Raw genomic sequence first — 49227 nt, 5'->3', positions numbered from 1 at the left:
TGCCAGGTAAAACTTTCATCCAATACCATCAGCTCAAGCTGCCGATCATCCGAGAGGAGTGAGTGGCGCGAGTGAGATGGAGAGAAGGCCACCCGAAGGGGTGGCTTTCTTGTGTCTGGAGATTCTGCTACCGCTCGAGGTCGCTCTAAAGTCAAGTCATCTTGGCTTGATGCGACGTTGGAGCACCAAGGTCCTTTGAGGCGAAGGGGGATTCCTCGTCGCCTGTTGAGGGTGTTCTGGCGAGCCTATCGCTTGTGGGATCGAAACGATTGCGTAGATCTGAGCGCAGCTTTCGCGTATCACAGCCTGCAATCTTTATTCCCGATCCTGCTCATTGTGGTGTCGATAGCCAGTCGCATCCTTGGTCGTGATGATGGATTGACGGAAAGAATTCTTGAATCGGCTTCAACGATTCTTCCTGATTCTGCGGAGCCCTTCGTGCGACTTTCCCTGGATAAGTTGTATCGCCAGGGTACGGGCGCCGGAATCGTCGGTCTGGTCTTTCTTCTGCTCACAGCAAGCAACGCTTACCTCACCCTTCAGCGAGGGGCAGATCGGCTTTGGGGACTGCGCACCAGCGCTCCGCAGCTGGTGAGCTGGCAGGTCTCCGTTGCACATTTTCTGCGTGTTCGCATCGAGGCCTTCGCACTGGTGTTCTTCGTGGCTGTGTTCATGGTGCTGGATCAGCTCACCACCAGCATTCGCATGCTCGATCCGTCCTCCTGGCGCGCTGCTATGGCGGAGTGGGTGCCCGGATCGTTGTTGCTGTTCTTTCCTGTTTCAGATGCGCTTGATCGGTTGATCTCCGCTGTGATCTCCTGCCTGCTGGCCTATGCCCTGTTGCGGTTGTTGCCTTCTCGAAGGGTGCCGATGGGTCCGCTGATCCCAGGCGCGCTGCTGATCGGCCTCAGCCTCACGCTCTTGAACGTGGCCCTGGGCCGAAGCCTCGTGTCGCTGGGTTCCCGTTTCCAGGCCTACGGCGTGATCGGTGGCGTGCTGGTGTTGACCCTGTGGGTTTGGCTGGTGGGGGTGATTCTTTATTACGGCCTGGCCCTCAGCGTTGTGATCAGTGGTCGAGCGACTGGGGGGCCATCCACACCCCACGGCGAGGGCCATCGGCTGAACCAGGGAGCAGGATGAACACATCTGTGGTGAACGAGTGGGCAAACCAAGCCTTTCCCTGCGTCCCCTGCCTGCGAGCCTGGCTCTGCTCTGCGCCGGTGTCGGCGCCGTTGTGTTGCTGGCCTTCCTGACGTTCACCTTGGTGCCGGTGCTGGTGGCCGTCGGGCTGACGGCTGCTCTGTTGGTGGGAGCGCTTCTGTGCGGCTGGGCCGGCATCGAGGCCTTGGCCGCTCTCGAGCGCTGGATGGAGACGGACCAGCGCTTCCGTCGCTGATGCAGCGTCCTTTCCCCGGGTTGTGGGTGTTGCTGCTGGGTCTGCTGGTGCTGGCTCCAGGTCCCGCCGGGCGACTCCTGCTCGATCTCCTCGGCGGTCTCACCCTCACCCTGCTGCTGTTGCCCTTGCTGCTGGCGGGCGTTGGTGTGATCGCCTGGAAGGTTCTCCAGAGCCGCCTGCGCACCTGCCCAGCCTGTGGTCTCTCCAGCCTTGGTACGGAGCAATGTCCTGCCTGTGGAACGTCCCTCGGCGGAGCCACCCAGAGCGGCTCTCCTGCGTCAGCGGAGGCGATCGACCCCACCGACGTCACGATTGATGTGGTGGCTCAAACGGTGCTGGATCCCCACTCAGACGGCTGAGCTCAAGCAGCCGCCGCTCCCGTAGAAACAGGAACAGGGGCGCCCCGCAGGCAAAAGCCACCGTCACGGTGCAAAGCAGCACCAACCAGAGGCCACGCATGCCCAGGCGGCGGCTTTCCACCACGATCCAGAGCAGCACGGCCGTCGAGCCGATCAGCAGATCCCGGGACAGGGATTGGGCGGCGGGGTTGGCATTGGCCAACCGCACGAACAACCCCAGGTCGAAGACTGCGCCGTACTGACGCATGAATTCCAGGTTGGCCATCCAGGGAAGGATGGCACCAGCCACCGCCAGAGCGAGGTAGATCCAGGCCACCCAGGGTCTTGGCGCGTTCAACGGCCTCGGCTCGATGGTGTTGGTCATAACAGGGCGTCCGCCGAATGGACTGGGGTGAGGGTTTCTGGGTCGAGCTGGAGGACCTCCTGCTCCACCGCCGCCAGCACCTGCTCGCAGCGTTCGCCGTAGGCCAGGGCCCGGCGGTAGAGGTCAACCATCTGCTCGACCTCCAGGTCGTCCGACTGCAGCTGGGCGATGGCCAGATCCATGGCGGTGCGGGCCTGGTGGTAGCTGAGGCCAGCGATGGCCCTGGCCCAGTCGTTGGTTGCCCCAGGGGGACTCCCCGGCACAACCGTGCTCACGCCGGCCTTGGACCGGGGCTTTTTCGTCGGGGCGGGTTCGCTGGCACTCATGGGGTCGATGCGGAGCTGGGCGCTGGAGGGGGGAGATGGGCCGTTGAATGCACCGCCGTGACCAGGGCCTCGGCGCGGCCATCAGCCACCTGGGCTTCGATCGCATTGCCTGGGGCCAGCTGTTCGACGGAGCGCACCAGCTTGCCGTTTGATTGGCGCAGCAGGCAAAACCCTTTGCTCAGCAACCGTTCCGGCGAGAGGGCCTCCAGTAGATGGCGGCGTTGTGCCAGTTCGCGGCGGCGGGCCTCCAGGGCCCGGGAGGGCTGCCAGAGCTGGAGCTGCTGGCGACGGTCGTGATCGAGACGGGCGATTCCCTCCAGTCTCAGGCGCAGCAGGCTGTGCAGCTGCCGCCGCTCTTGCTGGATCCGCTGCAGGGCCGCCGGGCGATCGGGCAGCAGGGCGACGATGGCGGCGGTGGGGGTGGCGGCTCGGTAGTCCGCCACCAGATCGGCAATGGTGGTGTCGTCTTCGTGGCCCAGGCCGGTCACCACCGGCAGCGGGCAATGGGCCAGCAGGCGGGCCAGGGATTCGCCATCGAACACCGCCAGGTCTTCACGGCTGCCGCCTCCCCGGGCCAGCACGATCGCCTCCAACCCAAGGATCTCAGCCTGCTCCAGCAGACCAGCAAGGGTCGCGCAGATCCTGGCCTCGACCGCTCCCTGGACGGGTATGGGCACCACCACCAGGCGGGTGGCGGGCCAGCGCTCGGCTGCCGTGCGCAGCATGTCGGCGAGGGCGGAACTGGGAACGCCGGTGAGCAGCGCGATCGCCCGGGGGGCCTCCGGCAGCGGGCGCTTGCGCTCGGGCTCGAACAGCCCCTCGGGGGCCAGCCGCTCCAGGGTGCGCTCGAACTGACGCAGCACGCTGCTGAGACTGGGTCGCACATCCAGAACATGCACGGCCAGGGAAGCCCGGGCGGCCCAGAAGTTGAGCTTGCCCACCACCACCACCCCGTCGCCCTCTTCGGGCCGGAAGGTCAATCGCGTGAGCTGGGAGGCCCAGACCACGGCGCTCACGGAGGCCTCCCCGTCCACCAGGGTCATCCACAGGTGGCCCTTCTTGAGCTGGGGCCGGGACACGGTGGCGTCGATCAGGAAACGGGGGGCGAAGCCCCGCTCCAGCAGGTTGCCGATCGCCTGGTTGAAGCTCGCCACGCTGTAGCGAGGCAGCCCATCCCTGCGGCTGGTCCCGGTGCTGATCAGAGCCGCGTCGCTGGCGAGGCCCTGGGAGGCCCCATCGGTCCAACTGGACTCCATCGACGTCGCGGGCTCAGTGCTCAAGGTGCCGGTAGCAGGACCACCAATAGAGGCTGATGGCGCAGGCGATCACCAAGACCGCACGGCCGATGGGGTGAGCGATGTTGACGGCCCCGATCGTGCCGATCACCATGGCGCTGCTCAGCTGGCGAGAAGCGTCGCGGCGGTTCTTGGCGTGGAAGCGTGCCAAGGCTGGATCGAATCCTCTGGGTCCCAGCCACTCTGATGGATGGTCGGGGGGTGGGCTGGTTGCCGGGCGAGGTTGTCCGATCAAAAGCGGGGCAGCCTGGAGTCAGAGCTGGTCTGCGTGGTTGCTGCAGTTGCACGAAGCCAGAGCGCCAGGGGGACAGGCTGCCCCCTGGGAGAAGGGATCCAATGAAAAAAGGTTCCTAGCCTGAAGCCATCTCCTGCGTCTGTCGGCTCTGGTCCCCGCTGTCCGTCGCCGGCTGCTCCAGCAGCAACTGGCGGTCACCCTGCCCGCCGCCCCTGAGCTGGTCTTGGTCACGGATCTCGATGGCACCCTGCTGGCGGGCTCGACGGCCTGGCGCCGAGGCTTCTACGGGTGGCTCGGCCGCGAACGCCATCGGGTGTTGCACCTGTTCTGCACCGGCCGGGACCTGGCCTCGGTGGCCCGGGTGCTGGAACAGGACAGGCCCCTGGGCCTGCTGGCCCCCCATCTGGTGATCAGCGATGTGGGTTGCACCGTGGCCTGTGGGGCGAGCCTGCGCCCGGTCCCCCTGGCGGTGGAGCCGATCGACCGGCGCTGGCGGGGCCTGCCTGAGCGCCTGGGCCCCTTGCTGCACGGTCAGCCCGGACTGGTCGCCCAGCCCCAGAGTCACAACCGTCGTCTGGCCTACTTCTACGATCCAGCGCGCCTGGACCACCGCCTGATCCCCCGCCTCGAGGCCGAAGGGGTCGATTGCCTGCTCTCGGATGGGCGCTACCTGGATGTGCTCCCTGCGGGCGTGAACAAGGGCACCACGTTGAAGGCGCTGCTGGGCTGGTTGGAGGTGGATAGCGATCGGGTGGTCACAGCCGGTGACACGCTAAACGATCTGGCCATGTTCGAAACGGGCCTCAAGGGAGTGATGGTGGCCAACGCCGAAGCGGCCCTGCGATCCCACCTGTCGCGGTTGCCGGCCACCTACCTGGCCCGGGGCGAGGGTTGCGCCGGCATTGCCGAAGGGCTCACCCACTTCGGCTTTGGCCACCTGCTCAGGGGGGTGAGTTGGCCGCCTTCCGCTTCGTGAAGGCGGTGGGGGTGGCGTTGAGCGGATCCTCGGGCCAGGGATGCTTGGGGTAGCGGCCCCGAAGTTCCTGCCGCACCTGGGCGTAACTGCCCTGCCAGAAGCCTGCCAGATCCTGGGTGATCTGCACGGGCCGGCCGGCGGGGGAGAGCAGTTGCACGGTCACCGGCAGCTGGCCCCCCAGCACCCTGGGACCTTCCTTGAGGCCGAACAGCTCCTGCAGCTTCACGGCCAGAACGGGTTCGCCGGAGCTGTAGTCGAGGCGGGCGAGGCGACCGGTGGGGATCGCCACCTGCTCCGGCAGCCGCCGGTCCAGTTCGGAGCGCAAGCTCCAGGGCATGCCGCTCCAGAGGACCTCCCCCAGGTCGATCGCCGCCAGCTCCGCCAGGGATCGCAGCCCCAGCATTTGCTCCCCCAGCCAGCCGTCGAGGTCGGCGGCCAGGGCGCCATCGCTGCGGTCGGGCCAGGGGGGGCCCAGGTGCCGATGGGCCAGCACCAGCCGGTGCTGCAGTTGCCGCCGTGCGGGCGTCCAGGGGAGGAGCTGCAGACTGCCATTCCTCAAAGCATCGAGCAGGCAGGCGCTGACCGCAGACTCCGGTGGATCACTCCAGGGCCGGCTGCCCAGCCGCAGGGCTCCGAGCCGTTGCTCGACCAGGCCACGCACCCGTCCCTCTGCCGGGTCCCAGCTGACGCTCCTCACCTCCTCGCCCGCTTCGGTGCTCAGCCGCTCCAGGACCGCCGCCGGCAGGGGCAGGGCGGCGAGAATCCGTGCTTCCGAGCCGGCCCCGGCGGGAACGTTCGCCATTCCGCCGCTGGCGCTGCCCGCCTCCAGGCCAGCGACCGCCAGGGCTGGGCAGCCCAGCAGGGGATCGCTGGGATGGAGCAGGGCCCCCTGGCCGCTGCGCATCAGGTAGCGGTTGGAGCCCGCCCCGCGGGCGATCGCCACCCGCTCCGGGTAGGCCCAGGCCACCAGCTCGGCGCTGACCTCGGCCTCCGGGCCGAGCTCGGCTTCGGGGCCGCCGGCGTTTGCCGTCTGGGCAGGGATGGCCTGATCCAGCTGGCGCCGCAGTTGCCGTTGCAGCTCCAGCAGTTGCCACCGCTGGGGATCACGTCCCCCCTGGCGCAGCCAGTCCAGGCGCCGGATCAGGTCGCAGCCCGCCTGCCGTGGATCAAGGGGATCCCGTTCGCTGAGCAGCACGGCCAGCTCACAGCCCAGCTCCGGGCAGCCCAGTCGGGCGGCGCGCAGCAGCAGGTGGCCCAGGCGCGGGTGCAGGCCGAGTCGGGCGAGAGCCCGGCCATGGGCGTTCAGGGCCGCTCCCCCATCCAGGGCCCCCAGTTGGCGCAGCAGGGTCTGGCCCCTCAAGAGACTGGCGAGCGGGGGTGGCTCCAACCACGGCAGCTCGCTTCCCAGCCCAGCCCCCCACTGGGCCAGCTGCAGCACCAGGGGCGCCGGGTCGCACTCCAGCAGCTCGGGGGGATCGAAGGCGGGTCGGCGCTGCTGCTCCGCCGGTGACCAGAGGCGGATGCAGCGGCCGGGGCCGAGTCGTCCAGCCCGGCCGGCGCGCTGCTCGGCGCTGGCGGCGCTGGAGGGCAGCGTCACCAGGCCATCCATGCCGGTGCGGGGGCTGAAGCGGCTGCGGCGACTGAGGCCGCTGTCGATCACCAGGGTCACCCCCTCGATCGTCAGGGAGCTTTCGGCGATGGCCGTGGCCAGCACCACCTTGCCGTTGGCCCTGGGCGCCGGTGAGATCGCCCGTTGCTGGGCGGCCAGGGGCAGGTGGCCATGCAGGGGGGCGATTGCCAGCTCGGTGGCCCAGGGGCAGGCCTCGAGGGCGTCCTGGCACTGACGAATCTCCCGTTGACCGGGGAGAAACACCAGAACGGTGTCACCGGCGCAGCGATCGCTGAGCCAGTGCTGCTCCAGGGCCCTGATCACCTGCCGGGCCAGGGTCTCCCGCTCCCGCGGCGGTTGGTGGCTGATGGCCACCGGGTAGCAGCGGCCCTCACTGGTGATCACCGCCGCCTCAGGCAGCTGGGCGGCCAGGGGCTGCAGATTCAAGGTGGCGGACATCACCCCCAGGCGCAGCTGCGGGGCCAGCACGGAGCGGGCCTCCCGCAACAGCGCCAGGGCCAGATCGGCCTCGGCCCGACGTTCGTGGAACTCATCGAAGAGCACACAGGCCACCCCTTCGAGGGCGGGGTCGCCCTGCAACCGCCGCAGGAACAGGCCATCGGTGAGCACCTCGATCCGGGTGGCGGCGGAGACCCGTTGCTCCAGCCGCACCCGGTAGCCCACCCGCTCTCCGACCGTCTCCCCGAGGTTGGCGGCCAGGCGCTCGGCGGCGGCCTTGGCGGCCAGGCGCCGGGGTTCGAGCATCAGGATCAGGCCCGCCCCGTCGCCTTCGTTCGGGAAGCGATCCAGGTGCTCCAGCAGGGCCAGGGCCACCCGGGTGGTCTTGCCGGCGCCCGGGGGAGCCTGGAGCAGCAGCGTTCCCCCGGCGGGCAGGGCGGCGACGATGCGGCCGAGCAGGGGATCGATCGGAAGGGTCTCAGCCCACCGGGGCAGGCTCATCGACCGCACCCCTGGTGGGGCTGGCGTTTCAGCCGAGGGCGCCGATCGTGAAGGCCACCAGCAGGGTGCTGAGCACCCCCAGAGCGGCCAGAAGTTGGACCAGGGGCCCGAAGGAGAGTTTCAGGGAAAACATGAAGAAATCCTGAAGATGATCGTCTCTCCTTTGTAGCTCCCCTGGCAAGGCTCAGCGGTGGCCATGGGCACCAATCGCCTTCAGCGCACGTGGCGGGCACCGTCGACCGGGTGGTAGGCCTCGCCAGTGGTTTCCTCGTAGACGATGGCCGGCAGGCCGGTTTCAAACATCGTCTGCAGGGCTTCTTTGAGGTAGGGGTTCCAGCCACCGGTGGTCACCTTTCCGTGGCGCACGGTCCAGTCCCAGGTGCCCTGGAGATCGCGGGGGATCCGGCCTTCCCGGTCGCGGCGGGCCACCAGATCCTGCGATTCCACCAGCCCGACCAGGATCGGATCCTTGCCATAGGCCGGGGTGATGCTCAGTTCAAGGCGCACCGGATCCTCCTTGATCAGGTGCAAGCGGAAGCGGGGTGGAAGCTTCAAGCCCCCCAGGACGGCCGCCACGATTCTTGTTCTCTGGTCCAACGATGAAGCCTCTACCGGTTATCTCGGGCACGCACCGGTTGTACCAGTTCACGGACCCGTCCCAGGGTATTCAGGCGGGGTCCCGGGGCAGGGCGGTCTGTTCGTTGTCGCCGCTGAAACGCACGGTCAGCAGATCGTCCTGGGTGATCTGACCGTCGGAGTCAAGCAATTCAGGGTGAATGGTGAGACGGCCGGTGCGGTCGGAGCCGCCCGATCCCGTTGGTGTGTTGACCGAGGAGACTGCGCCTGCATCACCCGGCCGGGGGATCGCCTTGTAGCCCTGGCCCATCACCTTGAAGGCCTGATAAAGCAGCACCAGGACACAGGCGGCGTAGGCCAGGGGAAGCAGTTGGGAGAGAACGGGGCTCATGGCGAAGCAAAGCTGAGGGACCAGGACGCCGTGGTCAGTCCATCATTGCCGAGATGGGGAATTTTGGGCGTAGGTCCAGGCCCAGAGGGTGCTGCAGGCCGCACCGAAGGCGAGAAAAGCCAGCAGTAGATGGTCAGTGTTCATCGGTTGACACAGAACTTCATTAAGCTTAAGCCTACAAAAGGCCTCTTGCGGCCTGGCCGCCGCCTCGGCCAGGGGCGATCCGCGCATTCGGTCACATCTCGGCCCTCTCGCAGCTGTTCAAGGACCGCCAACGCTTCTTAGCGTCTGAATGACACGTCCGTGCGGTTGCATGCCGAGGCTTTCCTGCCGGCCCCATCGGGCCGTTCCATTGCTCTCCGTTCTGCTGCTGAGTTCGGCCACCCCGCTGCTGATGCCCCCCTTGGGCGCCGAGGCCGCAGGTGGCGCTCTCTCTGGGATCTCCAAGCAGTCGTTTGTGGCCGAGGCGGTGCGCCGCACCGGGCCGGCAGTGGTCACGATCGACACCGAGCGCACGGTGGTCAGCCGCGGTGGATCGGGCCTGCCCCAGGGACTGCTGATGGACCCGATGTTCCGTCAGTTCTTTGGGATGCCCCAGGCCCAGCCCCCCTCCCAGCGCACGGAGCGCGGCCAGGGCAGCGGTGTGATCTTTCAGGCCGAGGGCTTGATCCTCACCAACGCCCACGTGGTCGAAAAGGGCAGCCGGGTGACCGTCGGGCTCAAGGACGGTCGCCGGGTGGAAGGCAAGGTGGTGGGCCTTGACCCTGTCACCGACATGGCGGTGGTGCGGTTAATGGGAGCAGGGCCCTGGCCGGTGGCTCCCCTAGGCAATTCCGATGCCCTGCAGGTGGGGGATTGGGCCATTGCCGTCGGCAACCCCTACGGCCTCGATAACACGGTGACTCTGGGGATCATCAGCAACCTCAACCGCAACGTCAGCAAGCTGGGGATCACTGATAAGCGGCTGGATCTGATCCAGACCGACGCCGCCATCAACCCTGGTAATTCCGGCGGCCCGCTGCTCAACGCCGATGGCGAGGTGGTGGGCATCAACACCCTGGTGCGCTCTGGCCCGGGGGCCGGCCTGGGATTCGCGATCCCGATCAACCGTGCCCGCACCATCGTGAGCCAGCTGTTGGCCACTGGCCGCGTGAGCCACGCCATGATCGGTGTGGGCCTTGATGCGGTGAGACCGGGTGAAGGTCAGGGGGCCAGCCGTGGTGCCGTGGTGATGTCGGTGAGCCCGGGAAGTCCTGCCGAGCAGGCGGGAGTGCGCCGGGGTGATGTGATCGTGGCTGTGGAGGGAAAGCCCCTGGCGGGTCCTCCCCAGCTGATCACAGCAGTGGAGCAGAACGGCGTGGGCCGTCCGATGCAACTGGACTTGATCCGAGCGGGGACCCCACTGCAACTGCGGGTGACCCCGACGGAGCTATCAGCTCAACTGGGCCGTTAAAGCACGTCCATGGCACCGGCAGGGGGAGCGGCTGGATTCGATGGGTCGGCCCCCATGAGCTCAATCCCCTTGAAGGCATCGATCGAGAAACTCGAGGGGGTGGCTAGCTGTTGACGCATGATCCATTGGGTGGCCGCCTTCTGGCTTTGCCAGGCTTGGAGCAACTGCTTGGCCAGTCCCTGCAGCATCTGCGGATCACCAGTGGAATCGATCACCCGATTCATGCGCTCCAGTTCGAACTGCTGGCCAATGCTGAGGGCGAGTTGATCGGACATGGCGAGGTCACGACGGGGCGTTGGACTGAACCAATGCTACGAAGTGTTTCGGGTCGGCGCGTATCCAATGCCACAGAGCTACCCGCTGGCTGTCAGCGCCTCCGCACCGGACGGGCGTGCCTTGGGAGGCGCTCTCCCTTGACCTGGTGGTTCAGCTCACTTGCCGCAGTTCCTCCACGCACATAGTCACGCATTCGCCGTCATCCAGGGAGCAGGTGGTGATGCACTCGAAATAGGTTTCGGCGGCTTCCCTGGTGCGGTGGTGGTGAGGCTGATAGTCGCCGGCGCCCTCCAGGTCCTGGGGCTTGGAGGAGGTGTAATCACCGATGGGGAAAGTCATCAATCCCGAAGCGGGGGGTACTGTCAGGTTATGCACACCTTTGAGGGTGCACCCACGAAATGAGTTTTCCTTCATAGAGCAGATTTGCCTAGCTGGAAGGAAGGTTCAGGCCGCCGTGCGTCCCGCCCCCGAGCGGGCCTTCTGTTTCTGCTGGTTGCTGGCTTTCTTGGCCTCCCGGGCACGGGCTGCCGCGAGCTCCTGCCGCTCGGCGGCCTCCTCTTCCTTCTTCTCCTGGTAGTAGGCGTAGTCGCCGCGGTAGAGCACCAGTTCGCCGTCGCGCAGCTCGACGATCTTGTTGGCCACTCGTGCGATGAAGTAGCGGTCGTGGGAGACCAGCAGGGCAGCCCCCTCGTAGGCCATCAGCGCGTCTTCAAGCATCTGCTTGGCGGGGATGTCCAGGTGGTTGGTGGGTTCATCCAGCACCAGCAGGTTGCAGGGGCTCAGCAGCATCAGGGCCAGTGCCAGGCGGGCCTTTTCGCCCCCGGAGAGCTTGCCTGCCGCTTTAAACACCGAGTCGTTGCTGAAGCCGAAGCTGCCCAGCAGTGAGCGCACCTGGGTCTGGGTCCAGTCGGGCACCGCCTCGAACAGGGTGTCGATCACGGTCTTGTCAAGATCCAGGGCTTCGGCCTGGTTCTGCTCGAAGTAGCTGGCGATCACGTTGTGCTCCCCCAGGCGGGCGCTGCCGTCATCTGGGGATTCGCCGCCCATCACCAGCCGCAGCAGGGTGGATTTGCCGGCGCCGTTGGGGCCCACGAAGGCGATCCGATCGCCGCGCTCCACCTCCAGATCCGCCTCCAGGAAAAGGATCTTGTCGTCATAGCTGTGGGTGAGCTTTTCGAACACCGCCACCTGACGGCCGCAGCGGGGCGCTGGTGGGAACTGGAAGCGGGGCCCACCGACGGCCTCGATCGGCGCTTCGATGCGCTCCACTTTCTCCAGCAATTTCTCGCGGCTCTTGGCCTGGGTGCTGCGGGTGGCGCTGGCCCGGAAGCGGTCGATGTAGGCCTGCTGGGTGCTGAGCTCTTTCTGCTGGCGCTCGAAGGCCGCCTGGCTGGCTTCGCGCTCCAGGGCCTTCTGCTCCAGGTGCTGGCTGTAGTTGCCCAGGTAGGTGCGGGAGACCCCGCGCTCGGTTTCAACGATCTGGTTGCAGACCCGATCGAGGAAGGCGCGGTCGTGGCTGATCACCACCAGAGGGATCGTCTGGCTGGTCAAGTAGCCCTCCAGCCACTGGATCGTTTCCACGTCCAGGTGGTTGGTGGGCTCGTCCAGCAGCAGCAGATCGGGTTGTTGCAGCAGGATCTTGCCCAGGGCGATGCGCATCTGCCAGCCGCCGGAGTAGTCGCCCACGGGCCGTTCGGCCCCCTCGGGGCTGAAGCCGATCGCGGGCAGAAGCTTGTCGATGCGGGCATCGAGCTCATAGCCGTGCAGCGCCTCGAAGCGGCTGTGCAGGCGCCCCAGTTCGTGGATCAGTTCATCAAGGTGGTCGGGATCGCTGGCCGCCTGCTCGCTGGCCATTTCCTTTTCCACCTGGTGCTGGCGGATCAGCACAGTGGCGGCCTCGCCGAAGGCCTGGAACAACTCCTCGCGCACCGTGCGTTCGAGGTCCACATCGAACTCCTGCTGCAGGTAGGCGATCCGGGGATCGCCTTGTTTGACCACCTGGCCGGTGGTGGGTTCCTCCAGGCCGGCAATGATGCGCATCTGGGTGGACTTGCCGGCGCCGTTGACGCCCACCAGCCCGATCCGATCACCGCCTTTGACCTCCCAGGTGACATCGCGCAACGCCTCGCCCGTGGGGTAAATCTTTGAAACGCGTTCAAGACGGAGCACGGTGACGGTGGGGAACCTGGTGTAAGGCCATCATCACCGTTCGCCGGAGTGGGCGCTGCCGCTGGGGCGGCACGAACCTGTCGCCCCAACGTTGCATCACGGATGTGTTCAGTGCTCCTGGCGGTCAGGACGACGCGATTCGGCAAACTCGATTCACCAGCTCCCTGCAACCGCCCGCCCATGGTCAAGCGTCTGGAGCAGGTGGCGGCAGTGGTGATCGCGGCGGGCCTGGCGATCGTGAGCTACTGGCTCTTCTTCAGCTGGGCCAAGCGCGATGACAGCAAGCCCAGGGGGATGCCGGTGCCTGCACCATCGCTGAGTCAGCCAAGCCCCCAGCGGCCAGCGCTGCCGGAGTCCGCCCCAGCGCCAACTTCTGCTCCCCAGCCCTGAACGGCTTCAGAGTCCGCCGCGGGCCTTCACCAGCCACTGCTTGCTGGCGTCGTCGTCAAGGGAGGCGATGAACTGGCGGATGGTGTCGTCAGTGAGCTCGAGGCCCCGCTCCTGGCCCAGTTGGCGGATCCGTTTCACGGTGCCGCTGGGGTCCTGGAGGGCCTGACGGAAAAGGGAGCGGGTGAGTTCGCTGTCCTGGCGGATCAGGTCGTAGAGCTCGGCGGCGGCGGAATCGGCCATGGCAGCGGCTGGGACTGAAGCGACCCTATGCAGGCTTGGCCGTTCGTGCCCGCAGCCTTTGGACGATCGTGATCAGAGCCTGGCCCAGCGGGCGGATCTCCTTGCCTGCTCGGGTGCGTTCTCCTCGCCTCAGGCCGCCTCCAGATCCTCCTGCTCGTCCTCCCCAGTGGCGGAGGCATCCTCCATGGTGCGGGCATCGAGGCAGAGCACCTTGCGCAGCTGGGCGTAGTTGGCGGCCAGGGAGGAGCGACCCTCCTGCTGGGCGGCGAATTCTGAGCGCTGCAGCACGTGGTGGAGATGGGTGAGCAAGTAGGTGCTGATCACCGCGGAAACGAGCACGTCGCTGCGCTCGGCTTGCCGTTGCGGGGCGCTGTTCGGGCTGGCCTTGGCGGCGCGGGCGGATTTGGCTGGACGGGAGCTGGGAGCGGTACGGGTGGCCACGGCTGGTTCAGAGAAGGGGGCGGATGACGAGGGGGCTATGGGAGAAGGGACTGGCGGGCGTGTCTGGCCTGGGGCGGGTTGATCAGGGCTCCGGGGCAGGGCCCGTCGGCCCAGGGCCTTGCTGAGGGGTATCGGGTTGGCAGGCGGACGGGCCATGGAAGGCGGCAGTGAACCCCCGACCGGTGCCGGATCAGGGTTGCCGGATGGGGAGAGTCCGGTTCTTACAAGCATAATCACGGATAGTATCCTTGTGCATCTCTGTACACTTGTTGGTATCGAGCTGGATCCCTGGGGATCCGTTCAGGCCTGATCTGTTTCCCGCTCCCCGTGGCCACCCGTCAGACCTCCACCAGCGGCAAGCCCAAGTCACCGAGGATTCAGGTGGTCCTGCCGGAGGAGCTCTGCGCCCAACTCAGCGCCGTGGCCGAAGCGGAGTCGCGCACGGTCAGCAACATGGCCAAGGTGCTGATCCAGCAGGGTCTCGAGCGGATCCATCGGGAAACCCCTGGTCGCCAGAGCGCCCCTGAGCGCGGCAGGAGCACCATCCGCCAGGCCACCGACCGCCTGAACACCGACGCCTTCCGCGAAGCCCTGGAAGAACGCAGCCTGGAGCGCCCCAGCCGCCTGCGCGGGGTGCCCAGGCGGCTGCGGCTGCAGCGGCCGGGCCCCTCCCCGGAGCGCTGATCGGCCTTACCGGCCGGCCTTCCCCTGGGGATCGGCCCGCACCCCCAGCACCGCCGCCTGGGAGGCGCCGGTGACCGAGGGCAGCGACCCAGGACATCCCTTCTGGTGCCACCAGGCGAGCAGGGCGAAGCCCAGGGCCTCCCGCTGGCTGTCACCGATTCCCAGCTCCGCCAACGGCCGCACCTGGGTGCCCGGGCAACGCCGGCGCAACTCCCCCATCAGGGTGCGATTGCGGGCGCCGCCGCCGGCCACCAGCAGCTCCAGCGGGGTGACGCCCCGTTGCAGATCGGCGGCCACCACGGCGGCGGTGAAGGCGGTGAGGCTGGCGAGGGCATCGGCAGGATCGCAGGAGCCGGCAGGATTGCTGGAGTCAGCAGGGTCACGGCCGCCTGCGCTGGCCAGTTCGGCCAGGCGGCGCTCCAGGTCGGGGGCGCCGAACAGTTCCCGCCCCGTGGATTTCGGTGGGGCCTGGAGGAAATAGGGCTCCTTCAGCCAGCACGCGATCAGGTCCTCGTTCACCCGCCCGCGGGCGGCCCAGCGGCCGTCCTCGTCGTAGGGCAACGTGCCGCTGCTGAATCGCTCCACCGCCAGATCCAGCAGGGTGTTGGCTGGTCCGCAGTCCCAGCCCCGCACTTTCTGGTGGCGGTCTGGGCCCCTGGCCGGGGGCAGCAGGGTGAGGTTGGCGATGCCCCCCAGGTTGAGCACGGCCCGCCAGCCGCCGATCGCCGGCAACAGGGCCGCGTCGGCGGCCGGCACCAGCGGCGCCCCTTCACCGCCCAGGGCCAGATCCTGGGCGCGGAAGTCGAACACCACCGGCCGTCCCAGCAGCTCCGCCAGCAGGGGACCCTGGAGCAGTTGCCAGCTGGCACCCCGCCGCCCGCCAGCCGGTGGCCGGTGCCAGAGGGTCTGGCCGTGACAGCCCACCAGCTCCGCCCGACCCTCGGGATCGCAGGCCCGGGCGCAGGCGGCCTGGGCTTCGCTGACCGCTTCGGCCAGTTCCAGCACGTCCGCGGCTGAGAGGGGAACCCCCTGGCCGGCCGCCACCAGCGCCCGGCGCAGCGCGGCCGGATAGGGCTGGAAGCTGTGTTGGAGCAGGCGCCAGCGGGGCCGAGCCGGCGACCCCTCGAAGCGGGCCAGCACCGCGTCCACCCCGTCGGCGCTGGTGCCGCTCATCAGGCCAAGCACTCGCATCGGTTCAGCTCGAGGGCAAGGATTCGAGCGCCTCGGTGGGCCCCATCACCACCAGCAACTCGCCTTCATTGAGGGTCAAGGAGGCGGGGGGATTGACCAGCAGCCTCTCGGCGCGCCCCGCCGCCAGCACGCTGACCCCGTAGCTCTTGCGCAGGTTGATCTCCCGCAGGGAGCGCCCAATGAAGGCCTTGGGCACCCGGATCTCCTCGATGCTGTTGGTGTCGTCGAGGCGCAGGCGCTCCAGCAGGTTCGGGCGGATCAGCTCACGGCCCAGCCGAGCTCCCTGCATGCGCGAGGGGAAGACCACCTTGTCGGCGCCGACCCGCAGCAGCATCTTTTCGTGCAGATCGCTGCTGGCCCGCGCGATCACCTGGTTGACGCGGCTGTCGGCGCTGTCCTTGGCAATCAAGGTGGCCGTGATGCTGACCTCGATCGGTTCGCTGATCGCCACCACCACGGTGCTCAATTCGAACAGGCCGGCGGCCCGGAGGGCTTCCTCGTCGGTGCAATCCACCACCCGGGCTTCGATCGCCGGATCGAGCTGACGAAGCTCGTCGATGGCCCGCTGGTTCATGTCGATCGCCAGCACCGGGGCCCCGGCCGCCGCCAGTTCCTTGCAGACGGCGCTGCCAAAACGACCAACGCCGATCACCGCGAAGCTGTTTTCCAAGGGGGCATCGCTGCCAGCCCATTGCCACCAACCGCTCATGGCTCGTTCTGGTTCACGGTTGGCTGCTCTTAGACATACAGATCTTCGCGGGGATAGCCGACCCGATTCTGGGGGCCGCCCTTGAACAGGGCCGAAAGCACCAGCAGGATGCCCAGCCGACCCACATACATCCCCACGATCAGCACCAACTGGCCCCAGCGGTTGAGCTGGGCCGTCACCCCCAGGTCGAGTCCCACGGTGGCGAAGGCCGACACACAGGTGAACAGTTTCTCTAGAAAGGTGAACTGCAGGGTGGTGGAGTCTCCGCCGGCCGTTCGACCGAGACCGAGCAGCAGGGTCATGCCGATCACGAACAGCACCGAGGCCAGGGTCACCCCTACCGCCCGCAGCACCGTTTTGTCCGGGATTTGGCGGTCATGGATGACCACCGCGGTGTTCCCTTGCAGGGTGGAGCGGGTGGCGGCCAGCAGGGCGGCGAAGGTGGTGGTCTTGATGCCGCCGCCGGTGCCGCCGGGGCTGGCCCCGATGAACATCAGGCTGATCATCAGCAATAGGCCGGCGTCGGAGAGGGTGTTGATCGAGAGCGGGATGGTGTTGAAGCCGGCCGTGCGGGTGGTCACCGACTGGAACAGCACCACCTGAACTTTCTCCCACCAGCCCAGGGGCGCCACCACCCCGTCGGTGGCGAAGTGCTCGGTGGCCAGCAGGCCCACGGCCCCCAGCAGGATCAGGCCCACGGTGCACTGGATCACCAGGGTGGAGTGCAGGCTGAGCTGCCGCAGCCTGCGCAGACGCCGGCGCTTGCTCCACAGGTCTTGGGTGACCCGCCAGCCGATGCCCCCCATCACGATGAGCAGGGCGATCACCAGGTTCACCACCGGGTGGCTGCGGTAGCGCACCAGGCTGTCGCTCCAGAGCCCGAAGCCGGCGTTGTTGTAGGCGCTGATGGCGTGAAACAGGGCCGCCCAGAGCCGCTCTCCGCGGTTGGGGATGTCGCTGAAACCGAAGACATAGAGCACGGCGGTGCCCAGGCCCATCAAGGCGGTGGCGGTGATCAGGATTCGGTGGAAGGTGTCGCCGATGCCCCCGACTCCGAACTCATCGAGGGCCCGGCCCCGGTCAAGGCGCCGCTGCAGGTCGACCCGCCGCTGCAGCAGGCCCTGGAGGAACGAGGTGATCGCCATCAGGCCGAGGCCGCCGGTGAGGATCAGCGCAGCCAGCACCAGCTGGCCGGCAAAGGTGAGCTCGCTGCCCACATCAATGATCGAGAGGCCGGTCACGGTGACGGCCGAGGTGGCGGTGAACAGGGCTTCCCAGAGGCCGACGCTGTCGCTGGAGCACAGCGGTGTAGCCAGCAGCAGGCTGCCGCCACCGATCACCACCGCGCCCGTGACCGCCGTGAACTGGGGCACCGTGAGCTGCCGGCGCCAGCGCACCAGAGCGGCAAGCCATGGTTCAGGCGGATCGGGGCGGAGGGGCACCGGGAGCAGGCGGACAAAAAAACTCCCCGCTGGCCTGGGCTGCGGGGAGCTGGAAGTCTGACCGGTGAGGGGACTTATTTGTTGGGCTGGGGGGTGAAGCGCAGGTAGGGCTTGACCTCGGTGACGCCCTTGGTGAACTTGACCTTGGCGTCCTCGGTGGAGATCGAGGGCACCACCACACAGTCTTCGCCGTCCTTCCAGTTTACCGGGGTGGCCACGGAGTGGTGATCGGTGAGCTGCAGGGAATCGATCACCCGCAGGATCTCATCGAAGTTGCGGCCCGTGCTGGCGGGGTAGGTGATCTGCAGGCGCAGCTTCTTGTTGGGGTCGATGACGAACACCGAGCGCACCGTCAGGTTGTTGAGGGCGTTGGGGTGGATCAGGCCGTAGAGGTCGCTGACCTTCTTGTCGCCATCGGCCAGGATCGGGTAGTCGACCGTGGTGTGCTGGGTCTCATTGATGTCGGGGATCCAGCCCTTGTGGCTTTCCGCCGAGTCGACGCTCAGGGCCAGGGTCTTGACGTTGCGCTTCTCCCACTCGGGGCGCAGCTTGGCCACTTCACCGAGTTCGGTGGTGCAGACCGGGGTGTAGTCGGCGGGGTGGGAGAACAGCACCACCCAGCTGCCTTCAGCGAAGTCGTAAAGGTTGATCGGACCCAGTTGGGAATCCTGGGTGAAATCGGGAACGGTATCCCCGAGGAGCAGTGTCATGGAGGCGTTCGCGCTCAACCGGACGATGCTGACATAACAGATAGCGCCCATGGCCCACTGGGCTGCCCGCCGAGGTGCCCCTGGTTACAGAGCAGGCTCAGGATCGATCAACTGATCAGGATCGAACAGCCCCACCGGGATCGAACAGCCAATCCCGCAGCCTCTCCAGTCCCAGGCCGGCGGTGGCGGAGACGAACAGGGCCTGGGGATCGCGTAGGCGTGCCTGCTCCAGGGCCTCAGCCGGGCAGCGATCAATCTGGTTGCCCACCAGCCGCCGGGGGGCCGTGCTGCCGAGGCCATCGAGAATCGCTTCCACTGTGATCAACTGATTCACCCAGGCCGGATCGGAGAGATCCACCACGATCAGCAGCTGGTCGGCCTCCAGGGTTTCCTCGAGGGTGGAGCGAAAGGCCTCCACCAGCGGCGGCGGCAGGTCGCGGATGAAGCCCACCGTGTCGGTGAGCAACACGCTGCTGGGGGGACCTCCGGCTGGATTGGGCTGGTCCAGCCGGCGGGTGGTGGGATCGAGGGTGGCAAACAGCTTGTTTTCCGCCAGGGCCTCCTGCCCCGCCACCGGCTTGGTGAGGGCATTGAGCAGCGAGGATTTGCCGGCATTGGTGTAGCCCACCAGCGCAAGGCGCCGCTGGCCGCGGCGGCCCTGACGCAGCCGTGAGCGGTGCTCCCCCAGTTGTTTCACCTCCTTCTGCAGTCGGTCGACGCGGCTGGCGATGGTGCGGCGATCTTTTTCCAGCTGGGTTTCGCCCGGGCCCCGGGTGCCGATGCCCCCCCCCTGGCGCGAGAGGCTCAGGCCCCGCCCGCTCAGCCGCGGCAGGCGGTAGCGCAGCTGGGCCAGTTCCACCTGCAGGCGTCCGGCGCTGCTGGAGGCGCGCTGGGCAAAAATATCGAGGATCAGCTCGCTGCGGTCGCTCACCGGCAGATCCAGCAACCGCTCCAGGTTGCGGGCCTGCCCGGGGCTCAGTTCACGGTCAGTGACCACCAGGGTGGCCCCCACCCGGCGGGCCTCCAGGGCCGCCTCCTGCACCTTGCCCTCCCCCCACACCGTCTGGGGGGAAACCTGTTGGCGGCGTTGCTGCACGAGCCCCACGGGTTCCCCGCCGGCGCTGCGCACCAGCCCCTCCAGTTCGGCCACGTCCCGCTGGGCCTGCAGCGGATCACCGGGGGTCAGGGCCAGCAGCAACACCCGCTCCGGTCCCTCGATGCGCCGGCTTGGTTCGGGGGCCTCCGGCTCCTTGGCCCCCAGGGCCCCGGGCTCGCAGAGCTCGGCCAGCTCGCCACTGGCCAGGGGCTGCCAGGGCTGGCCGGCGCTGCCACCGGGGGCGAAGTCCGCCGCCGGCCAGCGGCCCCCCGCTTCGGCGTGGTCGGAGAAGCGCAGCCAGAACAGTGGATGGAGGTCGAGCCCCACGGTCGCTTCGCTCGCCTGGGGCTCCAGCTGACGGCTGCGGCCCACGCAGGTGAACAGGCGCAGGTCCGTGCCCTGGCGCCGTTGGGAGCCGGGCAGCCGCTCCAGCAGGCGCCCCGACTGCTCCAGGGGCCCCACCCAGAGCAGGCGGCCCAGGCCGCGGCCGTCCACCACCAGGCTCAGGGGCAGTTCCAGCTCCCGGCTTTCCGCCGCCAGCCGCTGGAGGGTGAGCAGGTCGGCGCCGCCGCCTTCGGGGTGGCGGCGCTGGGAGAGCCGCTCCAGGCGCCGCTGCACGGAGGGGCGTAATCCCGCCGTGCGCCCCAGCAGAACGGCCTGCTTCATGGGTGGCGAATCAAGAGGCAGCGCAGGCCTGCGGCGCGGGCGCCTGCTTCATCTTCGGGGCTGTCGCCGATGTGCCAGACCTGCTGCGGTTCGAGCTCCAGGGCCTCAAGGGCGCGCTGGAAGGGAAGCGGATCGGGTTTGGCGGCCCCGGCGGCGCTGGACACCACCACCGCCGTGAACCAGGGCGCCAGAGCCAGACCCTCCAGCAGAGCGATCAGGCGCGAATCGAAATTGCTGACCACCGCCAGGGCCAGGCCTTGCTCTCTCCAGCGCTGGAGGTGCTCGGCCACTCCGGGGTAGACCCGCCACAGGGAAGGGTCGGCATAGCGCTCGAACAACTCGTGGCGCAGGGCCTCCGGGGCAGGGCTGCCACCCGCCGCCTGCACCGTTTCATCGATGCGCTCCCCCCACCAGCGCCGCTCCGCCGCCAGCAGCTCAGGGCCCTCCAGGCCCGAAAAAGCCAGCGGAGGAGCCTGGCGCAGCACGGCGCCGAAGACCTGGTCGATGGCGGCGGCCTCCAGCTCCAGCCCATGGCCTGCGGCCGCGGCGGCGTAGGTGGTGCCCACGGAGGCCCGCAGGCCGATCAGGGTGCCCATGGCATCGAACAGCAAGCCCCTGACGGGCCCCATCGGGGCCGATTCGATCGCGGCCGACGGGGCCATCAGCGGCTCAGATCCGAGAGCCAGCCCGCCGCCACCTTCAGCTGGTGGGGCAGGCCCGGCAGGCGCGCCAGATAGGCGATCTGGCGCAGGCGGAAGGCGGTCGGGCCCGCCAGGGTGAACCCCAGGCCCGTGAGGCTGGCGTTGCCCACACCGAGGCTGACCATTTCCCCCAGATCGTTCCAGTGGAAGGGCTCCAGGGGCTCACCTGCGAACGAGTGGAGCAGGTTGCGGGCCAGCAGCTCCGCCTGTTGGAAGGCCACCTGGGCGGTGGCCGGCAGGGGCCGTTCGTCGTCGTCGTGCACCAGGGCCCCGTCCCCGAGGGCGAAGACGTCCGTCAGCCCGACCACGCTCAGGTCAGTGCCGCAGGTCAGGCGGCCGCCGAGGCCCAGGGGCGGAATGGGTTGCAGCTCGGGCAGGGAGGCTGAGCTGCCGGCGGCCCAGATCACCCCATCGACCCGCAGGGTCTCCAGAACGGCCCCCTCATGGTCGCCGGCCTGGTGGCTGAGCTGCACGGCGCCCGTTTCAATCGCCAGCACCCGCGTGCGGGTGCGCAGGCGCACGTCTTTGCGCTGGAGGGCGGCCAGGGCCTGCTCGCGGTTGAAGGAGCGGCCGGAGGCCAGCAACTCGCCTCCCTGCTCGATCAGTTCGATCACGGCCGCATCGCCGAGCAGATCGGCCAGCTTGCAGGCCAGCTCCACGCCTGTGGGGCCGCCACCGATCACCGCCAGCCGCTGCAGGGGCCGCCGCTCGAGGCGCAGCCGCTCCACCAGGGCCTGGAGCCGCTCCACATCCGCCAGGCTGCGGAAGCCCAGGGCATGCTCGCTGACGCCGGGCACTCCGAAGCTCTCCGGGCGAGCGCCGGTGGCCAGCACCAGCCGGCCATAGGCCAGCTCGCGCCCCTGGGCCGTTTGCAGGCAGTGGCGTTCGGCATCGACACGCACCACGCGGTCACGGAGCCAGGCCACCCCGCGGCCCGCCAGCAGGGAGTCGTAGCGGGGGGCGATCTCCCAGCTGCGCAGTTCGCCGCTCAGCAGCTCGTAGAGCAGGGGCAGGAAGAGGAACCGCTCATTGGGCTCGATCAGCAGGATCGGCGGGTGCGGCCTGCGATCGGCCAGGGCCAGGGAGGTGTAAAGCCCCCCGAAGCCGCCACCGGCGATCACCACCAGGGCATCGTTGGCCGCCACCGGATCTCCCCATCAGACTCGAACCCTAACCAGCACGATCCGCCCTGGGCGGGCGACGGCCGCCTGGGCCTCTTCAAGGGAGACAATGGTGCGATGACCACGCTCGCAGGGCCCAAGCTGCCAACTGATCTTCGCGGTCAGCCAATTGATCTGATCCGCGCCCGCGCGACGTTGGAGGCGGCTGACCCTCCGGCCCGGTTGCGCTGGGGCTACGAGACCTTTGGTGACGGCTTCGCCCTCACCACCAGCTTCGGTATCCAGTCGGCGGTGCTGCTGCACATGCTGAGCCGCCTGAGCGAGAGCATCCCGGTGCTCTGGGTCGACACCGGCTACCTGCCGGAAGCCACCTACCGCTACGCCGACACCCTCTGCCGCCTGCTTCCCTTGAACCTTCAGGTGCTGCAGTCACCCCTGAGCCCGGCTCGCATGGAAGCCCTGCACGGCCGCCTATGGGAGAACGGCAGCGTCGACGACCTCACCCTCTACCACCAGATCCGCAAGGTGGAACCGCTGGATCGGGCCCTGCGGGAGCTGCGCCTGCGCTGCTGGGCCAGTGGCGTGCGTGGCGGCCAGACCGACCACCGCATGGCCATGGCGCACCTCGATCCCGTGCGCGAGCGCTGGTCGCTGAGGCCCCTGTTGGAGTGGACCAACCGCGATGTCTTCTATTACATGCAGGAGCACGACCTGCCCCAGCACCCTTTGTTCGAGGCCGGCTACAGCACCGTGGGGGACTGGCACTCCAGCGCCCCTGACGACGGCAGCGGCGACGGCAGTGGAGAAGGGCGTGCCACCCGTTTCGGTGGCCTCAAGCAGGAGTGCGGCATCCACCTGCCTGGGGTGATGGGCGACGGCATCTGAGGTGGCGATCGAGCGCCGCCGCTGGTTGCTGATCGGCAACAGCCGCTGGCACTGGGCTGAGTCTCTTGAGGGTGAGGCCAGTGGGACGTCGCCATCGGTGGGTTTGGTGCTGCGTCACTGGCACCAGCCCTCCCCTGGCGTTGGCGATCACGGCCCCCTGACCAGCGGCCCCCTCACCACCGATCTGGTGGCCTGGGTCGCCGTGGGCGCCGTGGATCCGGCCTGGAACCTGCCTGAACCACTTCGGTTCGGCTTGGAGCAGATTCCCCTGGCTGGAATCCCCCCCTGGCTGGGGATCGACCGGGCCCTGGCGGGCTGGGGGGCCTGGCGACGGGAGCAGGCGCTCGATCCGGGCGCTTCAGTGCTGGTGGCCGATGCGGGCACCGCCCTCAGCCTCACCCGCGTGGATGGAGGCGGTCAGTTCAGGGGTGGACGGCTGATGGCCGGTTTCGGCCTGCAGCTTCGGGCCCTGGCCGCGGGCACGGCTGCCCTGCCGGCTGTTGCGATCGAAGCCCTGGCGCCGGAACCCTCGGAGTTGGGTGCTGAGCCCTGGCCTGTCGCCACCGCCGCCGCCATGGTCAGCGGCGTGGGCCGCGGGTTGGCGGCGGCGCTCCTGGCGGCCTGCCAGGAGCTCTCCGCCGCCGGGGAGCCCACCGCCCTCTGGCTCACCGGCGGCGATGGCCCCACTTTGCTGCCGTGGCTGGCTTCGTCATCCCTGCCCGTGCGCCACGATCCCGATTTGGTCCTGGAAGCCCTGGTGGCGCTCAGCTCAGGGCCAGGTCCGCGAGGATCTCATCGGCCTGGGTTTCCGCCTTGACCTTGCGGTAGATCTTTTCGAGGCTGCCATCGGGGGCGACCACGAAGGTGTGGCGAAACACCCCCAAAAATTCCTTGCCCATGAATTTCTTCAGCCCGTAGCTTTCGTAGGCGGTCGCCACCGGGAAGGGCTCCGACTCACTGAGCAGGGTGAAGGGGAGCTCGTATTTGGCGATGAACTTGGTATGGCTGGCGGCGGAGTCCTTGCTGATGCCCAGCACGGCGATGCCGTGCTTTTTGAGAACTGACCACTGGTCGCGGAAGTTGCAGGCCTCCTTGGTGCAGCCCGGGGTGTCGTCCTTGGGATAGAAGTAGATCACCACCCGCTGGCCCTTGAATGACGCGAGGCTCACCGGCTGGCCGTTCTGGTCGGGCAGGGTGAAGTCGGGGGCGGGATCGCCGATCTGGAGGACCATCGCAGGCGCGCGCAACATCCTGGGGAGCCTAGGGGGGGCCTTGAATCTGCGACCGAGACTCTGGCTGCGGAGCTTCCGCGGCGGTCCAGATCCCAGCGCTCAGCTCTCCCTCCAGGAACGGGACTGGTGCGCGCGGCTGCCCGCCGGCGTGGGCGGGCGCTACGGCGCCAGCCGTGCCCTGCTGCGCCAGCAGCTCTCGCAGCACCTGGGTTGCGAGCCACTGGCGGTCCCACTCCACAGCCCGCCGGGGGCGGCCACCCTCCTGGCGCCGGGCTGGGGCTCGATCAGCCTGGCCCACAGCGGTGATCGGCTGTTGATCGGCTGGTCCCCCCGGCCCATCGGAGTGGATCTGGAAGACGGGCAGCGCCGCTTGCAGGCCGCTGCCCTGGCCGCGCGGTTCTTCCCGCTCCAGGAGCGGCGCCAGCTCGAAGCGCTCGAGCCGGCGCAGCTGCGCCGCGCTGTGCTGGAGAGCTGGGTGCACAAGGAGGCGGCGATCAAATGGAGCGGCGGCAGCCTGGCGGCCGACCTGCGTCACTGGTGCTGGGACCACCGCCTCCGAACGCTGCTGGACCTGCGCGGATCGGCCGCCCCCCCCTGCCGCTGCGAGCAGCGTCAGGGCTGGTTGTGCGCCGCCGTGGGGGAGGGGCTGGAGTCGGCCGACTGGGGTTAGGGTCCGCCCAGCCACCCGGCCCGCGATGGCGATCGCCTTTCGTCTCTCTGTGATCGCCGCTCTGGGGCTGCTGGGGCTGGCCGGTTTGCTGGGGCTCTCGCTGCAACCGCCGCTCACCAGCCGCACCGGCATCGGCACCGCCCGGATGCTGGCCGAACTGGAGAACCAGGAGGCTCTCCAGGACTCGCGTGAGCGCGCCGCCGCCAGCCTCGCTCAGTTCGTGGGCGGCGAGATCACCCGATTCGTGTGGGGCGGCTTTTCCCCCGATCTCGACGTGATCGCTCTGGAGCCCCCCGATGACATGGTGGCCCGGGTGATCGCCGGGCCCGAGCGCATCGAGCTGTGGCTCACCGCCGATGGGGGAAGTGAGCGCTACGTCGGCCGTGTGGAGGCCGTGGACAACGTGCCCAAATCCGTGAGTTGTCGCGGCCAGGGGACACCAGGAGCCTTCCCCCTGCGCGAGGGACGGCTGAAGTGTCCGGAAGGCTGGATCGAATTGCCGGCGCCGGCACGGCAGAAGCGGCCAGGCTGAACGCGTCGCGGCCCGCTGGGATCGATGCGACGCAGTTTTTTGCAACAACCTGTCAACCCACAGGGGCTGTTGGTCAATGGTTCGAATGGTTGTTATGAAGTCAGCAAAAGGGCTTGCGAAGTTGTTGGCAAGTGTTACTCCAACCTCTAGGGTGAATTCGGATGTATTCGCTGCAACCTCCGTGCTCAAGCGCCTTGCCACCGGTCTGATGATCGGAGCCACCTTCACCGCCCTGGCCCTGCCCGCCTCCGCGGCCGTCGACAATGATCTCCCCGTGCGCTGGAACTCCGGTGGTGCGGTGTGGTCCACCAACTTCGAGGCCTTCAAGACCTTCATCAGCACCGGTGACGTCACCGACCGCGGTCTCGCCTCGGGCATCTCCCGCTCCGGCTGGAGTGCCAGTGAACTGCGCACCGGTCTGGCCAAGCCCTACAGCGTTGATCTGGTCGGTGTCTCCGACTTTCTCTACTCACCCGCCGGCGTGAAGTTCCTCAAGAACGCTTCCCGCAGCTATTTCCCCTACTGGTCCCAGTCCACCTACGCGGTGGAATCCCTGCGCAGCGCGATCATCGCCGACGCCGTGGATGGTTCGATCTCCTCGGCTGGCATCATGGCCGCCCTGCCAGTCGACTACCGCCTGGCTGACACCTGCAACACCTACGACGGCAAGCAGAACGTCTGCGCCGAAGGCAAGTGCGTGGGTGAGGCCCAGTGCACCTCGCTGCTCAGCTGGTACGTCTTCCTGCCGGCTTGCATCCAGGCCAACCAGGTGGTTGCGGCCGTCGTCACCCGCCCCGAGCCCATGATGGCTGCTCCCGCTCCGGCTCCCGAGGCCATCCGCGGTCTCTGGTGAGCCCTGGACCTTTGGCTCCCTGCCCCGGCTTGGCCGGGGCTTTTTTCATGGCTGCTTTGGTCTGCGGGCGATCAGCAGCTGGTGTTCGAGTCGCTGGGGCAGCGCCCGGCCCCGCTGGTTGAGGAAGGCCTGGTGCTGGTTTTCACAAGCGGCGGCGCCGAGCGCCTGCTCGAGCCGTTGGCGGTAGGGGGCCTGGGGAGCGAACCAGCGCTCGATCATCCCGTCGTTGAGCTCCAGGCTCAGCGGCTCATTCCAGATCCGCGGCTCCAGGGACCAACCCCGCCGCACCAGCTCGGCCCCCAGGGCCTCTGGATCGGGACTGGCCTGCAACCAGGAACCTTCAAGCGCCACCACCTGCTCCAGCACGTTCTGCAGGGGGGTGTGGTTCCCTGAGCCCGGCAGCTCCAGCAAGGCGCCGGCGGGCCCCAGGCGCGGCTGAGAAAACAGCAGCCGCAGCTCCGCCCCGGGGCTGGCAAGGCGCTCCAGCGCCCCCAACCAGGCGTCGATCAGTTCGGGGCTGGCGCCCCGCCAGGGGTGGCGGGCGGCGATCGTTTCGAAGCGCAGCCCAGGTTCAAGCTGCCGCTCCAACGCCTCCGGTTCACCAAAGGGGGCCAGCAGCAGTTGGGGCCGACGCAGGCTGTCGAGCATCTCCAGCTGGGCCCCCAGGCGCTCCAGGTCGCCGGCCTCGCTCACCTGCAGCACCACCCCCCCCTCCGGCGTGGCCTCCAGGGGGTCGAGGGCCCAGAGCAGCGAGTGGGCCTCCAGGATCAGGGTGCGGCCGTGGCGTTTCCAGCGGGCGTCCTGCCAGAGCCGCTGCCGGAGCTGATCGAGCCGTTCACCTTCTGCCCCCAGCTGCCGCCTGAGCCAACGCTCGAGGGCAGGGTCCTCGGGCCCGCTGCTGAGGGGGGCGCAGGCGTCCCCTTCCGCTGCCGTCTCGGCTGCCGCCGCCAGCTGGGCCGCGCGCCGTTGCTGCAACCTCTGGCGCTGTTCGCCTTCCCAGCCCGTCCGCCCCGGCTGCCAGAACACCTCCCCCTGCAGGGCACCGGGCAGGTATTGCTGGGCCACCCAGTGCTCGGCGTAGGCGTGGGGGTAGCGGTAGCCCACCCCGTCACCGAAGGCCTGGCCGTCACGGCTGGCATCACGCAGGTGGGAGGGCACCTCCTGGCGGTTGGCGGCGCGCACGCTCTTGAGGGCATCAAAGAAGCCCAGCAGGCTGTTGCTCTTCTCGGTGCCGGCCAGATACAGAGCCGCCTGGGCCAGGGGGTACAGCCCCTCCGGCAGGCCCACGCGCTCGAAGGCGGCGGCACAGGCCTCCACCACCACCACCGCCTGGGGATCGGCCAGGCCGATGTCTTCTCCGGCAGAGATCAGCATGCGCCGGAAGATGAAGCGCGGGTTCTCACCCGCCTCCACCATCCGCGCCAGCCAGAACAGGGCGGCGTCGGGATCGGAGCCCCGCAACGACTTGATGAAGGCGCTGATCGTGTCGAAGTGGGCGTCCCCTTGCTTGTCGTAGAGCACCGCCCGCTGCTGGATCGACTGCTCGGTGATCGCCAGGTCGATGCGAATCACGCCATCGGCCGCGGGCTCGGTGGTCTCCACCGCCAGCTCCAGGGCATTGAGCAGGCTGCGGGCATCTCCGCCGGCCACATCCAACAGGTGATCGGCCGCCTCGGGGCTCAGTTCCACCCGCCGATCGCCATAGCCGCGCTCGCGGTCGGTCAGGGCGCGCTCCAGCAGCTGGCGAAGGTGGCGGGTTTCCAGCGGCTGCAGCCGGAACAGGCGCGATCGGCTCACCAGCGCCTTGTTCACCTCGAAGAAGGGGTTTTCGGTGGTGGCACCAATCAGGGTCACCGTGCCGTTCTCCACCCAGGGCAGCAGGGCGTCCTGCTGGGCGCTGTTGAAGCGGTGCACCTCATCGATGAACAGCAGGGTGCGCAGGCCGTGCTTCCCCAGCCGGTCGCGGGCGGCCTCCACCTCGGCGCGCAGATCCTTGACCCCCGCCAGCACGGCGTTGAGGCTGCTGAAGTGGGCCCGGGTGCTGCCGGCGATGATCCGGGCGAGGGTGGTTTTGCCGACCCCGGGGGGGCCGTGAAGGATGAGGTTGCCCACCCGATCGGCGGTGATCGCCCGGCGCAGGAGGCGTCCGGGCCCAAGGATCTCCTCCTGGCCGGCGAAATCCTCGAGCGTGCGTGGGCGCAGGCGGTCGGCCAGGGGCGCCACCTTGGCCCGGTTGTGGGCCTCCTGGTGGGCAAACAGGTCATGGTCGGCCGTGCCGCTCAAACCGAATCCCCCATCGCGATCACTCCAGGGAACTCCACGTCAGGGGAGGGTGCGGCCCGTTGCAAAGGGTAGGCAGAGCGGCAGACTCTGACGAGGTTTGAGGCTGGTCGTGTCGCGCCGTTTCGTGCTTGGTCTGGGCGCCGCAAGCCTGTTGATCACTCTGGTGGGCTGCCAGGAACCGGAAGCGGCCAAGCCGAGAATTCTGCCGGTGGCCACCGCCGTAGCCGCCTCCGCACGCTTCAGTGAGGGCGTCGACACGATCAGCACGCTCGAATCCGACAAGCTCGTGCAGCTCGCCGCCCAGGCCGGTGGCCGCATCCTGCGCCTGAATGTGAGCCAGGGCGACCGCGTCAAGGCAGGCCAGCAATTGCTGGTGCTGGACCAGGTGCAGGTGGAGGCCTCGGTGGCCAGCCTGCGGGCCCAGCTGGAAAAAGACAAGCTCAACTACCAGCGCTTCGAGTTCCTCGCCCGCCAGGGGGCCGCCAGCGTCCTGCAGCGCGATGAACTGCGCGCCGCCTACCTCTCCTCGCGCCAGGCGGTGATTTCCCGGGAGGCCGACCTGGCCTTCCGCGATCTGCGCGCTCCGATCGCCGGTGTGATCAGTGACCTCAAGGTGAAGGCCGGCGATGTGATCGCCACCGGTCAGGAGCTCACCAAGGTGGTGAGCAACGCCGAGTTGATGGCGCGGGTCGACGTGCCGGCAGCGCTCTCGAGCCGGGTGCGGCCGGGCCAGCTGGTGGTGCTCAAGGACCCGCTCACGGGCCGCACCTTGGCCAATGGCCGCGTCGATTCGATCGATCCGACCGTGAATGCGGGCAGCCAGTCGCTGCTGGTGAAAGCGGCCTTCGCCAACCCCACTGGGGCCCTGCGCAACGGGCTGCGGGTGCGCACCCGGCTGGTGCTCGATGAGCAAGATCAACTCTCGGTGCCGTTTGAGGCTGTGATCCAGACCTCCGGCCAGAGCTTCGTGTTCAGCCCCGGCAGCCTCGCCGAGCTGGAGGCCACCAAGCCGCCGGCGCCGGTGCTGGAGGCCGCCCGCCGCCTGCCGCCGGGCACCACGTTTGCCCTGCAGGTCCCGGTGAGCCTCGGGGTGGTGCAGAACAACCGCTTCCCCGTGCAACGCGGCCTCACGGCCGGCCAGCGGGTGATCACCTCCAACCTGCTCAACCTGCGCCACGGGGTGCCGGTGGCAGCGAATTGAGCGGCCTGTAAACGATGTCTCCCTCCAACAACTTCATCGTCCGGCCGGTGCTCACCGTGGTGTGCAGCCTGCTGATCGTGTTCGCCGGTTTGATCGCGATTCCGCTGCTGCCGATCGAGAACCTGCCCGACATCGCGCCGCCCACCATCAAGGTGACCGCCTTCTACAACGGCGCTGATGCCCTCAGTGTCGAGGAGGGCGTCACCACCGTGCTGGAGCAGCAGATCAACGGGGTGGAGGACATGGAGTTCATCACCTCCAGCAGTGCCGCCGATGGCACCAGTGCGATCGCGATCTCCTTCGCCAGCGGCACCGACGGCGCCATCAACCAGGTGAACGTGCAGAACCGGGTGGCCCTGGCCCAGCCCCAGCTGCCCACGGAGGTGCGCCAGTCGGGGGTGGTGGTGAACCAGGCCTCCACCTCGATCCTGCTCGTCTACAACGTCGTCAGCGAAGATCCCGCCAACCCCTACAGCACCGAGACGATCAGCGGCCTGCTGGATCAGAACCTCACCGATGCGATCCGGCGGGTGAAGGGGGTGGGCAGCCTGGCTTACTTCGGCAACCGCAAGCTTTCGATCCGGCTCTGGCTGGATCCAGGCAAACTGGCGGCCAACCAGCTCACCTCCAGCGATGTGGTGGCGGCCCTCAACAGTCAGAACCGGTTGGTGCCCGCAGGCCGCGTCGGCGGCGCCCCTTCGCCCCAGGGCCAGGTGTTCACCTTCTCGGTGCAGCTCCAGGGCCGCCTGGTGAAGCTCGACGAATTTGAAGCCATGATCCTGCGCACCGCCCCCGACGGTGGTCTGATCCGCCTGCGGGACGTGGGCCGAGTGGAGCTGGGCGGTGAGAGCTATGACGTCTCCGCCACCGACCTGCGCGGCGTGCCTTCGGTGGGCCTGGCGATCTATCAGCTCAGTGGCAGCAATGCCCTGGAGGTATCCGATGGCGTGGAAGGCGTGCTGGCCGACTTCAAGGCCACGATGCCGCCCGGGCTTCGTCTGGAGAAGATTTACGACTCCACTGACTTCATCAACGCCTCGATCGAGGGTGTGACGGGTTCCCTGCGCGATGCGGTGCTGCTGGTGGTGCTGATTCTGTTTCTGTTTCTGCAGGACTGGAAGGCCACCCTGGTGCCGGGCATCGCCATCCCCGTGGCCCTGGTGGGCACCTTCGCCTTCGCCAAGGCCTTCGGCTTTTCGCTCAACCAGCTCACGCTGTTCGGGTTGGTGCTGGCCACGGGCCTGGTGGTGGATGACGCCATCACCGTGATTGAGGACACCTCCACGAAGAAATCCCAGGGCCTCAGTGCCGTGGCGGCCGCCAAGGCAACCATGGATGACCTGTTCGGGGCGGTGATCGCCACTTCCCTGGTGCTGTTCGCGGTGTTTCTGCCGGTGCTGTTCTTTCCCGGCGCCACCGGCACGATCTACAAGCAGTTCGCCGCCACGATCATCTTCTCGGTGGCGATCTCCACCTTCAACGCGCTCACCTTCTCGCCGATGCTCTCGGCTCTGCTCCTGGCTCGGGAGAGTCCACCCCCCAGTCGCCGCACCTACGCCATCGCCGGTGCGGTGATCGGCGTGATCTACGGCCTGCTTTCGGCTGGCCTCACCGCCCCATTGGTGGTGCTTCTGTTCGCTGGCATCGGCGCCGCCCTGGGCTGGTTCACCCCGCAGATCTTCGATCGCTTCAACCACCTCTATGGCGGCTTTGAGCGCCGCTATGAAGGTGCCCTGGGCTGGGTGCTGGGGCGCCGCAAGCTGGTGATGGCCCTGCTGGTGGGCGGCGTGGTGCTCACGGCGGTGGCCTTCAACGCCATCCCCTCAGGATTTGTGCCGGTGGAGGATCAGGGCTATGCGATCGGCTTCGTGCAGGCCCCCGATGGCAGCTCTGAAGAGACCACCCGGCGCATCAACCGCCAGGTGGCCGAAATTCTGCGCGGCGAGAAGGACATCAGTTCGGCGGCGATCTTCAGTGGCGCCAGCCTCGATGGCAACGCCCCCAACCGCGGCCTGTTTTTCTTCGGCACCAAGAACTGGGACGACCGTCCGGGCGATGAGCAGTCCGTTCCGGCGATCGTGGGACGGCTGGGCCCGAAGCTGGCCCAGATCCAGGGGGCGCGAGTGTTCGTGGTCGAACCGCCGGCGATCCCCGGCTACGGCGCCTCGGGCGGCTTTGAGTTCCAGTTGCTTGATCGCAGTGGTGGCGCCCTCAACCTGCCCGCGTTCTTTGGCGCCGCCAACAACCTGATCAACACCGCCCGCCAGAATCTGGTGGGAGGGTCGCCGCTGTTCGATCGGGTGTTCACCCAGTTCAGCCCCGAATCGCCCCAACTGGCGATCAAGGTGGATCGCGACCGCATGGCCGCGGCGGGTGTGGACTACGGCCAGGCGATGCAGGCGTTCAGTTTCAACTTCGGTGGCGCCTACATCAACGACACCTTCCAGGAAGGCAAGGTGCGTCGGGTGTATGTGCAGGCGAATGAAAGCTTCCGCTCCACCCCTGAGCGGCTCAGTGCGGTGTTCGTGCGCAACAGCTCAGGCGCCACCATCCCCCTGGCTGAGTTCTTCACGATCGAGCCGATCACCGGCCCGGCGGTGATCCCGCACTTCAACCTCTACCGCTCGATCAAGGTGGAGGGTTCGGCGGCGCCAGGCAGAAGCTCGGGCCAGGCGATCATCGGCATGCAAGACACCTTCAAGAAGCTGGGTGTCAACGGCATCGGCTTCGACTGGACCGGCATCTCCCGCGAGGAGGTGAAGGCCGGTGCCCTCGCGGTGGTGATCTTCGCCCTGGGGATCCTGGTGGTGTACCTGGTGCTGGCCGCCCAGTACGAGAGCTACAGCGATCCACTGATCATTCTGATGACGGTGCCCACCGCGATGCTCGGCGCCTTGGTGTTCCTTGGGTTGCGCGGCTACGACCTCAACATCTACGCCCAGGTGGGTCTGGTGATGTTGATCGGTCTGGCGGCCAAGAACGGCATCCTGATCGTCGATCTCGCCAACCAGAGAATGCTGGCCGGGGCCACGGCCCTGGAGGCGGCCCGGGAGGCGGCGCTGTCCCGCGTGCGGCCGATCCTGATGACGGCGATCTCTTCGCTGTTCGGCTTTTTGCCCCTGGTTCTGGCGAGCGGCGCGGGGGCGCGGAGTCAGTCGGCCCTGGGCACGGTGGTGTTCGGCGGGTTGCTGGTGGCCACCGTGCTTTCGCTGCTGGTGGTGCCGGTGTTCTACGTGGTGATGAAGCAATGGGTGCGCCCGGAGATCCCCCCTGCCGATGACGACCTTGCGGTGATCGTTGACGCGGGCGGCGAGGCCTTCTGATGGCGTCCCCGGCCCCCCTGCGCGGGCGCCAGGTACTGCTGGCCGCTTTGATCGGCGGCGCCCTGGGGGCCGCCGTGGCCCTGATGTTGAAGACCGTGGTGTCCAACACCCCGGCCCAGGTGAGTCCGCGCACCTATGTGATCTTTTTCGTGATCTTCTGCGCCTTCGGCGGCCTCGCTGGCCTCACGCTCGAAGCGGTGCGCCAGCTGCAGGAGCGCAACCCCGATCCTGCGTACCACCGCAAGCCGCGCACGGCGGCCCGGCGCCAGAGCCCCCAGCGACCCAGGCCCCGGGGGGAGGAGCCCAAGGGTGATTAGGCTCGCCAGCGCCGGCTTGGACTGTTCCGTGGGCAAATCTGCGGCCTGGCTCCTCCCCCTTGTGTTGCTGGCGGGATGCGGCGCTGGCAAGCCCACCGCCCAGCCCCTGCTGATCGTTCAGACCCAGGCGATCGATCCCCAGACGTTCACCCCGGGGATCGATGTGGTCAGCAAGCTGGAGTCGGTCACCGACGTGCTGCTCAAACCGGAAACCGATGGCCGCGTGGTGAAGATCCTGGCCAGCCAGGGGGAACGCGTGCGCCAGGGCCAGCACATCTTTGTGCTCGACAACGTGCAGCCCAGCGCCCAGCTCAACGCCAGCACGGCCGAGGCGCGCAAAGACCGCATCAACGCCGAGCGCTACATCTTCCTGAACAACCAGGGGGCTGTCTCCAACAAGGACCGCGACGCCTATATCACCCAGGCGATTCAATCGCGCGACCAGGTCAAGGCCAATGCCGCCACCCTGGGTTACTCCTTCGTGAAGGCGCCGATCGACGGCATCCTCGGTGATCTGAGCAGCGTCAAGCTCGGCGATTTCGTGCAGAAGGGTCAGTCGATCACGGGTGTGGTCGACAACAGCAGCCTCTGGACCCGCATGGATGTGCCCTCCACCCAACTTGGCCGGGTGGCGGTGGGCCAGCGTGTGCTGCTGACCTCCCAGGGCACACCGACGGTGAGCGCCGAAGGCCGGGTGGTGTTCATCTCCCCTTACTTCACCCCGGCCACCGCCACCAATCCCTCACCGCCCAATTCGTTGTTGGTGAAGGCGGAGTTCCCCAACCTCACCGGCAAGCTCAAAACCGGCCTGGTGGTCACCAACCGGATCATCACCGAGCAGAAAGTCTCCCTGGCGGTGCCCGTGCAGGCGGTGACGATGCAGGCTTCCCAGCCCTTCGTGTTCAAGCTGGTGCCGATCCAGGCGATCCTGCCGCGGCTGAAAGCCTCCACCCAGGTGCCCGAGGTGCAGAAGCAGAAGCTGGAGAAGCTGGCCGCCAAGAATCCCCAGCAGCCTGTGGTGGTGCAGGTGGCGGTGAAGCTCGGCACCCTGCAGAACAATCACTTCCCCTTGATCAGTGGCCTGGCGGCCGGCGATCGGGTGGTGGTGAGCAACACCGCCCTGCTGCGCAGCGGTATGCCGGTGAACGAAGCCGCCCCTGGCACCCGGCTGGCGGGCAGCACTCCAGAGGGCTGAGGCCAAGCCATGTCGCTGTCCGACAATTTCATCAAGCGGCCCGTGCTCACCACGGTCTGCAGCATCCTGATCGTGCTGGTGGGGCTGATCGCGATCCCCACCCTCTCGATCGAAAACCTGCCCAACATCGCTCCGCCCCTGGTGCAGGTGAGCGCCACCTATGGCGGCGCCAATTCGATCGTCACCGAGCAGTCGGTCACCAATCCGATCGAGCAGCAGATCAACGGAGTGCCCAACGCCTCCTACATCGCCTCCACCAGCACGATGCAGGGGGCGAGCACGATCAGCGTCTACTTCAACGAAGGAACCGATATCAACATCAACCAGGTGAACGTGCAGAACCGCGTCTCCCTGGCGATGCCGCAGCTGCCCCAGCAGGTGCAGGCCACCGGGGTGTCGGTGGAGCAATCCACCCCCTCGATTCTGCTGGCCTACCAGGTGGGCTCAAGCGACGGACAGTTCGATGCCGCTTACCTCAACGGGCTGATCTACGAAAGCCTCTACTACCAGCTGGGCCGGGTTCCCGGTGTGGCCAGCGTCAACCTGCTGGGGGGCTCCAACCCCGCCTTCTGGCTGTTCATCGATGCCAAGAAGGTGACCGCCAACGGCCTTACCGCCAACGACGTGGTCAATGCGGTCAAGAACCAGAACACCGTGGCCATCGGTGGCCTGGTGGGCGGCCCGCCCGCGGGGGGCAACCAGGCCTACGCCTACCCGTTGCTGATCAAGAACAACGGCAACCTGGTGTCGGTCGAAGATCTCAACGACCTGATTGTGGGACGCACCTCGGCCGGCAACCTGCTGCGTCTCAAGGACGTCGGCAGCGCCACCTACGGCTTCAACACCTTCGGCCAGGTGGCGGTGGATAAAAAAGGGTTTCCCTCGATCACCGTGGCCGTCTTCCAGACCCCGGAAAGCAATGCCCTCGATGTGTCCGAGGGGGTGGTGGAGGTGATGAATCAGTTCGCCGCCGGTGTGCCGTCGGGCGTCGTCGTGCAGCAGATCTACAACATCGGTCAGTTCATTGAATCGGCCGTCGAAGGGGTGGTGGACGCCCTCGGCCTGGCGATCATCCTGGTGCTGCTGATCCTGTTCCTGTTCCTTCAGGACTGGCGCGCCACGGTGGTGCCCAGCCTGGCGATCCCGATCTCCCTGGTGGGTACCTTCGCCTTCGTGAAGGTGTTTGGTTTTTCGATCAACCAGCTCACCCTGCTGGGGTTGGTGCTGGCCACGGGCCTGGTGGTGGATGACGCGATCGTGGTCATCGAGGCGGTGTCCAAGAACATCGAGCGTGGCATGAAGGCCCGCGAGGCGGCGATCGAATGCATGGGTGAGCTGATCGGAGCCCTGGTCGCCACAGCCCTGGTGCTGATGGCGGTGTTCGTGCCGGTCGCCTTCTACCCCGGCGGCATCGGCATCATCTACAAGCAATTTGCGCTCACGATCGCCTTCTCGATTGCGATCTCGGCCTTCAATGCGCTCACCTTTTCGCCGATGCTCTCGGGGCTGATCCTCGGGGGCAAACCCCAGCCTCCCAAGGGTCCGATCTGGATCGTGCTGGGCGTGGTGGTGGGTCTGGCCTTCGGCCGTTTCAACGGCGTCGGTGGCTGGACCTACATCCTCGGCGTGGTGCTGGGCGTGCTGGGTGGGGCCAACCTGCCCTGGATCTTCGAGCGCTTCAACGTCTTCTTCGCCAAGGTCGAGAGTGGCTACAGCTCCTTGGTGGCCGCCTTGATTCGGCGCCGTCGCTTGATCCTGGTGGGCCTGGGGGCCGGCATCGTGCTCACGGTGTTCGCCTTCACCAGCCTGCCCTCGGCCTTCATCCCCGATGAGGACCAGGGCTACGGGGTGGGCTTCTTCCAGCTCCAGAACGGCGCCTCCCTCAGCCAGACCCAGGCCACAGCCCAGGAAGTGGCCCGCGTGCTGGGCAAGGAGGAGGAGATCGTGGCCGGCACGGTGGTGAGCGGCTATGGCTTCAACGGCGCCAGCCCCGATCAGGGGGTGTTCTTCTTTGGCCTCAAGCCCCTGGAGGAGCGCTCCGCCGCCTCGGCCTCGGCCGCAGCGGTGGTGAAGCGGCTCAACGACAGCCTGCAGACGATCAGCAGCGGCTTCGTGCGCGCCGGCCTGCCGCCGGCGATCCCGGGCTTCTCCTCCCAGGGGGGCTTCTACTTCCAGTTCAACGACCTCAGCAACGGCGGTTACAGCTTCACCGAGCTCGCCCAGCAGGCCACCAAGCTGACCTCAACCGCCCAGGCCACAGGTTTTTTCAGCTCGGTCTACACCCAGTTCATCCCCAGTGCGCCGGCTTTTGAGCTGAGCATTGATCGCGACATCCTCGGGGCGTTGAACATCGATTTCACCCAGGCGATGAGCACGATCGGCATCCTCGCTGGCGGCAACTTCGCCAACCTCACCTACGAGAACGGCCAGGTGCGCAACATCTATGTGCAATCCCAGGCGGCCAACCGCAGCACGATTCAGGATGTGGAGGGCTACTACGTGCGCTCCAACGACAACAAGCTCGTGCCGGTGTCGGAGTTCGCCAAGGTGACCCTCACCAGCGCCCCACCGGTGATCAGCCACTACAACCTTTACCGCACGATTCTGGTGCAGGGGGCCGAGGCCGCGAGCAAAAGCTCCGGCCAGGCGCTGGCCAAGATCCAGGAGGTGTTTGGCAGCCTCGATTTCAACAACATCGGCTATGCCTTCACCGGCCTGGCGGCCCTGCAACTCTCGGCCGGTAGCGCCAGCGTGCTGGTGTTCGGGCTCGGGATCCTGGTGGTGTATCTGGTGCTCTCGGCCCAGTACGAGAGCTACGTCACCCCGGTGATCATCCTGATGACCGTGCCCCTGGCGATGCTCGGGGCGCTGGCGTTTCTGGCGATCCGCTCGATCGACCTCAACATCTACGCCCAGGTGGGGTTGGTGACCCTGATCGGCCTGGCCGCCAAGAACGGCATCTTGATCGTCGAGGTGGCCGAGCAGCACATGAAGGCCGGGATGAGCGCCGTGGAGGCCGCGATCGCCTCAGCCGAATCACGGTTGCGCCCGATCCTGATGACGGCGATCGCCGCCCTGGCGGGCTTCATGCCCCTGGTGGTGGCCCATTCCGCCGGCGCCCAGAGCCAGCAATCCCTGGGCACGGTGATCTTCGGCGGCCTCCTGGTGGCCACGGTGCTCTCGCTGGGGGTGGTGCCGCCCTTCTACGTGGTGATCAAGGGACTGGAGGCCCGCTGGTTTGCGGAGGGTCAGCAGGCCTGAGGCATGGCGATCAGGTGATCACCGTGGGTCGCTCCATGCCCGTGCGCCCTTTGATTTCCGCCAGCTGATCGATCGCCGTGATCAGGTCGGCTAAGGCCACTTGGGGATCCTGATCCAGGTCGCCATCGGCGGGTTCGTAGCGCTCCAGGTACACCCGCAGCGTGGCCCCTGAGGTGCCCGTGCCCGAGAGCCGCAGCACCACCCGGCTGCCGTCATCGAGCAGTAGGCGCAGGCCCTGGCCGCTGGTGATCGAGCCGTCCACCGGATCGGTGTAGCTGAAGTCGTCGGCGGTGGCGATGAATCGGCCGGCAAAGGACTGGCCCACCAGGGTGGGCAGCAGCCCCTTGATCCGGTCGTAGAGCCCGTGGGCGCGCTCGCTTTCGATCGCTTCGTAGTCGTGGCGCGAGTAGTAATGGCGCCCGAAACGGCTCCAATGTTCCGCCATCAGCTCCGCCACCGAGCAGCGGCGCACCGCCAGGATCTGCAGCCAGAACAGCACCGCCCAGAGGCCGTCTTTTTCGCGGATGTGGTCGCTGCCAGTGCCGAAGCTCTCCTCGCCGCAGAGGGTGATCCGGCCGGCATCGAGCAGGTTGCCGAAGAACTTCCAGCCCGTGGGCGTTTCGAAGCAGGGCAGGCCCAGCTCCTTGGCCACCACATCCACCGCGGCGCTGGTGGGCATCGAGCGCGCCACCCCGGCGAGCCCGCCCACGTAGCCAGGAGCCAGGCCTGCGTTGGCGGTGAGCACCGCCAGGCTGTCGCTGGGGTTCACGAAGCAGCGCTGGCCCACGATCATGTTGCGATCGCCATCGCCGTCGCAGGCGGCCCCGAAGCGGTAGTCGTCGCCATCGAGCAGCAGCTCCGCCAACTCGTGGGCATAGGTGAGGTTGGGGTCGGGATGACCGCCGCCGAAATCCTCCAGGGGTGTGCCGTTGAGCACCGTGCCGGCTGGGGCCCCCAGTAATCCCTCCAGGAGCCGATGGGCGTAGGGCCCGGTGACCGCATGCATGGCATCGAAGGCGATCGGGTAGTCGTGGCGCAGCAGATCGCCGATCTGCTCGAAGTTGAACAGGCGCTGCATCAGCGCCACGTAGTCATCGACCCCATCGATCACCTCCACCTGCAGGCCCTCGATCTGGGCGTGGCCCGGTGTGTCGAGATCGAGGGGCGGGGCATCACAGATGCGGTAGCTCTCCAGAGCGGTGGTGACCGCGTAGATCGCGTCGGTGATTGATTCGGGGGTGGGCCCACCGTTGGCGCCGTTCACCTTGACGCCGAAATCGCCTTCGGGGCCGCCGGGGTTGTGGCTGGCCGAGAGGATGATGCCGCCGATCGCCCCGTGGCGGCGGATCAGGTGGGAGGCGGCGGGGGTGGAGAGGATGCCGCCGGTGGTCGTGATCAAGCGAGCGACGCCGTGGGCGGCGGCCATGCGGGCGATCACGTCGATGGCGGCCCGGTTGCCGTAGCGGCCATCGCCCCCCAGCACCAGGGTGCCTCCCTGCACCCCTGGCAACACCTGCAGGCTCGCTTCAATGAAGCTCTCCAGGTAGTGGGGCTGCTGGAAGTGGCGACTGCTCTTGCGCAACCCGGAGGTGCCCGGTTTCTGGTCGCTGAAGGGTTGGGCCAGGCTGACGCTGTGCGCCATCGGGAGGGTTTCCGGGGGCACCAAATTAGACCGCTCGCCCGCTTGGCCCTGGCTAAGTTGAGGCCTAGCGATCGAAGCGGAACCTTGTCGAAGCGTTGGTCGGGTCTGCGCCCTGGTGGTGGGCCTCTTCTGGGCCCTTGCCCAAGCTCGGCTCCATCCACAGCGGCTTGGCCCTGCTGGGCCCTGCTGGCGCTGGCGTTGCTGGCGCTCGGCCCCCTTCGCCCCGCGGCGGCAGTCGTGGGCGGTCCCAAGGCCTACCCCTATGAGCAGGCGGTGGGCACCAGCCTCAAGGCGGCCGAGGCGGTGCTTGGCCGCACCGGTACGGAGACCTGCCTGCGCGGCAAACTCACCAACGCCATGCTCGGTCTATCCGCCAGCTGTGAGGCCAGTGGTCAGCGAAGCGCCCTCTGCCAGCTGGCTGATCAAGCGGCGGTGATCACGGGCCTCTGGAGCCTCGACGCGATGGACGACACCGCCCGCCAGGTGATCAAGCTGGCTGCCCCGGTGGCGGGCCGCTGAGCGAGTGCATCGGCGGCGCTCACTTGGCGCCGAAGCCGAAGATGCCTTTTGGTTTGTCCGGGCCCGCTGGCTTCGGTGCGACCAGGGGCTTGAGGGTGGGTTTGCAGATGTTCAGCAGACTTTCGGCCACCTTGTTGAGCGCCTCGCGGCGGGTGTAGCTGTTGCTGGCGGCGATCACCGATTGGCGGCGGATGTCCCAGAGGTCGTCCTTGCAGGTGGCCGAGAGCCAGGGGTTGTCCATCAGGCCATCGGCGAGCTGGCGCGAGGGCTCGCAGGTGTCGGCTGTGTTTTCGCGGGCGCAGTTGATGGCGGCCAGCTGGACCTTGCGCAGGGTTTCCGTGCTGGGGAACTCCGGCTCAGGCCCTTTCGGGGCGGCCTGGGCCACCGGCGGGGAGCCAAGCGGTAGCAGCACCGCGGCGATCAGGCCGAGGGTTGGGACGCAGGCGGTGGGCCGAGCCATGGAGGCAGCACAGATGACATCCATCATCGCCCCGGCGCCATCCTCGGCCTGCCGCGGCCACAGGCCTTGAGCCTCTGGGCCCGCTTGCGCTCCAACCGCGGGGAGATCCCCAGTTCGGCTCCCCGCCACATTCGCTCGAACTCGTGCTCGAAATGGGTTGCCAGCGGCGGCGAGTGGATCAGCAACAGGGTTTCGTCGTTGCCATGGGCTGCCGCCGGACTCCAGTTGAAGCTGCCGGTGATCACCGTGCGCCGATCGATCACGGCGAATTTGTGGTGCAGTTTGTCGCCCCCCGCCAACCGCGGCACCCCTACCGTTTCCACCGCCGAGGTCCAGGCCTGGTTGTCCGCCTCGATGGCGCAGCGGCGATCCGGCAGGCTGACCCCGAGCAGATCGAGCACTTCTGAAAAGGAGCGGTGGGCGAAGCCCGGATCGGCCAGCAGCCTCAGTCGCACGCCACGGGCCCGCAGCTTGGCGAGGGTGTCCGCGAGGTTCTGGGCAGAAAAGACGAACAGAGCCAGATCGATCTGCGCGTTGGCCTGATCCAGCACCTGCGCCAGAACCTGCAGGCCGTTGCGGGGATCCTCACGGCGGTGGGGGGCAAAGAGCACATCCACAGCGGTGCCCTGCACGTTGACCCGCTGGATCGCCCCCTCCTGTTTCCCCAGGCCGAAATGGCTGTCGGGTTGTCCCAGGGGACCATCGCCCCACATCCGCCGGAACTCGCCGGTGAACACCCTGGCCAGGGGAGCGCTTTCGATGCGCAGCAGGTGGTTCACGTTGCCTCGGGTGCTGGGGGCATCGGGGTCGCCGTGGATGCAGGAGGGGGTGAAGTTGGCCGAGCCGGTCACCAGCACGTGCCCGTCGGCGATCAGGAACTTGTGGTGCATCAGACCGCTGCCGGCGCTGCCGTCGGCGGTGTCATCGATCAGGGGCACGCCCCCCCGCCGCAGAATCAGCACCGCATCGCCCGCCTCCCGTTCCTGGGCGCTGAGCAGCCCGTCGTGGTTGCTGTCGGCCAGGGCGCTGAGCTGCTGCTGGCGCAGGCGCTGATGGGGGTTGAGATCGATGGCGTGTTCCTCGCTCCAGGGGGTGCTGTAGGTGTTTTCGAGCACGACCTTCACGTGCACACCCTCCCGCTGCTTGGCCACCAGTGCCCGGGCCACCTCCGGCAGTGAGAGCTCCTGCACGGCGATCAGCAGATCACGGCGGGCGCTGCGGATCGTCTCCAGCAGCAGCGCCTCCAGGTCATCCCCGGGTCGGTCCTGGCCGCTGATGGGACTGCGGTAGCTGGTTTCGGCCCTCTGGTTGAAGGCCAGCTCGAACCCCTTGGGCAGCGGCGGTACGGCCGGAGGCGATCCGATCAGCCGGGCGCTGGCGCTGCAGCCACCCAGCAGCAGGGTCCCAGCCAAAGCGAGCAGCGCTGGCCATGGTCCGGTTGGATGGGGCCGTACTGAAGGGATGGCGTTGGCGTCCAAGGCCGCTGGCCCCGATGGTCTTGCTCAGAGTTCCCAGGCTCTGCCACCGGTGCTTCCAGTTCCCAGGCCCGTAGAGATTCCTGGCCCGCTGGCAGGCGAAGGAGTTGATCTGCCGTGGCAGCTGAACGACCGATGGGGACTACGGCCCCTCGGGGCTCAGAACCATTCGGCCACGGCCTGGCTGCTGGGGTTGCTGTTGTCTTCAGGGGTGTCACGCTCGAAGCGCAGGGTGATGTTGCGCTTCTGCTCACCATCGACGGCGATCGCCTGGATCGGATAGAGCTGGATGCCATCGCGGAAGGGCACCTGCACTCGGAAGGTGCCGTCGCTGGAGAGGGGGACCTCCTCCTCGCCGATCATCAGCCGAGCCGAGGGATCCGTGGCGCCATAGACGATCAGCTCGGCGTCGGCCACGAGCCAGAACGCCCGCTGGCGTGGGGTCACCCCGCCCAGGCCGGATTCGTTGCGGCCACTGGCCCAGAGGCCGATGCCGGAGGGGTTCAGCCCCACACCGGAGAGGCGGGAGCTTTCGTTGTCATCGATTTCGTGGAAGGCCTCCGAGCCGCGGCCGAAGCGCTTCCAGCGCACCGTGGCGCTCTGGTACAACCGCTCGTGCAGGTCGTTGTTGGCGGCTTCCACTGGGCTGGGCAGCGTGGCCATGGTGGTACCGGGGGCCGTCTCCAAGGTGAAGGGGACGAATTGATCAAGGATCTGCTCGCTGGGGTGCAGGGCCGGCACCCGGGCCACGGCGGAGGTGGCCAGGGAGATCCAGCCGCCGGCCGACTGCCGATATCCGAGCTCAACGCGGTAGTCCCGGTCGCTCAGGGGCACCGGTAAGTACCACTCGGTGGAATGGGCATCCACCGGCACCTCCTGCAGGGTGTGGGGGTGGGTGGCCCCGTTGGCCAGGCCGGTCACATCCGCCAGGCGCAGGGCCAGTTGGGTGGCACCGCTGGTCAGGGCCCCCTGTCGATCCGCCTCCGAGATCTCCCAGAACACATAGGCCCACTGGGGGTCCCGGGGAAGGAACACCACCTTGGTGGCGGCGGCGGGACGGGGGGCTGGCGGCAGATCAGCCTCGATGGTGAACAAGCTCACCGCCGAGCTGTCCGAAGCCTGCTCGGGCTTACGGGTGTCGATTTCCTCCAACAGTTCCTCCTTGGATTTGCGGCTGTAGAGACTCACACCCAGGTCACTGGCCACTTGGCGCAGTTGGCGGAGGGTCATGCGTGCCAAAGAAGAAAGGGCCTGACTCACAGCGTCTCCTGATTTCATTTGGGATCAGTTTGCATGGCAATTCCCGCTTCGAAGGCCCACGGCCTGCCCCCGTCAGTGGACGCTGACGGCCCCTGGAGCGACCGGCCATGAAAAAAACGGCGGGGATCTCCCGCCGTTTCGTTGGCCAAGGGGCGTGAGAGCGAGCCCTGGGCTCAGCGACCGATGCTGCGGTAGGGCACCTTGGAGAGGTAATCAATGTTGGCGCTGCTCACCACGTTGCCGCTATAGCGCATGCCGGGCATGCTGCGCACCCAGGGGAGGTAGTCCTCGGGGTAACCGCCGCGGCGCTGGGTGGCACGTTTGGGAAGCGATTTGGCTGTGCCGGTGAAGACGATCTGGGGGAACCCGAAGATGCCGCGGTAGTAGGCGTCGTAGCGGGGGGTGGTGATGTTGAAGGGGGTTTCCCCCAGAGACCGGGCGCCCACGACGCGATGGCGCTGGAAAGGGACGGTGTTGAAGCCGAAGTTTTCGAGGTATTCGTCGCTATCAAGGATGTCGTCGACGGCGCCCTTGACGCCCTTGGTCATGATCACGGCCGCCCAAGCGATCTCCTCGGCCTGGCTGTGTACCGGTCGGCCGAGGAGTTTTTCCACCAAATGGCGGGTCACTCGGTAATTGTTGTTGAGGTTGTAGAAGCTGCGTGTGAAGGTGTCTGACAGGGTCAGGGAGCGGATGAAGTCACGCACGGTGATCTGACCGTCGCGCAACTGCGATTCCAGGTTGCTGTCCCGGTCGACCTTGAAGGCGTGGAAAAAGATCTGCCGGTAGGCCGACTCGATCACGGACCTCAGATCATCGCGGCTGACAGACGTATCCAAGCCCCCCCCCTTGGGATCCTCGTCGTTGCCCACCCGAAACGGCTCGACCCGGGAGTTCTGGGTCGTGGGCGCGTATTGCAGGAGGGGGAGGGCCACGCGTTCTTCGGCTTCCAACGACTGCGATCGTAGAAGTGGGCCTTGGGGCCACTACGTCTGGCATGGGCAGGGCTCACGATCCGTAACGTTTGCTGCCGCCACGGGTTCGCCCGCCGCCGCCCAAGGGCGCTCACCAGCCCAGCACCGAGAGGGGGCCTGCAGCGCTGGCGCCGTCCACGGTCCCTTCCGCCCCTGCTGCGCCTTCGGGCTCCTGCCAGCGGGTCTCGATGCAGAAGGAGGCGGTGTTCGAGAGCCCCTCCACGGTGCTCGTGCGCAGCCGCACATCGGGCCCAGCGAAGCTGAAGCGTTCCAGGGAGTTCATCGTTTCGTAGCTCGTGCTCAACAGCAGCTCGTCCCGTTCATCCATGAAGAAGTGGCCGGCCACCGGGGCCGTCTCGGCGTAGCCCCGATCGCGCAGCAGCAGGCCGGCTCGGCCCCGTTCATCGCAGGGGATCAGCGCGAAGACCGATTCGCCCTCGTGGGCCTCCCCCGCCTTGTCCCAGGCCATCGAGCCGCTCCAGCGCACCTGGCAGCCGCCCACCAGGTGGGTGGGGTCTTGCTGGTGCAGTGCGGCGATCGCCACCAGCCGCGGATCGTTGGCCGCCACCTCCACCACTTCGATCAGCGAACCGCCCGCTTCGGCGCTCCGATACAGCAGGTGATGACTGCTGCGCTGGGAGCGCCAGCGGCCGCAGCTGAGCTGGAAGAAGCTGAGGGCATCGGCGATCGACGGGTTCACGGTTGGACATCGGCTACAGCGATGATCGCAACAGACGGCCTTGACGGCGCCCCCGTTGACCCTCGGAGCCCTGGCTGCCCTGGCCGCCGCCCTCTGCTGGACCCTCTCCACCAGTCTCTGGCGCAGGCTTCCCACCTCCCTGGGCGCCGCCCAGTTGAACCTGCTCAAGAATCTGTTGGCCCTGGCGCTGCTGGGGCCGGCGTTGCTGCTGTTCCCCGGGGTCGTGCCGGCTCCGCTGCTGCTGCCCCTGGCCCTGAGCGGGGTGGTGGGGATCGGCCTGGGGGACAGCCTGTTCTTCGCGGCCCTGCGGCGCCTCGGCACCCGCCGCACCCTCACCCTCGAAGCCGGCGGGCCGGCGTTCACCGCCCTGGTGGGAGCCCTGGTGCTGGCGGAGGTGCCGCGGCCCCTCCAGTGGCTGGGGATCGGCCTGATCAGCCTGGCGGTGCTGTTGGTGGCCAGGGGCGCGCCGCCGCAACGCCCGGATCAGGCTCTGGGGCTTGGGCCCGATCGCTGGGGAGTGTCTTTGGCCTTAGGCGCCCTCGCCTGCGGCAGTGCCGGGGCCCTGCTGGCCCGCTCCGCTCTGGTGGCGGGCACGGTGGATCCCCTGCAGTCCGCCGCGGTGCGCCTGGCGGCAGCCTCCCTGGTGCTGCTGCCCCTGCTGCGGACCTGGCCCCGTCCGGGCCAGCGCCCCTGGCCGGCCCCGGCCCGCTGGCCCCTGGTGCTGCTGGCGACGCTGCTGGGGACGAGCGCCGGCATCGTGCTCCAGCAGACGGCCCTGCAGCTGCTGCCGGGGGGGCTGGCGGTGGCCCTGATGGCCACGGCACCGGTGATGGCCTTGCCCCTGGCGTCCCTGGAAGGGGACCGGCCGGGGAGGCGGGGGCTGGCGGCGGCCCTGCTGGCGCTGGCGGGCGTCAGTTTGGTGGTGGGCCTATGGGGCTAGAGGGGGGATGGGCGCTGGCAGCTGCCTCAGCCGCGTCTGGGCTTGCCCCTGCGCCCAGGCCACCAGTTGGCTCAACTCCAGGGCCAGGGGATCACAACCCAGCTCGGCGGCCAGCCGCTCCAGCTGGGCGGCGCCGCTCAGCAGTTGCTCCAGGAACACCGGGGCGAAGTCGGGATCGCTCTGGAACCGCGGCTCGCCGGCCATCCAGGCTTCGATCGCCTCGCTGGCCGGCACGGGGCCTTGGTGGGCCGCACCGATCTGCTGCAGACAGCGCAGGCAGTGGGCCAGCAGGCGCAGGTGGTGGCGTTCCAGTGCCGGCAGCAGGCTTCCCTCCAGCAGCGTCAGGTCATCTGAGCTGAGCGGCCCTTCGGCGCTCAAGGCTGGGGCAGGACGCCGTTGTCGGGTTGGAGGTGGAAGCCACAGGAGTGGCCGCCCTCCAGGCGCCAGTGCACCCGTTCCACCCGGCAATCGGGGAAGGTGTGGCGAATGAGCGCCAGCTCCTGCTCACAGATCACGGGGAACTGTTCAGCGATGCGGGAGACGGAGCAGTGGAATTCGCTCATCAGCCAGCCGGAACCTTCGGGGTCGGGCCGGCACTCGGCCACGTAGCCCTCCCGGCGCCGCAGCTCCACCAGGCGCTCCACCCGTGTGGTCAGGCTGCCGCTGCCGATCTGGTGGAGGTAGTGCTGGGCCTTGTCCTGGGCCTGACGCTCCAGCAGCTCCTGCACGGTGCCGGGGGGGAGGCTGGCGGCGATCGAGCCAAGCAGACCGAGGGCGAAGTGCTCGCTGCCGTCGGTGAAGTGGTCGTGGCCCTGGGGGGTCAGGCGCCAGTGGTTGCTGGGGCGACCGGGGCCTTCGGAGGCGGGACTGGCTTCCACCAGACCGTCTTCTTCGAGGCTGCGCAGGTGCCGGCGCATCACCTGAACCGACAGCTCCAGGCTCTCGGCCAGTTGGGCTGCCGTGGCTTCGCCCGCCCGCAGGAGCAGGCTGAGGGCCGCCTCACGGGTGGGGGCCTGGGTTGAGGAACTCATCGGATTGCGCGCGGTCCCGCCGGCGAACGGTCCGTTGCCCAACCTTGCCACGCGTGGCAAGGATTTGTGGATCCGGTTTCGGTGGGCGTCAGGCACGGGTCACAATGGCGCCAAGCCGCGCGACGGCCGATCCGGTGCCCTAGGCTCCAAGAAACGAAACTCCAAGGTTTCGTAATTGGATGTCGGCCTTGTTCGGCCTGGATCCTTCAAGTTGCGATCCCTTCATCCGTGGTGCCGCTCACCGACCCGCCGAACCATGTCTGACGCTCCCCCCAGCAGCACGGCTTCCAGCAGCACAGCGGCTCCCACCAGTGAGAGCCTTGAGGTGATTCGCAAGTTTGCCGAGACCTACGCCAAGCGCACGGGCACCTATTTCTGCAGCGATCCGGGCGTGACCGCCGTGGTGCTCGAGGGCCTGGCCCGCCACAAGGATCAGCTGGGTGGTGCGCTCTGCCCCTGCCGTCACTACGAGGACAAGCAGGCCGAGGTCTCCCAGGCTTTCTGGAATTGCCCCTGCGTGCCGATGCGCGAGCGCAAGGAGTGCCACTGCATGCTCTTCCTCACCGAGGACAACCCCTTCCGCGGCGAGAGCCAGACCATCAGCACCGAAGAAATTCTTTCCCACACCTCCGACTGAGGAGCCTCAACGCCATGGCCACCGCTCCATCCGTCGGCGATCTGATGAGCCAGCCGTACAAGTACGGCTTCGTCACAGACATCGAGACCGACAAGATTGCCAAGGGCCTCAGTGAGGACGTGGTGCGCTGGATCTCAGCTAAAAAAGAGGAGCCGGCGTTCCTGCTGGAATTCCGCCTGCGCGCCTTCCGGCAGTGGCTGCGCATGGAGGAGCCCGACTGGGCGACCCTGGGCCATCCCCCGATCAACTACCAGGACATCATTTATTATGCGGCCCCCCGGCAGCAGGACAAGAAGGCCAGCCTCGATGAGGTGGACCCAAAACTTCTTGAAACGTTCGACAAGCTTGGGATTCCGCTGAGCGAGCAGAAGCGCCTCTCCAATGTGGCCGTGGATGCGGTCTTCGACAGCGTTTCGATCGCCACCACCTACAAAGCGAAGCTGGCGGAGCACGGGGTGATCTTCGGCTCGATCAGCGAGGCGGTGAAGGAGCATCCGGAGCTGATCGAGCGCTACCTGGGCACGGTGGTGCCCGGCAACGACAACTACTTCGCCGCCCTCAACTCAGCGGTGTTCAGTGACGGATCCTTCGTGTTCATCCCCAAGGGGGTGGAATGCCCGATGGAACTCTCCACCTACTTCCGCATCAACTCCGGCGACACAGGCCAGTTCGAGCGCACCTTGATCGTGGCTGAAGAAGGCGCCTCGGTGAGCTACCTCGAGGGCTGCACCGCACCGATGTTCGACACCAATCAGCTGCATGCGGCGGTGGTGGAGTTGGTGGCCCTCGATGACGCCTCGATCAAGTATTCCACCGTGCAGAACTGGTACGCCGGTGATGAGAACGGTGTGGGCGGCATCTACAACTTCGTCACCAAGCGCGGCCACTGCCGCGGCGACCGCAGCCACATCAGCTGGACCCAGGTGGAGACCGGCTCGGCGATCACCTGGAAGTACCCCAGCTGCGTGTTGCAGGGTGCCGATTCGGTGGGAGAGTTCTACTCGGTGGCCCTCACCAACCACCGCCAACAGGCGGACACCGGCACCAAGATGATCCACGTGGGTCCGCGCACACGCTCCACGATCGTGAGCAAGGGCATCAGTGCCGGTCATTCCTCCAACAGCTACCGGGGTCTGGTGCAGATGGGGCCCAAGGCGGTTGGGGGTCGCAATTTCAGTCAGTGCGATTCGATGCTGATCGGCGACCAGGCCGCCGCCAACACCTACCCCTACATCCGCTCCCAGCAGCCCGACGCCGCGATCGAGCACGAGGCCAGCACCTGCCGGATCTCCGAAGACCAGCTCTTCTATCTGCAGAGCCGGGGCATTGGCTTCGAGGAGGCGGTGTCGATGATGGTCAGCGGCTTCTGCCGCGATGTGTTCAACCAGCTGCCGATGGAGTTCGCCGCCGAAGCCGACAAGCTCCTGGCCCTCAAACTCGAGGGTTCGGTGGGCTGACCCCCACCAGCTCTGCCTTCTTCCTTTCTTTCCGCCCTGCCCCAACCCCAGGCCCTGTGATCCGTCCCGACGCCGAACTTCTGCTCCAGATCAAGGACCTCCACGCCCGCGTGGAGGATCAGCCGATCCTCAAGGGCGTGAACCTTGAGATCCGCGCCGGCGAAATCCATGCGGTGATGGGGCGCAACGGCAGCGGCAAGAGCACCCTCTCCAAGGTGCTGGCGGGCCATCCCTCCTACCAAGTGACCAGTGGTTCGGTGCTCTACCGCGGAGAGGATCTGCTGGCGCTCAGTCCCGAACAGCGGGCCCGTATCGGCGTCTTCCTGGGGTTCCAGTACCCGGTGGAGATCCCCGGGGTGAGCAACCTGGAGTTCCTGCGGGTGGCGACCAACGCCCGCCGCATGGAGCAGGGCCAGGAGGAACTCGACACCTTTGCCTTCGAGGATCTGGTGCAGGAGCGCCTCAAGGTGGTGCAGATGGATCCTGCCTTCCTGGAGCGCTCGGTGAACGAAGGTTTCTCCGGCGGCGAGAAGAAACGCAACGAGATCCTGCAGATGGCGCTGCTGGAGCCGCTGGTGGCGATTCTCGATGAAACCGATTCCGG

General features: G+C 67.5%; 51 protein-coding genes (1 of these 51 only partly in view). 22 read left to right on the top strand and 29 right to left on the bottom strand.

The features are described from left to right. Window positions 1–111: 111 nt before the first annotated feature. Genes KBZ13_RS13275 through KBZ13_RS13265 form a run of 3 tightly spaced genes read left to right on the top strand, consistent with a single transcriptional unit; the run spans window position 112 to window position 1755 of the window. A complete protein-coding gene (locus tag KBZ13_RS13275; protein ID WP_315859639.1) occupies window positions 112–1140 on the top strand; it encodes a YihY/virulence factor BrkB family protein in 1029 nt (342 codons plus the stop codon). A gap of 19 nt (window positions 1141–1159) precedes the next feature. Then, window positions 1160–1396: a glypican gene (locus tag KBZ13_RS13270; RefSeq protein WP_255009874.1), complete on the top strand. Its 237-nt coding sequence runs from the start codon at window positions 1160–1162 to the stop codon at window positions 1394–1396. After that, complete coding sequence (locus KBZ13_RS13265; protein ID WP_255009872.1) at window positions 1396–1755, top strand: hypothetical protein; 360 nt, start codon at window positions 1396–1398, stop codon at window positions 1753–1755. The genes KBZ13_RS13270 and KBZ13_RS13265 overlap by 1 nt, the downstream gene beginning before the upstream one ends. Here the strand turns inward: KBZ13_RS13265 and KBZ13_RS13260 are convergent. From KBZ13_RS13260 to KBZ13_RS13245, 4 genes are read right to left on the bottom strand one after another with little or no spacing between them, the layout of a single operon-like run. Continuing rightward, window positions 1703–2119, bottom strand: a complete 417-nt coding sequence (locus tag KBZ13_RS13260; protein WP_255009870.1) for a DUF2834 domain-containing protein — start codon at window positions 2117–2119, stop codon at window positions 1703–1705. The genes KBZ13_RS13265 and KBZ13_RS13260 overlap by 53 nt on opposite strands. Further along, the gene (gene xseB, locus KBZ13_RS13255; RefSeq protein WP_255009869.1) at window positions 2116–2445 is read right to left on the bottom strand and encodes an exodeoxyribonuclease VII small subunit; all 330 of its coding nucleotides are present in this window, start codon (window positions 2443–2445) and stop codon (window positions 2116–2118) included. The genes KBZ13_RS13260 and xseB overlap by 4 nt, the downstream gene beginning before the upstream one ends. Continuing rightward, window positions 2442–3701, bottom strand: coding sequence for an exodeoxyribonuclease VII large subunit (gene xseA / locus KBZ13_RS13250; protein ID WP_255009867.1), 1260 nt, complete (start codon window positions 3699–3701; stop codon window positions 2442–2444). Before xseA ends, xseB begins: the two co-directional genes overlap by 4 nt. Before the next feature lie 13 nt (window positions 3702–3714). After that, entirely contained in the window at window positions 3715–3891 is a 177-nt protein-coding gene (locus KBZ13_RS13245) for a hypothetical protein (RefSeq protein ID WP_255009865.1), read from the bottom strand. A 307-nt stretch (window positions 3892–4198) separates the two neighbouring features. Between KBZ13_RS13245 and KBZ13_RS13240 the strand changes: the two genes are divergently transcribed. Further along, window positions 4199–4951, top strand: a complete 753-nt coding sequence (locus KBZ13_RS13240) for an HAD family hydrolase (RefSeq protein ID WP_255009863.1) — start codon at window positions 4199–4201, stop codon at window positions 4949–4951. On the opposite strand, the gene hrpB is transcribed toward KBZ13_RS13240, so the two are convergent. The 3 genes from hrpB to KBZ13_RS13225 form a co-directional block, all read right to left on the bottom strand. Then, on the bottom strand, window positions 4917–7520 hold the full coding sequence (gene hrpB / locus KBZ13_RS13235) for an ATP-dependent helicase HrpB (protein WP_255009862.1): 2604 nt from the start codon (window positions 7518–7520) through the stop codon (window positions 4917–4919). The genes KBZ13_RS13240 and hrpB overlap by 35 nt on opposite strands. A gap of 213 nt (window positions 7521–7733) precedes the next feature. Further along, a complete protein-coding gene (locus KBZ13_RS13230) occupies window positions 7734–8117 on the bottom strand; it encodes a hypothetical protein (RefSeq protein ID WP_255009861.1) in 384 nt (127 codons plus the stop codon). 70 nt (window positions 8118–8187) lie between these two features. Further along, the gene (locus KBZ13_RS13225) at window positions 8188–8487 is read right to left on the bottom strand and encodes a DUF2973 domain-containing protein (protein ID WP_255009859.1); all 300 of its coding nucleotides are present in this window, start codon (window positions 8485–8487) and stop codon (window positions 8188–8190) included. 313 nt (window positions 8488–8800) lie between these two features. On the opposite strand from KBZ13_RS13225, the gene KBZ13_RS13220 reads away from it, so the two are divergent. Continuing rightward, window positions 8801–9940, top strand: coding sequence for a trypsin-like peptidase domain-containing protein (locus KBZ13_RS13220; protein WP_409995661.1), 1140 nt, complete (start codon window positions 8801–8803; stop codon window positions 9938–9940). Here the strand turns inward: KBZ13_RS13220 and KBZ13_RS13215 are convergent. The 3 genes from KBZ13_RS13215 to KBZ13_RS13205 form a co-directional block, all read right to left on the bottom strand. Continuing rightward, window positions 9937–10215, bottom strand: coding sequence for a hypothetical protein (locus KBZ13_RS13215; RefSeq protein WP_255009858.1), 279 nt, complete (start codon window positions 10213–10215; stop codon window positions 9937–9939). The genes KBZ13_RS13220 and KBZ13_RS13215 overlap by 4 nt on opposite strands. Window positions 10216–10366: 151 nt before the next feature. Further along, window positions 10367–10555 carry a hypothetical protein gene (locus KBZ13_RS13210; protein WP_255009856.1) on the bottom strand — a complete coding sequence of 63 codons (189 nt, stop codon included), beginning with the start codon at window positions 10553–10555 and terminating at the stop codon, window positions 10367–10369. 105 nt (window positions 10556–10660) lie between these two features. Further along, the gene (locus KBZ13_RS13205) at window positions 10661–12385 is read right to left on the bottom strand and encodes an ABC-F family ATP-binding cassette domain-containing protein (protein WP_255009854.1); all 1725 of its coding nucleotides are present in this window, start codon (window positions 12383–12385) and stop codon (window positions 10661–10663) included. A 180-nt stretch (window positions 12386–12565) separates the two neighbouring features. On the opposite strand from KBZ13_RS13205, the gene KBZ13_RS13200 reads away from it, so the two are divergent. Beyond that, window positions 12566–12775, top strand: a complete 210-nt coding sequence (locus KBZ13_RS13200; protein ID WP_255009852.1) for a hypothetical protein — start codon at window positions 12566–12568, stop codon at window positions 12773–12775. 6 nt (window positions 12776–12781) lie between these two features. On the opposite strand, the gene KBZ13_RS13195 is transcribed toward KBZ13_RS13200, so the two are convergent. Both KBZ13_RS13195 and KBZ13_RS13190 read right to left on the bottom strand, forming a co-directional pair. Further along, window positions 12782–13015 (bottom strand): hypothetical protein, encoded by a 234-nt coding sequence (locus tag KBZ13_RS13195; protein ID WP_255009851.1) that lies wholly within the window; start codon window positions 13013–13015, stop codon window positions 12782–12784. Between the two features lie 129 nt (window positions 13016–13144). Beyond that, a complete protein-coding gene (locus tag KBZ13_RS13190) occupies window positions 13145–13456 on the bottom strand; it encodes a hypothetical protein (protein WP_255009849.1) in 312 nt (103 codons plus the stop codon). A 327-nt stretch (window positions 13457–13783) separates the two neighbouring features. Here KBZ13_RS13190 and KBZ13_RS13185 point away from each other — a divergent pair, with 327 nt between their 5' ends. Next, on the top strand, window positions 13784–14140 hold the full coding sequence (locus KBZ13_RS13185; RefSeq protein WP_255009842.1) for a ribbon-helix-helix domain-containing protein: 357 nt from the start codon (window positions 13784–13786) through the stop codon (window positions 14138–14140). 6 nt (window positions 14141–14146) lie between these two features. Here the strand turns inward: KBZ13_RS13185 and KBZ13_RS13180 are convergent, their stop codons facing one another. The 7 genes from KBZ13_RS13180 to KBZ13_RS13150 all read right to left on the bottom strand — a co-directional run bounded on the left by KBZ13_RS13180 (window position 14147) and on the right by KBZ13_RS13150 (window position 21800). Then, window positions 14147–15331 (bottom strand): anhydro-N-acetylmuramic acid kinase, encoded by a 1185-nt coding sequence (locus KBZ13_RS13180; RefSeq protein ID WP_255009840.1) that lies wholly within the window; start codon window positions 15329–15331, stop codon window positions 14147–14149. Window positions 15332–15335: 4 nt separating this feature from the next. Continuing rightward, window positions 15336–16040, bottom strand: a complete 705-nt coding sequence (locus KBZ13_RS13175) for a potassium channel family protein (RefSeq protein ID WP_255009838.1) — start codon at window positions 16038–16040, stop codon at window positions 15336–15338. 29 nt (window positions 16041–16069) lie between these two features. Next, window positions 16070–17482 carry a TrkH family potassium uptake protein gene (locus tag KBZ13_RS13170; RefSeq protein ID WP_409995660.1) on the bottom strand — a complete coding sequence of 471 codons (1413 nt, stop codon included), beginning with the start codon at window positions 17480–17482 and terminating at the stop codon, window positions 16070–16072. A gap of 74 nt (window positions 17483–17556) precedes the next feature. Then, the gene (locus KBZ13_RS13165) at window positions 17557–18192 is read right to left on the bottom strand and encodes a peroxiredoxin (RefSeq protein ID WP_255009829.1); all 636 of its coding nucleotides are present in this window, start codon (window positions 18190–18192) and stop codon (window positions 17557–17559) included. Window positions 18193–18307: 115 nt separating this feature from the next. Then, window positions 18308–19954, bottom strand: a complete 1647-nt coding sequence (gene hflX, locus KBZ13_RS13160; protein WP_255009827.1) for a GTPase HflX — start codon at window positions 19952–19954, stop codon at window positions 18308–18310. Then, window positions 19951–20616, bottom strand: coding sequence for an HAD-IA family hydrolase (locus KBZ13_RS13155; RefSeq protein ID WP_255009826.1), 666 nt, complete (start codon window positions 20614–20616; stop codon window positions 19951–19953). Before KBZ13_RS13155 ends, hflX begins: the two co-directional genes overlap by 4 nt. Continuing rightward, entirely contained in the window at window positions 20616–21800 is a 1185-nt protein-coding gene (locus KBZ13_RS13150; protein WP_255009824.1) for an NAD(P)/FAD-dependent oxidoreductase, read from the bottom strand. Before KBZ13_RS13150 ends, KBZ13_RS13155 begins: the two co-directional genes overlap by 1 nt. A 93-nt stretch (window positions 21801–21893) precedes the next feature. Here KBZ13_RS13150 and KBZ13_RS13145 point away from each other — a divergent pair, with 93 nt between their 5' ends. Then, on the top strand, window positions 21894–22661 hold the full coding sequence (locus KBZ13_RS13145) for a phosphoadenylyl-sulfate reductase (protein ID WP_255009823.1): 768 nt from the start codon (window positions 21894–21896) through the stop codon (window positions 22659–22661). 1 nt (window position 22662) lies between these two features. Beyond that, window positions 22663–23478 (top strand): type III pantothenate kinase, encoded by an 816-nt coding sequence (locus KBZ13_RS13140; protein ID WP_255009821.1) that lies wholly within the window; start codon window positions 22663–22665, stop codon window positions 23476–23478. Here KBZ13_RS13140 and bcp read toward each other — a convergent pair. Next, window positions 23426–23893 carry a thioredoxin-dependent thiol peroxidase gene (gene bcp / locus KBZ13_RS13135; RefSeq protein ID WP_255009884.1) on the bottom strand — a complete coding sequence of 156 codons (468 nt, stop codon included), beginning with the start codon at window positions 23891–23893 and terminating at the stop codon, window positions 23426–23428. The two genes, KBZ13_RS13140 and bcp, sit on opposite strands and share 53 nt — an antisense overlap. Window positions 23894–23933: 40 nt before the next feature. Here bcp and KBZ13_RS13130 point away from each other — a divergent pair, with 40 nt between their 5' ends. From KBZ13_RS13130 to KBZ13_RS13120, 3 genes are all read left to right on the top strand, one after another. Then, a complete protein-coding gene (locus KBZ13_RS13130; RefSeq protein ID WP_255009819.1) occupies window positions 23934–24563 on the top strand; it encodes a 4'-phosphopantetheinyl transferase family protein in 630 nt (209 codons plus the stop codon). 25 nt (window positions 24564–24588) lie between these two features. Then, the gene (locus KBZ13_RS13125) at window positions 24589–25095 is read left to right on the top strand and encodes a hypothetical protein (RefSeq protein ID WP_255009817.1); all 507 of its coding nucleotides are present in this window, start codon (window positions 24589–24591) and stop codon (window positions 25093–25095) included. 181 nt (window positions 25096–25276) lie between these two features. Continuing rightward, window positions 25277–25948: an alpha/beta hydrolase gene (locus KBZ13_RS13120; protein ID WP_255009815.1), complete on the top strand. Its 672-nt coding sequence runs from the start codon at window positions 25277–25279 to the stop codon at window positions 25946–25948. A 45-nt stretch (window positions 25949–25993) separates the two neighbouring features. Here KBZ13_RS13120 and KBZ13_RS13115 read toward each other — a convergent pair whose 3' ends face one another. Beyond that, window positions 25994–28231, bottom strand: coding sequence for an AAA family ATPase (locus KBZ13_RS13115; RefSeq protein ID WP_255009813.1), 2238 nt, complete (start codon window positions 28229–28231; stop codon window positions 25994–25996). 109 nt (window positions 28232–28340) lie between these two features. Here KBZ13_RS13115 and KBZ13_RS13110 point away from each other — a divergent pair, with 109 nt between their 5' ends. The 5 genes from KBZ13_RS13110 to KBZ13_RS13090 are packed head-to-tail and all read left to right on the top strand — an operon-like array spanning window position 28341 to window position 37528. Further along, a complete protein-coding gene (locus KBZ13_RS13110; RefSeq protein ID WP_255009812.1) occupies window positions 28341–29432 on the top strand; it encodes an efflux RND transporter periplasmic adaptor subunit in 1092 nt (363 codons plus the stop codon). A gap of 14 nt (window positions 29433–29446) precedes the next feature. Then, window positions 29447–32755, top strand: coding sequence for an efflux RND transporter permease subunit (locus KBZ13_RS13105; RefSeq protein ID WP_255009810.1), 3309 nt, complete (start codon window positions 29447–29449; stop codon window positions 32753–32755). Then, the gene (locus tag KBZ13_RS13100; RefSeq protein WP_255009808.1) at window positions 32755–33072 is read left to right on the top strand and encodes a hypothetical protein; all 318 of its coding nucleotides are present in this window, start codon (window positions 32755–32757) and stop codon (window positions 33070–33072) included. Before KBZ13_RS13105 ends, KBZ13_RS13100 begins: the two co-directional genes overlap by 1 nt. Before the next feature lie 28 nt (window positions 33073–33100). Next, window positions 33101–34267, top strand: a complete 1167-nt coding sequence (locus KBZ13_RS13095) for an efflux RND transporter periplasmic adaptor subunit (RefSeq protein ID WP_255009806.1) — start codon at window positions 33101–33103, stop codon at window positions 34265–34267. A 9-nt stretch (window positions 34268–34276) separates the two neighbouring features. After that, entirely contained in the window at window positions 34277–37528 is a 3252-nt protein-coding gene (locus KBZ13_RS13090) for an efflux RND transporter permease subunit (protein WP_255009804.1), read from the top strand. A gap of 10 nt (window positions 37529–37538) precedes the next feature. Here the strand turns inward: KBZ13_RS13090 and KBZ13_RS13085 are convergent, their stop codons facing one another. Then, window positions 37539–39170, bottom strand: a complete 1632-nt coding sequence (locus tag KBZ13_RS13085; RefSeq protein WP_255009802.1) for an alpha-D-glucose phosphate-specific phosphoglucomutase — start codon at window positions 39168–39170, stop codon at window positions 37539–37541. Between the two features lie 84 nt (window positions 39171–39254). On the opposite strand from KBZ13_RS13085, the gene KBZ13_RS13080 reads away from it, so the two are divergent. Beyond that, on the top strand, window positions 39255–39689 hold the full coding sequence (locus tag KBZ13_RS13080) for a hypothetical protein (protein ID WP_255009800.1): 435 nt from the start codon (window positions 39255–39257) through the stop codon (window positions 39687–39689). Window positions 39690–39708: 19 nt separating this feature from the next. On the opposite strand, the gene KBZ13_RS13075 is transcribed toward KBZ13_RS13080, so the two are convergent. The 5 genes from KBZ13_RS13075 to KBZ13_RS13055 all read right to left on the bottom strand — a co-directional run bounded on the left by KBZ13_RS13075 (window position 39709) and on the right by KBZ13_RS13055 (window position 44558). Then, window positions 39709–40149 carry a hypothetical protein gene (locus tag KBZ13_RS13075; RefSeq protein ID WP_255009799.1) on the bottom strand — a complete coding sequence of 147 codons (441 nt, stop codon included), beginning with the start codon at window positions 40147–40149 and terminating at the stop codon, window positions 39709–39711. A gap of 23 nt (window positions 40150–40172) precedes the next feature. Beyond that, complete coding sequence (locus KBZ13_RS13070; RefSeq protein ID WP_255009797.1) at window positions 40173–41561, bottom strand: phospholipase D-like domain-containing protein; 1389 nt, start codon at window positions 41559–41561, stop codon at window positions 40173–40175. A gap of 222 nt (window positions 41562–41783) precedes the next feature. Then, complete coding sequence (locus KBZ13_RS13065; protein ID WP_255009795.1) at window positions 41784–42884, bottom strand: DUF4912 domain-containing protein; 1101 nt, start codon at window positions 42882–42884, stop codon at window positions 41784–41786. A 173-nt stretch (window positions 42885–43057) separates the two neighbouring features. Further along, a complete protein-coding gene (locus KBZ13_RS13060) occupies window positions 43058–43819 on the bottom strand; it encodes a phycobilisome rod-core linker polypeptide (protein ID WP_255009793.1) in 762 nt (253 codons plus the stop codon). A 130-nt stretch (window positions 43820–43949) separates the two neighbouring features. Next, complete coding sequence (locus KBZ13_RS13055) at window positions 43950–44558, bottom strand: phycobiliprotein lyase (RefSeq protein ID WP_255009791.1); 609 nt, start codon at window positions 44556–44558, stop codon at window positions 43950–43952. 40 nt (window positions 44559–44598) lie between these two features. Here KBZ13_RS13055 and KBZ13_RS13050 point away from each other — a divergent pair, with 40 nt between their 5' ends. Beyond that, window positions 44599–45498 (top strand): DMT family transporter, encoded by a 900-nt coding sequence (locus tag KBZ13_RS13050; RefSeq protein WP_255009790.1) that lies wholly within the window; start codon window positions 44599–44601, stop codon window positions 45496–45498. On the opposite strand, the gene KBZ13_RS13045 is transcribed toward KBZ13_RS13050, so the two are convergent. Continuing rightward, window positions 45487–45876 (bottom strand): hypothetical protein, encoded by a 390-nt coding sequence (locus KBZ13_RS13045; protein WP_255009788.1) that lies wholly within the window; start codon window positions 45874–45876, stop codon window positions 45487–45489. The genes KBZ13_RS13050 and KBZ13_RS13045 overlap by 12 nt on opposite strands. Continuing rightward, window positions 45873–46529, bottom strand: coding sequence for an iron-sulfur cluster biosynthesis transcriptional regulator SufR (gene sufR, locus KBZ13_RS13040; RefSeq protein WP_255009787.1), 657 nt, complete (start codon window positions 46527–46529; stop codon window positions 45873–45875). The genes KBZ13_RS13045 and sufR overlap by 4 nt, the downstream gene beginning before the upstream one ends. Window positions 46530–46785: 256 nt before the next feature. Between sufR and KBZ13_RS13035 the strand changes: the two genes are divergently transcribed. The 3 genes in view from KBZ13_RS13035 to sufC are tightly spaced (at most 56 nt apart) and all read left to right on the top strand, a layout consistent with a single transcriptional unit that may run on beyond the window. Continuing rightward, a complete protein-coding gene (locus KBZ13_RS13035) occupies window positions 46786–47166 on the top strand; it encodes a ferredoxin-thioredoxin reductase catalytic domain-containing protein (RefSeq protein WP_255009785.1) in 381 nt (126 codons plus the stop codon). Window positions 47167–47180: 14 nt separating this feature from the next. Then, on the top strand, window positions 47181–48623 hold the full coding sequence (gene sufB / locus KBZ13_RS13030) for a Fe-S cluster assembly protein SufB (protein ID WP_255009783.1): 1443 nt from the start codon (window positions 47181–47183) through the stop codon (window positions 48621–48623). A gap of 56 nt (window positions 48624–48679) precedes the next feature. Further along, window positions 48680–49227 carry the 5' portion of a Fe-S cluster assembly ATPase SufC gene (gene sufC, locus KBZ13_RS13025; protein ID WP_255009782.1) on the top strand. 271 nt of this gene lie beyond the right edge of the window, so the window shows 548 of its 819 coding nt (coding positions 1–548); its start codon is at window positions 48680–48682; the stop codon falls past the right edge of the window.

It is taken from the genome of Cyanobium sp. ATX 6F1, from assembly GCF_024346315.1.
In the GTDB taxonomy this organism is placed as follows: Bacteria; Cyanobacteriota; Cyanobacteriia; order PCC-6307; family Cyanobiaceae; genus ATX-6F1.
This window is presented reverse-complemented; position numbering and strand designations above follow the sequence as displayed.

What these genes read in the sequence shown, in the direction of transcription:
- KBZ13_RS13265 (WP_255009872.1), top strand. Translation starts at nt 1,396, where the DNA reads ATGCAGCGTCCTTTCCCCGGGTTGTGGGTGTTGCTGCTGGGTCTGCTG.
- KBZ13_RS13260 (WP_255009870.1), bottom strand. Translation starts at nt 2,119, where the DNA reads ATGACCAACACCATCGAGCCGAGGCCGTTGAACGCGCCAAGACCCTGG.
- xseB (WP_255009869.1), bottom strand. Translation starts at nt 2,445, where the DNA reads ATGAGTGCCAGCGAACCCGCCCCGACGAAAAAGCCCCGGTCCAAGGCC.
- xseA (WP_255009867.1), bottom strand. Translation starts at nt 3,701, where the DNA reads ATGGAGTCCAGTTGGACCGATGGGGCCTCCCAGGGCCTCGCCAGCGAC.
- hrpB (WP_255009862.1), bottom strand. Translation starts at nt 7,520, where the DNA reads ATGAGCCTGCCCCGGTGGGCTGAGACCCTTCCGATCGATCCCCTGCTC.
- KBZ13_RS13225 (WP_255009859.1), bottom strand. Translation starts at nt 8,487, where the DNA reads ATGAGCCCCGTTCTCTCCCAACTGCTTCCCCTGGCCTACGCCGCCTGT.
- KBZ13_RS13220 (WP_409995661.1), top strand. Translation starts at nt 8,801, where the DNA reads ATGCCGAGGCTTTCCTGCCGGCCCCATCGGGCCGTTCCATTGCTCTCC.
- KBZ13_RS13215 (WP_255009858.1), bottom strand. Translation starts at nt 10,215, where the DNA reads ATGTCCGATCAACTCGCCCTCAGCATTGGCCAGCAGTTCGAACTGGAG.
- KBZ13_RS13210 (WP_255009856.1), bottom strand. Translation starts at nt 10,555, where the DNA reads ATGACTTTCCCCATCGGTGATTACACCTCCTCCAAGCCCCAGGACCTG.
- KBZ13_RS13200 (WP_255009852.1), top strand. Translation starts at nt 12,566, where the DNA reads ATGGTCAAGCGTCTGGAGCAGGTGGCGGCAGTGGTGATCGCGGCGGGC.
- KBZ13_RS13195 (WP_255009851.1), bottom strand. Translation starts at nt 13,015, where the DNA reads ATGGCCGATTCCGCCGCCGCCGAGCTCTACGACCTGATCCGCCAGGAC.
- KBZ13_RS13180 (WP_255009840.1), bottom strand. Translation starts at nt 15,331, where the DNA reads ATGCGAGTGCTTGGCCTGATGAGCGGCACCAGCGCCGACGGGGTGGAC.
- KBZ13_RS13175 (WP_255009838.1), bottom strand. Translation starts at nt 16,040, where the DNA reads ATGAGCGGTTGGTGGCAATGGGCTGGCAGCGATGCCCCCTTGGAAAAC.
- KBZ13_RS13165 (WP_255009829.1), bottom strand. Translation starts at nt 18,192, where the DNA reads ATGACACTGCTCCTCGGGGATACCGTTCCCGATTTCACCCAGGATTCC.
- hflX (WP_255009827.1), bottom strand. Translation starts at nt 19,954, where the DNA reads ATGAAGCAGGCCGTTCTGCTGGGGCGCACGGCGGGATTACGCCCCTCC.
- KBZ13_RS13155 (WP_255009826.1), bottom strand. Translation starts at nt 20,616, where the DNA reads ATGGCCCCGTCGGCCGCGATCGAATCGGCCCCGATGGGGCCCGTCAGG.
- KBZ13_RS13145 (WP_255009823.1), top strand. Translation starts at nt 21,894, where the DNA reads ATGACCACGCTCGCAGGGCCCAAGCTGCCAACTGATCTTCGCGGTCAG.
- bcp (WP_255009884.1), bottom strand. Translation starts at nt 23,893, where the DNA reads ATGGTCCTCCAGATCGGCGATCCCGCCCCCGACTTCACCCTGCCCGAC.
- KBZ13_RS13125 (WP_255009817.1), top strand. Translation starts at nt 24,589, where the DNA reads ATGGCGATCGCCTTTCGTCTCTCTGTGATCGCCGCTCTGGGGCTGCTG.
- KBZ13_RS13105 (WP_255009810.1), top strand. Translation starts at nt 29,447, where the DNA reads ATGTCTCCCTCCAACAACTTCATCGTCCGGCCGGTGCTCACCGTGGTG.
- KBZ13_RS13100 (WP_255009808.1), top strand. Translation starts at nt 32,755, where the DNA reads ATGGCGTCCCCGGCCCCCCTGCGCGGGCGCCAGGTACTGCTGGCCGCT.
- KBZ13_RS13090 (WP_255009804.1), top strand. Translation starts at nt 34,277, where the DNA reads ATGTCGCTGTCCGACAATTTCATCAAGCGGCCCGTGCTCACCACGGTC.
- KBZ13_RS13085 (WP_255009802.1), bottom strand. Translation starts at nt 39,170, where the DNA reads ATGGCGCACAGCGTCAGCCTGGCCCAACCCTTCAGCGACCAGAAACCG.
- KBZ13_RS13075 (WP_255009799.1), bottom strand. Translation starts at nt 40,149, where the DNA reads ATGGCTCGGCCCACCGCCTGCGTCCCAACCCTCGGCCTGATCGCCGCG.
- sufR (WP_255009787.1), bottom strand. Translation starts at nt 46,529, where the DNA reads ATGAGTTCCTCAACCCAGGCCCCCACCCGTGAGGCGGCCCTCAGCCTG.
- KBZ13_RS13035 (WP_255009785.1), top strand. Translation starts at nt 46,786, where the DNA reads ATGTCTGACGCTCCCCCCAGCAGCACGGCTTCCAGCAGCACAGCGGCT.
- sufB (WP_255009783.1), top strand. Translation starts at nt 47,181, where the DNA reads ATGGCCACCGCTCCATCCGTCGGCGATCTGATGAGCCAGCCGTACAAG.